Origin of the sequence: Alkalithermobacter paradoxus (genome assembly GCA_002029295.1) — a bacterium.
GTDB lineage: Bacteria > Bacillota > Clostridia > Peptostreptococcales > Peptostreptococcaceae > Alkalithermobacter > Alkalithermobacter paradoxus.
The window spans coordinates 288,358-346,028 of sequence record MZGW01000001.1 but is presented as its reverse complement, the minus strand read 5'-3'; the positions used below and the strand labels follow the sequence as shown (position 1 = coordinate 346,028).

General features: G+C 29.9%; 65 protein-coding genes and 1 rRNA gene (2 of these 66 only partly in view). 10 read left to right on the top strand and 56 right to left on the bottom strand.

Features of this window, described 5'->3' with window-relative positions; genetic code table 11:
* From fliE to CLOTH_RS01760, 16 genes are all read right to left on the bottom strand, one after another.
* On the bottom strand, nt 1-183 hold the 5' portion of the coding sequence (gene fliE, locus CLOTH_RS01835) for a flagellar hook-basal body complex protein FliE (RefSeq protein WP_079410662.1). 117 nt of this gene lie to the left of the window's left edge; 183 of the gene's 300 nt are visible here — the first part of the coding sequence; its start codon is at nt 181-183; the stop codon falls past the left edge of the window.
* A gap of 15 nt (nt 184-198) precedes the next feature.
* Nucleotides 199-636, bottom strand: a complete 438-nt coding sequence (gene flgC, locus CLOTH_RS01830; RefSeq protein ID WP_079410660.1) for a flagellar basal body rod protein FlgC — start codon at nt 634-636, stop codon at nt 199-201.
* A 2-nt stretch (nt 637-638) separates the two neighbouring features.
* Nucleotides 639-1,034 (bottom strand): flagellar basal body rod protein FlgB, encoded by a 396-nt coding sequence (gene flgB / locus CLOTH_RS01825; protein WP_079410658.1) that lies wholly within the window; start codon nt 1,032-1,034, stop codon nt 639-641.
* 193 nt (nt 1,035-1,227) lie between these two features.
* A complete protein-coding gene (locus CLOTH_RS01820) occupies nt 1,228-2,310 on the bottom strand; it encodes a YibE/F family protein (RefSeq protein WP_079411076.1) in 1,083 nt (360 codons plus the stop codon).
* A 145-nt stretch (nt 2,311-2,455) separates the two neighbouring features.
* The gene (locus CLOTH_RS01815; RefSeq protein ID WP_079410656.1) at nt 2,456-3,349 is read right to left on the bottom strand and encodes an HD domain-containing protein; all 894 of its coding nucleotides are present in this window, start codon (nt 3,347-3,349) and stop codon (nt 2,456-2,458) included.
* Between the two features lie 68 nt (nt 3,350-3,417).
* The gene (locus tag CLOTH_RS01810; RefSeq protein ID WP_079410654.1) at nt 3,418-4,074 is read right to left on the bottom strand and encodes an SDR family NAD(P)-dependent oxidoreductase; all 657 of its coding nucleotides are present in this window, start codon (nt 4,072-4,074) and stop codon (nt 3,418-3,420) included.
* A 61-nt stretch (nt 4,075-4,135) separates the two neighbouring features.
* The gene (locus CLOTH_RS01805; protein WP_079410652.1) at nt 4,136-4,366 is read right to left on the bottom strand and encodes a DUF3892 domain-containing protein; all 231 of its coding nucleotides are present in this window, start codon (nt 4,364-4,366) and stop codon (nt 4,136-4,138) included.
* Nucleotides 4,367-4,451: 85 nt separating this feature from the next.
* Nucleotides 4,452-5,126 carry a 7-cyano-7-deazaguanine synthase QueC gene (queC, locus tag CLOTH_RS01800; RefSeq protein WP_143715396.1) on the bottom strand — a complete coding sequence of 225 codons (675 nt, stop codon included), beginning with the start codon at nt 5,124-5,126 and terminating at the stop codon, nt 4,452-4,454.
* Nucleotides 5,127-5,136: 10 nt separating this feature from the next.
* Nucleotides 5,137-5,805, bottom strand: coding sequence for a putative 7-carboxy-7-deazaguanine synthase QueE (gene queE / locus CLOTH_RS01795; RefSeq protein WP_079410646.1), 669 nt, complete (start codon nt 5,803-5,805; stop codon nt 5,137-5,139).
* 1 nt (nt 5,806) lies between these two features.
* The gene (gene queD, locus CLOTH_RS01790; protein WP_079410643.1) at nt 5,807-6,229 is read right to left on the bottom strand and encodes a 6-carboxytetrahydropterin synthase QueD; all 423 of its coding nucleotides are present in this window, start codon (nt 6,227-6,229) and stop codon (nt 5,807-5,809) included.
* 17 nt (nt 6,230-6,246) lie between these two features.
* On the bottom strand, nt 6,247-7,002 hold the full coding sequence (locus CLOTH_RS01785; protein WP_079410641.1) for an acyl-CoA dehydratase activase: 756 nt from the start codon (nt 7,000-7,002) through the stop codon (nt 6,247-6,249).
* Nucleotides 6,999-8,000, bottom strand: a complete 1,002-nt coding sequence (locus tag CLOTH_RS01780) for a 2-hydroxyacyl-CoA dehydratase family protein (protein WP_079410639.1) — start codon at nt 7,998-8,000, stop codon at nt 6,999-7,001. Before CLOTH_RS01780 ends, CLOTH_RS01785 begins: the two co-directional genes overlap by 4 nt.
* A 185-nt stretch (nt 8,001-8,185) precedes the next feature.
* Complete coding sequence (locus tag CLOTH_RS01775) at nt 8,186-8,647, bottom strand: QueT transporter family protein (protein ID WP_079410637.1); 462 nt, start codon at nt 8,645-8,647, stop codon at nt 8,186-8,188.
* Nucleotides 8,648-8,681: 34 nt separating this feature from the next.
* A 5S ribosomal RNA gene (rrf, locus tag CLOTH_RS01770) occupies nt 8,682-8,798 on the bottom strand.
* A 140-nt stretch (nt 8,799-8,938) separates the two neighbouring features.
* On the bottom strand, nt 8,939-9,697 hold the full coding sequence (gene nagB / locus CLOTH_RS01765; RefSeq protein ID WP_079410635.1) for a glucosamine-6-phosphate deaminase: 759 nt from the start codon (nt 9,695-9,697) through the stop codon (nt 8,939-8,941).
* A 107-nt stretch (nt 9,698-9,804) separates the two neighbouring features.
* Nucleotides 9,805-11,883 (bottom strand): WG repeat-containing protein, encoded by a 2,079-nt coding sequence (locus CLOTH_RS01760; RefSeq protein ID WP_079410633.1) that lies wholly within the window; start codon nt 11,881-11,883, stop codon nt 9,805-9,807.
* Nucleotides 11,884-12,094: 211 nt separating this feature from the next.
* Between CLOTH_RS01760 and CLOTH_RS01755 the strand changes: the two genes are divergently transcribed.
* Nucleotides 12,095-13,042, top strand: a complete 948-nt coding sequence (locus CLOTH_RS01755; protein WP_079410630.1) for an NAD(P)H-dependent flavin oxidoreductase — start codon at nt 12,095-12,097, stop codon at nt 13,040-13,042.
* A 32-nt stretch (nt 13,043-13,074) separates the two neighbouring features.
* Here the strand turns inward: CLOTH_RS01755 and CLOTH_RS01750 are convergent, their stop codons facing one another.
* Together CLOTH_RS01750 and recJ are read right to left on the bottom strand one after the other, a co-directional pair.
* Nucleotides 13,075-14,061, bottom strand: coding sequence for a DUF4003 family protein (locus tag CLOTH_RS01750; protein WP_079410627.1), 987 nt, complete (start codon nt 14,059-14,061; stop codon nt 13,075-13,077).
* 15 nt (nt 14,062-14,076) lie between these two features.
* The gene (gene recJ, locus CLOTH_RS01745) at nt 14,077-15,756 is read right to left on the bottom strand and encodes a single-stranded-DNA-specific exonuclease RecJ (RefSeq protein ID WP_079410625.1); all 1,680 of its coding nucleotides are present in this window, start codon (nt 15,754-15,756) and stop codon (nt 14,077-14,079) included.
* A 115-nt stretch (nt 15,757-15,871) separates the two neighbouring features.
* Between recJ and CLOTH_RS01740 the strand changes: the two genes are divergently transcribed.
* A complete protein-coding gene (locus tag CLOTH_RS01740) occupies nt 15,872-16,192 on the top strand; it encodes a YbjQ family protein (RefSeq protein WP_079410622.1) in 321 nt (106 codons plus the stop codon).
* 21 nt (nt 16,193-16,213) lie between these two features.
* Nucleotides 16,214-17,443, top strand: a complete 1,230-nt coding sequence (locus CLOTH_RS01735) for an aminopeptidase (RefSeq protein ID WP_079410619.1) — start codon at nt 16,214-16,216, stop codon at nt 17,441-17,443.
* A gap of 25 nt (nt 17,444-17,468) precedes the next feature.
* On the opposite strand, the gene pulA is transcribed toward CLOTH_RS01735, so the two are convergent.
* From pulA to CLOTH_RS01690, 9 genes are all read right to left on the bottom strand, one after another.
* Nucleotides 17,469-19,319 (bottom strand): type I pullulanase, encoded by a 1,851-nt coding sequence (pulA, locus tag CLOTH_RS01730; protein ID WP_158080441.1) that lies wholly within the window; start codon nt 19,317-19,319, stop codon nt 17,469-17,471.
* Nucleotides 19,320-19,355: 36 nt separating this feature from the next.
* Entirely contained in the window at nt 19,356-21,773 is a 2,418-nt protein-coding gene (locus CLOTH_RS01725) for a glycogen/starch/alpha-glucan phosphorylase (RefSeq protein WP_079410615.1), read from the bottom strand.
* Between the two features lie 11 nt (nt 21,774-21,784).
* Nucleotides 21,785-23,215 carry a glycogen synthase GlgA gene (gene glgA / locus CLOTH_RS01720; protein WP_079410613.1) on the bottom strand — a complete coding sequence of 477 codons (1,431 nt, stop codon included), beginning with the start codon at nt 23,213-23,215 and terminating at the stop codon, nt 21,785-21,787.
* 18 nt (nt 23,216-23,233) lie between these two features.
* The gene (gene glgD, locus CLOTH_RS01715; protein WP_079410611.1) at nt 23,234-24,352 is read right to left on the bottom strand and encodes a glucose-1-phosphate adenylyltransferase subunit GlgD; all 1,119 of its coding nucleotides are present in this window, start codon (nt 24,350-24,352) and stop codon (nt 23,234-23,236) included.
* A 16-nt stretch (nt 24,353-24,368) separates the two neighbouring features.
* A complete protein-coding gene (locus tag CLOTH_RS01710; protein ID WP_079410609.1) occupies nt 24,369-25,493 on the bottom strand; it encodes a glucose-1-phosphate adenylyltransferase in 1,125 nt (374 codons plus the stop codon).
* A 50-nt stretch (nt 25,494-25,543) separates the two neighbouring features.
* Nucleotides 25,544-27,472, bottom strand: coding sequence for a 1,4-alpha-glucan branching protein GlgB (gene glgB / locus CLOTH_RS01705; protein ID WP_079410607.1), 1,929 nt, complete (start codon nt 27,470-27,472; stop codon nt 25,544-25,546).
* A 173-nt stretch (nt 27,473-27,645) separates the two neighbouring features.
* Nucleotides 27,646-27,942, bottom strand: coding sequence for a GreA/GreB family elongation factor (locus CLOTH_RS01700; protein ID WP_158080440.1), 297 nt, complete (start codon nt 27,940-27,942; stop codon nt 27,646-27,648).
* A 130-nt stretch (nt 27,943-28,072) separates the two neighbouring features.
* Nucleotides 28,073-29,173, bottom strand: a complete 1,101-nt coding sequence (locus CLOTH_RS01695; protein ID WP_079410602.1) for a Nif3-like dinuclear metal center hexameric protein — start codon at nt 29,171-29,173, stop codon at nt 28,073-28,075.
* Nucleotides 29,163-29,861 carry a tRNA (adenine(22)-N(1))-methyltransferase gene (locus tag CLOTH_RS01690; RefSeq protein ID WP_079410599.1) on the bottom strand — a complete coding sequence of 233 codons (699 nt, stop codon included), beginning with the start codon at nt 29,859-29,861 and terminating at the stop codon, nt 29,163-29,165. Before CLOTH_RS01690 ends, CLOTH_RS01695 begins: the two co-directional genes overlap by 11 nt.
* Before the next feature lie 57 nt (nt 29,862-29,918).
* On the opposite strand from CLOTH_RS01690, the gene CLOTH_RS01685 reads away from it, so the two are divergent.
* Nucleotides 29,919-30,110: a hypothetical protein gene (locus tag CLOTH_RS01685; RefSeq protein ID WP_158080439.1), complete on the top strand. Its 192-nt coding sequence runs from the start codon at nt 29,919-29,921 to the stop codon at nt 30,108-30,110.
* 24 nt (nt 30,111-30,134) lie between these two features.
* Here CLOTH_RS01685 and rpoD read toward each other — a convergent pair whose 3' ends face one another.
* The 11 genes from rpoD to CLOTH_RS01630 form a co-directional block, all read right to left on the bottom strand.
* Nucleotides 30,135-31,286, bottom strand: a complete 1,152-nt coding sequence (gene rpoD / locus CLOTH_RS01680; protein WP_079410594.1) for an RNA polymerase sigma factor RpoD — start codon at nt 31,284-31,286, stop codon at nt 30,135-30,137.
* Nucleotides 31,287-31,301: 15 nt separating this feature from the next.
* A complete protein-coding gene (gene dnaG / locus CLOTH_RS01675) occupies nt 31,302-33,095 on the bottom strand; it encodes a DNA primase (protein WP_079410591.1) in 1,794 nt (597 codons plus the stop codon).
* A gap of 307 nt (nt 33,096-33,402) precedes the next feature.
* Nucleotides 33,403-34,188 carry a 3-deoxy-7-phosphoheptulonate synthase gene (aroF, locus tag CLOTH_RS01670; RefSeq protein WP_079410589.1) on the bottom strand — a complete coding sequence of 262 codons (786 nt, stop codon included), beginning with the start codon at nt 34,186-34,188 and terminating at the stop codon, nt 33,403-33,405.
* A complete protein-coding gene (folK, locus tag CLOTH_RS01665; protein ID WP_079410587.1) occupies nt 34,166-34,666 on the bottom strand; it encodes a 2-amino-4-hydroxy-6-hydroxymethyldihydropteridine diphosphokinase in 501 nt (166 codons plus the stop codon). The genes aroF and folK overlap by 23 nt, the downstream gene beginning before the upstream one ends.
* A complete protein-coding gene (gene folB, locus CLOTH_RS01660; RefSeq protein WP_079410584.1) occupies nt 34,659-35,024 on the bottom strand; it encodes a dihydroneopterin aldolase in 366 nt (121 codons plus the stop codon). Before folB ends, folK begins: the two co-directional genes overlap by 8 nt.
* An 8-nt stretch (nt 35,025-35,032) precedes the next feature.
* Nucleotides 35,033-35,824, bottom strand: coding sequence for a dihydropteroate synthase (gene folP, locus CLOTH_RS01655; RefSeq protein ID WP_079410582.1), 792 nt, complete (start codon nt 35,822-35,824; stop codon nt 35,033-35,035).
* A gap of 8 nt (nt 35,825-35,832) precedes the next feature.
* On the bottom strand, nt 35,833-36,396 hold the full coding sequence (gene folE / locus CLOTH_RS01650) for a GTP cyclohydrolase I FolE (RefSeq protein ID WP_079410580.1): 564 nt from the start codon (nt 36,394-36,396) through the stop codon (nt 35,833-35,835).
* Nucleotides 36,389-37,099, bottom strand: coding sequence for a hypothetical protein (locus tag CLOTH_RS01645; RefSeq protein ID WP_079410578.1), 711 nt, complete (start codon nt 37,097-37,099; stop codon nt 36,389-36,391). The genes folE and CLOTH_RS01645 overlap by 8 nt, the downstream gene beginning before the upstream one ends.
* The gene (locus CLOTH_RS01640) at nt 37,092-37,844 is read right to left on the bottom strand and encodes an aminotransferase class IV (protein WP_079410576.1); all 753 of its coding nucleotides are present in this window, start codon (nt 37,842-37,844) and stop codon (nt 37,092-37,094) included. The genes CLOTH_RS01645 and CLOTH_RS01640 overlap by 8 nt, the downstream gene beginning before the upstream one ends.
* Entirely contained in the window at nt 37,834-39,183 is a 1,350-nt protein-coding gene (gene pabB, locus CLOTH_RS01635; protein WP_079410574.1) for an aminodeoxychorismate synthase component I, read from the bottom strand. The genes CLOTH_RS01640 and pabB overlap by 11 nt, the downstream gene beginning before the upstream one ends.
* Nucleotides 39,180-39,761 carry an anthranilate synthase component II gene (locus CLOTH_RS01630; protein WP_079410572.1) on the bottom strand — a complete coding sequence of 194 codons (582 nt, stop codon included), beginning with the start codon at nt 39,759-39,761 and terminating at the stop codon, nt 39,180-39,182. The genes pabB and CLOTH_RS01630 overlap by 4 nt, the downstream gene beginning before the upstream one ends.
* A gap of 242 nt (nt 39,762-40,003) precedes the next feature.
* Here CLOTH_RS01630 and CLOTH_RS01625 point away from each other — a divergent pair, with 242 nt between their 5' ends.
* Together CLOTH_RS01625 and CLOTH_RS01620 are read left to right on the top strand one after the other, a co-directional pair.
* Nucleotides 40,004-40,186 (top strand): hypothetical protein, encoded by a 183-nt coding sequence (locus tag CLOTH_RS01625; RefSeq protein WP_079410570.1) that lies wholly within the window; start codon nt 40,004-40,006, stop codon nt 40,184-40,186.
* Between the two features lie 98 nt (nt 40,187-40,284).
* The gene (locus tag CLOTH_RS01620; RefSeq protein ID WP_079410567.1) at nt 40,285-40,722 is read left to right on the top strand and encodes a GNAT family N-acetyltransferase; all 438 of its coding nucleotides are present in this window, start codon (nt 40,285-40,287) and stop codon (nt 40,720-40,722) included.
* Here CLOTH_RS01620 and CLOTH_RS01615 read toward each other — a convergent pair.
* The gene (locus CLOTH_RS01615) at nt 40,719-41,348 is read right to left on the bottom strand and encodes an HD domain-containing protein (RefSeq protein ID WP_079410565.1); all 630 of its coding nucleotides are present in this window, start codon (nt 41,346-41,348) and stop codon (nt 40,719-40,721) included. The two genes, CLOTH_RS01620 and CLOTH_RS01615, sit on opposite strands and share 4 nt — an antisense overlap.
* Before the next feature lie 155 nt (nt 41,349-41,503).
* Here CLOTH_RS01615 and CLOTH_RS01610 point away from each other — a divergent pair, with 155 nt between their 5' ends.
* Nucleotides 41,504-42,436, top strand: a complete 933-nt coding sequence (locus CLOTH_RS01610) for a TIGR01212 family radical SAM protein (protein ID WP_079410562.1) — start codon at nt 41,504-41,506, stop codon at nt 42,434-42,436.
* A gap of 13 nt (nt 42,437-42,449) precedes the next feature.
* Here CLOTH_RS01610 and hcp read toward each other — a convergent pair whose 3' ends face one another.
* The 12 genes from hcp to CLOTH_RS01550 all read right to left on the bottom strand — a co-directional run bounded on the left by hcp (nt 42,450) and on the right by CLOTH_RS01550 (nt 52,933).
* Complete coding sequence (gene hcp / locus CLOTH_RS01605; protein WP_079410560.1) at nt 42,450-44,093, bottom strand: hydroxylamine reductase; 1,644 nt, start codon at nt 44,091-44,093, stop codon at nt 42,450-42,452.
* Nucleotides 44,094-44,107: 14 nt separating this feature from the next.
* Entirely contained in the window at nt 44,108-44,269 is a 162-nt protein-coding gene (gene rd, locus CLOTH_RS01600; protein ID WP_079410557.1) for a rubredoxin, read from the bottom strand.
* A gap of 124 nt (nt 44,270-44,393) precedes the next feature.
* Nucleotides 44,394-45,545, bottom strand: a complete 1,152-nt coding sequence (locus CLOTH_RS01595; RefSeq protein ID WP_158080438.1) for a M20 family metallopeptidase — start codon at nt 45,543-45,545, stop codon at nt 44,394-44,396.
* Nucleotides 45,546-45,590: 45 nt separating this feature from the next.
* Nucleotides 45,591-46,250, bottom strand: coding sequence for an SIMPL domain-containing protein (locus tag CLOTH_RS01590; RefSeq protein WP_079410552.1), 660 nt, complete (start codon nt 46,248-46,250; stop codon nt 45,591-45,593).
* Nucleotides 46,251-46,317: 67 nt separating this feature from the next.
* Nucleotides 46,318-46,626 (bottom strand): hypothetical protein, encoded by a 309-nt coding sequence (locus tag CLOTH_RS01585; RefSeq protein WP_079410551.1) that lies wholly within the window; start codon nt 46,624-46,626, stop codon nt 46,318-46,320.
* A 143-nt stretch (nt 46,627-46,769) separates the two neighbouring features.
* Nucleotides 46,770-47,015, bottom strand: a complete 246-nt coding sequence (locus tag CLOTH_RS01580) for a sulfurtransferase TusA family protein (protein WP_079410549.1) — start codon at nt 47,013-47,015, stop codon at nt 46,770-46,772.
* Nucleotides 47,016-47,214: 199 nt separating this feature from the next.
* On the bottom strand, nt 47,215-48,117 hold the full coding sequence (rbsB, locus tag CLOTH_RS01575; protein WP_079410548.1) for a ribose ABC transporter substrate-binding protein RbsB: 903 nt from the start codon (nt 48,115-48,117) through the stop codon (nt 47,215-47,217).
* A gap of 49 nt (nt 48,118-48,166) precedes the next feature.
* Nucleotides 48,167-49,099, bottom strand: coding sequence for a ribose ABC transporter permease (gene rbsC, locus CLOTH_RS01570; protein WP_079410545.1), 933 nt, complete (start codon nt 49,097-49,099; stop codon nt 48,167-48,169).
* Between the two features lie 2 nt (nt 49,100-49,101).
* The gene (gene rbsA / locus CLOTH_RS01565) at nt 49,102-50,595 is read right to left on the bottom strand and encodes a ribose ABC transporter ATP-binding protein RbsA (RefSeq protein ID WP_079410542.1); all 1,494 of its coding nucleotides are present in this window, start codon (nt 50,593-50,595) and stop codon (nt 49,102-49,104) included.
* Nucleotides 50,596-50,607: 12 nt separating this feature from the next.
* The gene (gene rbsD / locus CLOTH_RS01560) at nt 50,608-51,003 is read right to left on the bottom strand and encodes a D-ribose pyranase (protein WP_079410540.1); all 396 of its coding nucleotides are present in this window, start codon (nt 51,001-51,003) and stop codon (nt 50,608-50,610) included.
* Nucleotides 51,004-51,006: 3 nt separating this feature from the next.
* On the bottom strand, nt 51,007-51,921 hold the full coding sequence (gene rbsK, locus CLOTH_RS01555) for a ribokinase (protein ID WP_079410537.1): 915 nt from the start codon (nt 51,919-51,921) through the stop codon (nt 51,007-51,009).
* Between the two features lie 4 nt (nt 51,922-51,925).
* The gene (locus tag CLOTH_RS01550) at nt 51,926-52,933 is read right to left on the bottom strand and encodes a LacI family DNA-binding transcriptional regulator (protein WP_079410534.1); all 1,008 of its coding nucleotides are present in this window, start codon (nt 52,931-52,933) and stop codon (nt 51,926-51,928) included.
* A gap of 140 nt (nt 52,934-53,073) precedes the next feature.
* Between CLOTH_RS01550 and CLOTH_RS01545 the strand changes: the two genes are divergently transcribed.
* Entirely contained in the window at nt 53,074-53,574 is a 501-nt protein-coding gene (locus CLOTH_RS01545) for a dUTP diphosphatase (protein ID WP_079410532.1), read from the top strand.
* A gap of 15 nt (nt 53,575-53,589) precedes the next feature.
* Here the strand turns inward: CLOTH_RS01545 and CLOTH_RS01540 are convergent, their stop codons facing one another.
* Complete coding sequence (locus CLOTH_RS01540; RefSeq protein ID WP_158080437.1) at nt 53,590-54,057, bottom strand: chemotaxis protein CheX; 468 nt, start codon at nt 54,055-54,057, stop codon at nt 53,590-53,592.
* 244 nt (nt 54,058-54,301) lie between these two features.
* Between CLOTH_RS01540 and CLOTH_RS01535 the strand changes: the two genes are divergently transcribed.
* The gene (locus CLOTH_RS01535) at nt 54,302-55,492 is read left to right on the top strand and encodes a D-alanyl-D-alanine carboxypeptidase family protein (protein WP_158080436.1); all 1,191 of its coding nucleotides are present in this window, start codon (nt 54,302-54,304) and stop codon (nt 55,490-55,492) included.
* A gap of 30 nt (nt 55,493-55,522) precedes the next feature.
* Here CLOTH_RS01535 and CLOTH_RS01530 read toward each other — a convergent pair whose 3' ends face one another.
* On the bottom strand, nt 55,523-55,762 hold the full coding sequence (locus CLOTH_RS01530) for a hypothetical protein (protein ID WP_079410526.1): 240 nt from the start codon (nt 55,760-55,762) through the stop codon (nt 55,523-55,525).
* A 179-nt stretch (nt 55,763-55,941) separates the two neighbouring features.
* Here CLOTH_RS01530 and CLOTH_RS01525 point away from each other — a divergent pair, with 179 nt between their 5' ends.
* Nucleotides 55,942-56,148, top strand: coding sequence for a hypothetical protein (locus CLOTH_RS01525; RefSeq protein WP_079410524.1), 207 nt, complete (start codon nt 55,942-55,944; stop codon nt 56,146-56,148).
* A 31-nt stretch (nt 56,149-56,179) separates the two neighbouring features.
* On the opposite strand, the gene CLOTH_RS01520 is transcribed toward CLOTH_RS01525, so the two are convergent.
* The 3 genes in view from CLOTH_RS01520 to CLOTH_RS01510 are tightly spaced (at most 32 nt apart) and all read right to left on the bottom strand, a layout consistent with a single transcriptional unit that may run on beyond the window.
* The gene (locus CLOTH_RS01520; protein WP_079410522.1) at nt 56,180-56,905 is read right to left on the bottom strand and encodes an amino acid ABC transporter ATP-binding protein; all 726 of its coding nucleotides are present in this window, start codon (nt 56,903-56,905) and stop codon (nt 56,180-56,182) included.
* A complete protein-coding gene (locus CLOTH_RS01515; protein ID WP_079410520.1) occupies nt 56,898-57,578 on the bottom strand; it encodes an amino acid ABC transporter permease in 681 nt (226 codons plus the stop codon). The genes CLOTH_RS01520 and CLOTH_RS01515 overlap by 8 nt, the downstream gene beginning before the upstream one ends.
* Nucleotides 57,579-57,610: 32 nt before the next feature.
* Nucleotides 57,611-57,671, bottom strand: partial view of an ABC transporter substrate-binding protein gene (locus CLOTH_RS01510; RefSeq protein WP_079410518.1) — the 3' portion only. Its footprint extends 743 nt past the window's final position; the window shows 61 of its 804 coding nt (coding positions 744-804); its start codon lies beyond the right edge, outside the window; it ends in the stop codon at nt 57,611-57,613.

Sequence of the window (57,671 nt, the reverse complement as noted above, 5' to 3'; positions counted from 1 at the left end):
ATCAATTTCACCTAATATAAACTTTTCATTTAGATCATCAACCTTTTTCTCCATATTACTCACTGAATACATAGAATTTTTAAGAAAATCTTTAAAAGAAATATTTTTTTCATCATGTGTATTAAGTTTATCAGTAAAGTTTCCGATTTTAAATATAGTTTTATTTACACTATTTACATTCATAATCTAATCGCTCCTTTATTTTCCTATTTCTAAGGCTTTGAGCATCATGCTCTTTGTTGAATTTAGGGCTGTTATATTAGCTTCATACCCTCTTGTAGCAGATATCATATTTACCATTTCTGTCACAATATCTATATTAGGCATTAAAACATACCCTTCCTTATCTGCATCTGGATGACCTGGATCATATACCCTTTTGTATGGACTATTATCATCTTTTACGTAAGCAACTTCTACCCCACTACTCTTATTTGAATTCGTAGCTTTGCTCAAATAACTTTTAAATGAATTGTTCTCAGCTTCCTTAAAAACAACTACTTGTCTTCTATAAGGGGTTCCGTTTACTGTTTTGGTTGTATTTACATTTGCTATATTTTTAGACAGTATGTCCATTCTAAATCTCTCAGCTGTAAGTCCAGAAGCACTTATATTTATTGATCTAAATAAAGACATTTTTACCTTCTCCCTTCAGTTATCGCATATCTTAGTCTTCTAAAACTGCTATTAATTTGTTGAGTTATAGTGTTGTAGTTTATGCTATTTTTTGATAACTCTGCCATTTCCACATCTATATCTACATTGTTACCATCAAGTCTTGTTCTTGTCGTTTTATCTGTGTGAATTTTAATATTATTTTTAAAATTATTTATTTGTATATGATTTTTATCAGTTACATATCCAGCTACATTACTATTTTTTGTCGAATTTTTAAGTATTTCCTCAAACTTAATGTCTTTTCTTTTATAATTTGGTGTATTAGCGTTTGCTATGTTGTTAGATAGTAACTGTTGTCTGGTTGAATATGCTCCTAGAGCATTAGCTAGTATATTTATGTTTTTATTTATATTCATATATACTTCTCCTTTTTTATTCGACAATGTTTTTATTAATTATTTTATCACAATATATATAATATTACAATTTATTACAAGATTTTCTGTCTATAGTACTATATTTTTTTTCGAATTTTGTTAAGATTTCGTAAATAAAAAAGTCTCCGAAGAGACTTTTTAGTTATTATTTCCTACTAGGAAGTTTTGTGGTTTATTTACTTTTCTTAGCAAGTAATGCAGATGCAAGAGCAGTTATAGGAGCTGCTAGTATCAGACCTATGCTTCCAGATAATGCTCTTACAATTTCTGTTGCCACAATATCTAGATTTAGGATTTTAATAAAAGGTGTATCATATGCCATAAATAATATTAGCAGAGGAATCGAACTTCCCGTATACGCTAATATAAGTGTATTTGACATTGTACCCATTATATCTTTTCCAACATTCATACCACATAAAAATAACTCTCTTTTCTTTAATCTTTGATTTACATTATGTATCTCCTCTATAGATGATGCTATAGACATACTGACATCCATAGTAGCCCCTAACGCTCCAAGTAATATCCCAGAAAACAACAATCCTCTAAAGTCAAATTCTACTCCAACATATGCTAGCATAGAAATTTCTTCACTTGACAGTCCTGTTAACTTTATTTTAGTACCAACTAAATATGCTATAGTACCAGCTATTATTACTCCTAGCAATGTTCCTAGAATTGCAGAAGCACTTTTTTTAGATAGTCCTGTAATAATTGTAATGGTGGTTATAACTATAACAAAAGATGTAATTATAGTTATAAAAATAGGGTTATAACCCTTAAGCATTAATGGAAGTAATATTTTGTATATAGAAATTATGGTTATTATAAGAGTTACTATTGTTTTTAACCCCTTATATTTCCCTATTATAATCAATAAAGCAGAAAATAATATTATTAGGTAATATATATATGTATCTCTTGTATACTCAGTTATATATATATCTAAACTTCCATCTTTTTTCTCATTTACTCCTATTATAACTTTATCCCCTTCATCAACTTCTATGTCGTAAGCTGGGTTTCCAGTAAGATTATTTTTAACATCAAAATACTGTCCTTTATATTTTCCGCTCAATATTTTTAATCTTACATTCTGAACCGTTATAAAGTTGTCGTAAATTTTTTCATTCTCATTACTAACTTCTACTACGATTGCTCTTTCTGTAAAATTTTCAATTTCTTCATATCCGTATGTAGCAGTATTATTTAAAACCAACATAAGTATTAATACTATTATTTTTTTTAGCATAACAGCTTTTCCTCCTAAACTAAATCTCATCACAGTATCATATTATCTCCTAACGGTATAGTTTTGTCAATTTAAGTTTAAATTTTCTGAATATTATTTCCTAGGAAATCAAAAGACTTCAGCTTGGTGAAGTCTTTTAGTTTTATTACATGTATAATTTTGTTCCTATCCTTCTATCGTACTCAGACCAAGTTCCAACTTCTGTAATACTTCTTATTTGTTCTATCTTATTCAAGTTAGCATCTACATAATCTGCATAATGAACTACAAATGCTTCTTCCGTGTTAGCTCCTTTTGGAGATCCGTACTCCACTTTTCCATGATGTTGAATTATACATCCCTTTATTCTCATTTTAAATTCTTCACTATAAAAGTCTTTTCTGCTTTTAAATGCTTCCTCTAGCATAAGAGTACCTGTTACTATATGACCTTGTATATCGCCTATCATAGTTGTAGAAAAAGGACCATTAGTGCTATACTCTTCAATTTTACCTATGTCGTGTAATTTTGCTCCAAGAATTGCTATTTCTTTGTATCTTATATCATATCTATATGCAAAAGTCTTTGCTAGATACATAACATTCAGGGTATGTTCTGCAAGTCCGCCTATATAATTATGGTGCTGTCTTAATCCTCCAATTCCACTTTTGAATTTTTTTAAGAAGCTTTCATCTTTAAAAAAGTATTCATCTAAAGTTTTACATTCTTCACTCTTAAACTCACTTTGAGATATTGCTCTTATTTCATCCATTATATCTTCAATTGGTCTATTTACGGTTGGAAGGTAATCTTCCATCTTAAACTCTTTTATCTTGTTAAATTTCTCAACCTTTAATACTGTATCCTTAATTCCTTCTATATAGATTACATCCCCTACTTCTAATGTGTCAGTTTTAGGGATTATACTTTTTATTTCTCCACTTTTATCTCCTATAAATGCAGTAATACTTTGATCGTCTTGGTATACTATTTTCATAACCATAAAACTTGAACTAAACACTTCATTTTCTTTTATGTCTTTGAGAAAAATTTTATCCATATCTAATCACCATCACTTGTAAGTTTTAGTTAGATATAGTTTTTCACATAAAGAAAAGTTTTATCCTTCTATATAATTATCTCTAATCTACCATCATCTTGCCTTTTTATTTCTTTAGCCACATCATATGAAGATTTTAATCTTGATTTGTCTTTTATATGAGTACTGTTTTCCCAAAACGGAGTATTCATCCCCCCCATATATACTGCTGTAATGTTTAATTTACTATCTTCAAATTCTTTTTGCAAGCTCTCCGTAAATCCTCTTATAGCAAATTTACTCGCTACATATACAGATTCATTTACTTTTCCTTTCATTCCTGCTGTTGATATTATATTTAATATTCTTTCTTTTATGTATGGCAATAATCCTTGAGTAATCATTATCGTTCCCTTTACATTTATATCTATCATTGAGTTAATCTGATCTATTGTAATATCATTTAATTGCCCAAAATAACCTACTCCTGCGTTATTAATTAGATAATCTATATATAAATGCTTCTCTTTAATTGTTTTGACTAAATTATCAACTGAAATTTGATTACTAATATCACAGATTATGTACTCACAAGTTGCTCCACCTTTAGTTATCTCCTCTTGCGTCTTTTCTAGAGTATCTTTTGTTCTTCCAACTAATATAATATGGTTTCGTTCTTGAGAATAAACTTTTGCTAAATCGGCTCCTAAGCCTGTTCCTCCACCTGTTATCAAAATCTTCTTCATCAAAATCCTCCTTAACGACAAAATAGTTTTAGGCATATGCCTAAAACTATTTTATCACAATTTAAAACATAGGTAGATTATCTAAATTGTCACTTTTATCTCCATTTGGATTGCTTCTTAGAAATTCTCTTCCATTTTTAGCTTGCCCAACATTTACACCTTCAATCAATTCATTCTTAGCCATAGATATAGCTTCTTCTATAGAATATACATTTCCATTTTCTAGCATTACATCTGTGATATCACCATCTGAGTTCTTTTTCACTTTAGTTATTTTACTTTTATATTCCATATACATTCCTCCTTTTTTCAATATTATTAGTATTATTTAACTTTATATGCATTAAATAACTAATTATAAAGGAGGACTTTGATAATTAATTTTTATTTAGATATAAATTCTCAAACTCAAGATATCCCCTTGATCTTAATTTACACGCAGGGCAATCATTACATCCTTCACCTTTAATTCCATTGTAACAAGTTAATGTTTCATTTTTTATTATATCTAAAACTCCCAAATCATAAGCCATTTTCCACGTTTGTGCCTTATTTATCCACATTAAAGGCGTATATATTTCAAATTGATAATCCATAGCTAAGTTTAAAGTTACATTAGTTGACTTAATAAATACATCTCTACAATCTGGGTAACCACTAAAGTCACTTTCTGATACTCCTGTTACAATATTTCTTATATTTCTCTGTTTTGCAAATATAGCAACGAATGATAAAAATAACAAGTTTCTTCCATCAACGAAAGAGTTAGGAAGTTTATCATCTTCTTGTTTTTTATCCACCTTTATATCAACTCTAGTTAAAGAATTTGGAGCTAATTGATTAAGTAAGCTTAAGTCTAGTATGTGATGTTCAAATCCATATTCTTTGCATATTTTCTTTGCACATTCAAGCTCTAACTTATGTTTTTGATTATAATCGAAAGATACAGCAATAACTTCTTTAAATTTTTTCTTTGCCCAAAACAGACAAGTTGTACTATCTTGTCCTCCACTAAATACCACTACAGCCTTTTCGTTATTCATAATATCCACCACCAATCTATTAAACTCCTCGTTTATGAGGTTCCCATATAATCTTATGAAGTTGTATTTGAAGCGTAACACCGTTCATTTTATTTCCCTTCATAAATTCTACTATTTCACTAGGTTCAATTTTGCCAAATACAGGACTTATATATACTTTACATTTATTTACTAAACCGTATTCTTCTATAATACTTTTTGTGACACTTAAATCGTCACAATCTCCTACTACAAATTTCACAGTATCGCAATTTCTTATATATTTGAAGTTATCAATATTCATTTTGTTTCTCATATTACTTGAGTCTAGTTTATAGTCCATCGTAAACTTGATATTATTTTTATTTAAACTAGCAACCTTACTAATATCAACACTTCCATTTGTCTCTATTTCAATATTTAGCTCACTATCTTGCGATATAAAATCAACTAACTCTAAAATGCCTTCTTGGATAAGCGGCTCCCCTCCTGTTAAAGTTATATTTTTTATTTTAGTGGACTTTATATATTCATATATATCTTTTCCATTCATCAATTCATATTTTACATTTTTATCATTTGCCCATAATGTATCACAGTAACTACATTCTAAATTACACATAGCAAATCTTATAAATACCGAAAGTTGTCCTGATAAATCTCCCTCTCCATTAATACTTACAAACTTTTCTACAATTTTATAATTCATTTCATTTCACCTCGTAACTTGCACTGTTAGTAGGAGTTTCATATACAGTCACTTTCTTTACATTGTAAGATCTTTCCTTCATACAATCAAAAAAGTGCTTTGAAAAATTTTCTGCAGTAGGTCTAAAATCTACGTTTATTACTTTGAATCCATCTGAAACAATAGAGTCTAATGTTTCTTTTCTCATTGTTCCACTTTGAATAATAAGAGCATGATCAAAATAGTCTACCACATCTTTAATATCCTTCTTAAGATCACCAAAATCAACTACCATTCCATCTAATTGTCCACCTTCTATTAAACTTTCAGAGTATACCTCAACTTCTACTTTCCATCTATGTCCGTGTATATTAGAACACTTCCCTTGATAGTTTGCTAGAAAATGTGCACTATCAAAACTATGTTCTCCTTTTAAAATATACATTTTTTAACTCCTCCAATCTATTTTAAACTTCCATAATAACAGCATCCTATCGCCCCATTAAACTGTGGATCATCAACTGATATTATTTCGTCATAGTCATTTTGTAAGTATTTTTTAATTGCAACATTACTAGCAACACCGCCAGTTATAACTAATTTTCTTCCCTTAAATTTACTTAAAAGAGGAGATAATCTTTTATACAATGAATAATTAACTCCTGCATATAAACTTTCTACACTGACACCTTCTGCTATTTTTCCTATCAATTCTGATTCTGAAAATACAGCACAAGTAGAGTTTAGCTCAGTAGGATTTTCGCTATACATTGACATTTCTTCAAGTGATACCTCAAGTACATTTGCCATATTTTCAAGATATCTACCACAAGAAGCAGCACATTTTTCATTAAGTTCTATGTCAGTTATAATCCCTTTTTCAACTTTAACAACCTTCACATCTTGTCCACCTATGTCTAAAAGTATAAAGTCACTTAAATCAGTTTGATAAAACGATCCATAAACATGTGCTTTCACTTCATTTATTAGCTTAAACTTGCTTAAATCAGTATTATTTCTACCATATCCAGTTGAAACGGCCACCTCTACTTTATCTAAACCTAGTTTATTTAAATCTACAACTATCTTCTCATTATAACTGCAATAATCTCTATAAAAAGACATAGTGCTAATTTTCATCTTGTTTATTATCTTTTTATCTTCCATTAAAACAATCTTTACTTCTCTACTTCCAAGATCTATTCCTAATACTCTCATCTTAATCCTCCCTTTATATCAGAAAGCATATCAAGAAAGGCCTCTATTCTAAGTTTTGTTCTAGCATCTAAAGTATTTATTTTATCTCCTTCTATATTTAATATTGGTATATTTAATTCTTCCTTTAATACTATATCTTCTATAGCTCTATAACAAAACGCTTGTGTGTAATGCACTATTCCATCTAACTTTCTTTCCTGTATTTGCTTTTTAAGCTCTATTAGTCTAAATTTAATATCATAAGGATATGTGTAATAATAATATTGCTCAAATATATTATCAATTTCACTAGCCCTTGGAAAAGCAAATTCTCTCTGAACTTCGTTATATACAAACCTAGCATCAAACTGCTCTACAAAATCATATATATCTGCAGTCATAGGGGGAACTCCTATGTAGCCAAGCCTTATAGATTTTGGATTTTCTTTTCTACCTCTTACAGTATTAAGTACATTTGCAATATCAAATTCAAATTTTTCTACATCGCCATTAAAGTCACTTAAGCTCACTTGATATAAATGATTTTCAAATCCAGTAACTTTATTATCAATATAAGTTAATTCATCAATTTTCCTTGCAATATTTCTAGATTTGTTAAGCCTTTGTCTTACTTTTTCAACCTCATCATACTCAACTCCGAATATATTCATGAACTTTTCTATTTCTTTCTTTACATCTTCTATCTTATGACTATGAGGAAAAGAAAAAGGATATATTTTAACTCCTTTTAAAGCTAGAACCTCTATTAATGCTTTAGTATTTGAACAATCTCCTTCCATCACTCCTACTATTTCTTTGATTCCATTTTCAATACAAACTCCATATATACCTTTTATCCAGGCACATAAACTTTTGGAAAACCCGTCCTTTTCTGCTATATCTATGTATTTTAGATAATCCTTAGAAGTAACAAAAATATTGTTAAGATCTATAGGTTTATGTCCTGCTGCTATCAAAACTTCTATTGGAACCGTAGTTGTCAAACCTATTTTTTTCATTATCGATATCCTCCATTAACTATAAATTTACATAAAAAAAGTGGCAAAACTGCCACATAAATAAAAAACTACCTAAGACGGTAGTATTATGCCCTAGTTTTGTTTATAGACAGGATGGTTACGAACTGTCTTATTTTATTGTAGTAAAAGTTTATCATAAAGCTTAAGTTCTTACAATCAATAGTTTAGAATATATTCTTTTTATATCTTTCTAATATACTCATAAGCGGATATCCTATTCCGTAACAAGCAATTAACTGTCCTATTGTAACCCATATCATAGTGATAATTAAAGGCAATGAATATAGATAATTTAATACAAAACCTATTACTATCCCATTAACTATAACTGGTGGTAATGGTACAAGGATTTTTTTATTTGCTTTGTATGATAGTATAGCAGCCAAAAGAGTTGCTAAGCTACCAAATACAATATCTATTATGCCACCTCCACCATAAATATTTGCAATAACACATCCTATAAATAGTCCTGGAATAGCAGCTGGTGTAAAATAAGGAAGTACAGTAAGTGCTTCTGAAATTCTAACCTGAAGTTGTCCATAACTTATGGGTGCAAATATTATAGTTATACAGGCATAAATTGCAGCTATTAAAGCTGATTGTACTAAATAATTAGTTCTTTTCATATTAACCTCCTTGTAGTCTAAAGAAAAAAAGATTATCTGGCTACGTCCTACTCTCCCAGGAGGCTTCCCTCCAAGTACCATCGGCGCAAAAGAGCTTAACTTCTGTGTTCGGAATGGGAACAGGTGTATCCTCTTTGCTATAGTAACCACATAATCCTATTATATCCCTCTTAATGGACAAGAAATACTATACCATCATAATTTATATCTGTCAATAAAAACTACTTAATTATAGCAAAATCTTTTTGTAGAATTCTACAAAAAGATTTTGCTATATTTGCAGTATTCAAGCTATAAAGACGTAGTAGCAGCAGTTTTTTCTACTTCAAGATACCTCGCCGCCTTCTTGTCAATAATTACTGTAAGATCTTTATGTAACTGTAGTATAGAACCTGGCACTTGTGGCACTATTGGACCTTTCAACGATTCAAATATAGCTTGTGCTTTATTGTCACCATTTGCTAAAAGCAATATCTTTCTCGAACTCATTATAGTTTTTATTCCCATACTTATAGCTTTCGCAGGAACATCCTCTACAGATCTGAAAAATCTAGAGTTAGACTTTATCGTATTTTTATCTAGGTTGACAAGATGTGTATACGGTTCAAATTTATTATTAGGTTCATTAAATCCTATATGTGCATTTGTACCAATTCCTAATATCTGAAGATCAATTCCACCAGATTCTTGTATTTTCTCTTCGTATAATTTACATTCTCTTTCTGTATCATTAGTCATTCCATTAGGAATATTTATGTTGTTATGATCTATGTTTATATGATTAAAGAAATTTTTCATCATATAGTACCTATAACTTTGATTATCTTGTGGATGTATCTTGTAATATTCATCTAAATTAAATGTTTTGATTTTGCTAAAATCTAATTTTTCTTTTCTGTGCATTTTAATCAATTCTTTATACATTCCTATAGGAGTACTTCCTGTAGCTAATCCTATTACACTGTTTTGTTTAGTCTTAATCTGCATAGACACTATATCTGCTGCTTTTTTACTCATTGCATTGTAATCATCAACTATATAAAGCTTCATATGTATACCTCCTCTAAAAAGCAAAAACTATATATTAATATTTACTACAATACCATTTATATTTATTACACAAATAGCCAGTACATATTTGCACTGGCTACATTAATTTAGTTAAATGATTTCCAAAACTGCCCATCAGTATCTATTATATCCATTATCTTATCGTATGGTATTCTAAATTGCGGGAATCCAGCTGCATATGGAGCTATTTCATACGGTGTGAAGTAAATATATAAAGCATTTTCGTCTATATAAAATGTGTGATCTTTTCTTATTTCTTCAAAGGTATCAGGAAATACATATGAATACTCTTCATTATTTTTTATTTCATAATTTATGATATCACTTATTATCTTTACATAAGCACTATCTTTTTTAAATAGATCTTCTAGTGTGTACATTTTCCCATTTTCAAGATCTATGTGTGCATATATTTTGCTAGGCATGCCATGAGCAGCTCCAAAATAGTATTCATATCCATGTAAATTTAAACTTACTAAGTTGTTCTTAAAAAATTCTACTACAAAATCTCCTAGATAATTATATTCAAGTTGAATATCACTACTAATTTCCTTAACTTTAGACATATTTTTAAGATTCTCATTTATACTGTTTTGCTTTTCATTATCTTTCATGCCATTTATTCTAGGGTAGTAAACTAAATAATCTCTATTTGGATTAAACTTTTCTTGTATAACTTCATATTTATTATTCAAAGGAATGATAGTATTCTCCTCCCAAATAATGTTTCCATTCCTGGTAAGATAAGATATTCTATAGTCTACATCGGATTTAATTAAGCCATTATAAAATGCTAAAACTCCTTTACCTTTAACTACAGGCAGATGCATTACTCTTTTTCCATCTTTATCTATGAAAAATGTGTTTTTTCCATCATAGACAGATATTAATCCATTTTTATAATTAGAGATTTCATAATATATAAAATCTGTAATAAAATTACCTTTAGTATCAGCAATAGCATACTTTGATCCTATAAATGGATTTTGATCATCGATAGCTATTCCAACACCTACTCTATTTTCTCCTATTAATCTCATATCATTGTATTCTGCTTTGATTATAAAATCTCCTTTTTTGTCTATAAGCCCATACTTATTAGTATAGTCTTCAGAAACATCCACTATAGCTACTCCACTATTGAAGGCTTGAGCTGATGTATACCTAGGACTTATTAATACATTTCCATCTTCATCAATAAATCCATATTTACTATCAGGACCCTCCTTAAATACCAATAGGCCATCTCCTAAATTTCCAACAAAATCATAATTATATTCATTTATTACATTTCCATTTATATCTATAAGTTGATATTTAGAATCACTTACCTTTACTATTGCTTTTTTCTCCTTAAAATCACTAGCATCTTCATATTTAGGAGGTATTATTTCTTTTCCATCTCTATCTAAGTATCCATAAAGGTATCTATCTTCTCTTATATCGCTAAACATAGCTCTTTCATCTCTAAATGTACTTATATAATTGTATGATCTTGATGTTATTTCTTGACCTCTTTCATCAATTATTTTAAATCCATCATTATCTATAACAATAGAACGATCTTGATGAAATTTATCAATAAAGTTGTATTTAGGTTGAAGTATATAACTCCCAAGTGTATCTATAATGCCATAAAGATTATTCTTCTTTACAATAGCTATATTATTTTCACCAAAATCGTATGCATATTCATATTGAGGCTCAATTATAAAATCGCCACTATTATTTATATATCCCCATTTTCTCCCGCCTACAACATTAACACTAGCAGGGTATAACATGCCATTTTTAATAATATTTCTTAAATTTCCATTTTCCCATTTCAATATATTAGTTTCAAAATTATTCTTTCCTTTACTCCATGTAATAGCTAACCTACTAGCCATGCTATCTATTGTTGGTATAATGCTTAGCATTTTTATTTTATATCCTTTTTGCTTTTTATTTGATATAACCTTCCATGAATTGTAATCTTTCTTTAATACTAGACTGTATATTTGATTATTTAATTCGTAAAATCCAGCTATTTCAGATTTCCCATCTCCATCTAAATCAAGTAATGCTATAGCTAACTTATTTTTGTTATCTCCTAAACTTACTAACTTTGAATTATTTGGAATAAATCTTTTGACTATATTTTTTAAATATATCTCACTGAACATAAAACCACCCCAATCTTTATATTTCCTAAAGTACATTATATTAATTTTTGTTAAAATATGTTCACTTAATACATTTAGAATATTGACAATTCAACCTTTGTGTTAATTTTGAGGATTTACATATTACATAATTAATTGTTGCATCATAAATAGTATGATATAATATTATTATCAGAATTTAGTACCAGGTAATAAATTAAGGAGAGAGCCTATGAAACTAAAAGAATTAAAAATAGCTAATATTACTGTGCCTATACCTATAATCCAAGGAGGTATGGCAGTTAGAATTTCTACTGCACCACTTGCTGCTGCTGTTGCAAACGAAGGTGGAATTGGAACTATTGCAGGAACTGGAATGGGAATTGATGAATTGAAAAATGAAATTCGTAAAGCTAGAAGGATGACAAATGGAGTTATAGGAGTTAATGTACTCTTTGCTGTAAAAGATTTTGCTAATCTTGTAAAAGCCTCTATAGAAGAACGTATTGATTTAGTAATATCTGGAGCAGGATTCTCTAGAGATATGTTCTGTTGGGGAAAAGAAACTAATACCCCAATAATACCGATTGTTTCTTCTGCTAAGTTAGCAGTTATGGCAGAAAAACTTGGGGCTGCTGCTGTTGTGGTTGAAGGTAAGGAAGCTGGTGGGCATTTAGGTACAGATAAACCTATGAAAGATATACTCCCTGATGTATGTAAAGCAGTAAAAATACCTGTTATTGCTGCTGGTGGAATAATAGATGGGAAAGATATTATAGATGCTATAAAACTTGGAGCAAGTGGAGTTCAAATGGGTACAAGATTTGTTGCCAGCGAGGAATCTAACGCATCAGATGAAATGAAAAAATTATATATTAATTCAGACGAAAGTGATGTTGTTTTAGTTAAAAGTCCAGTTGGCCTACCAGGACAGAGTTTAAGAAATTCTTTTTATGATCTTGTAGAAAGTGAAAATGCCCCTAAAATTAGTAACTGTACACAGTGTCTTAAAAGATGCTCCCATAGTTTTTGTATAATGGATGCTCTTGTTAACGCATGTAAATCTGGAGATCCTAATAAAGCTTTGATATTCTCTGGCGAGCATGTTCACAGAATAAAGGAAATTCTTTCAGTTCATGATATATTCAAAAAATTACTCAGTGAAGTTGCACAATTCTAAAAAGGAGACTTATTAATAAGTCTCCTTTTAAATTAATTTGAAGATGAACTAACTGCTGTACAAGCAGTAACACATGCAAGAACAGCAGCTGTTTGAGCAGCTATCAATACCTCTACAGATATACCAAATGTAGTTTCAATAAATTCATGCTTGTTAGTATTTATATATTCCCAGCTAATAATACTTGAAGCTAGTAGTATATTCATTCCCTTTCCAAGCCACTTATACTTTTTCAATCCATTAATATAGTTTGATGTGCTAATTACATCATTTAATGCCCTATCAATATCATCTCCTAATAAACTTATAATGCCTAGTACTGCATAGTATTCAGATCCTATCTTTAATTTATTATCTTTTAACTTGTCGTATATGTTCTTACATCTTTTTGCTTTTAATGTACTTTCTTCTTCACTTAGGGATAAAATATGAGATAGAAATTGAAGATTATTTCCTTTTGAGAAACCTTCTTTATTCAATTCATTGTAACACCTTTCTACCTCCTTAGTAATTATGTCTATATCTTTATTAAGTGATGCTAATAATATGCATAAAGGATAATCTTGCTCTCCAGTTATCCAAGGATGCTTCTTTTTTATATCGGAGTATATATCGTAGGCTCTATTTATTATCTTTTCTACATTATCTTTATTATAAGTCGATGTCAAAGAATAACTAGCTAGTGGCAAATAATTTCCGCCTTTAAATCCAGCTTTTCTAAGTTTTTCGTAGTATTTCAAAATTTCCATGAACTTTTCTTTAGGGTTATCATATTGGCTACATAAAAGCATACTCAATGTGAATAAATTATTTCCTCTAAAATTTGAAAATATACCTGTATTTTCTTTTATAAACTTTCTCATATCTTCTATTTCATACTTATCAAATTTTTTACCCTTTAAAGTATAAATTAGTGCCATGAAATGTCTTGATAAATCATTTTCCCACATATATTGCTTTGTTATATCTAGATAAGTTTCATTCATGCTATCAACTTTCTTTATTATATCAATATTCAATTTATTACCCCCCCCTTAAAGAGATTCTCTTATATCTTTTATAATCATCTGAACACTAACTCTACCATTGTATTCATTAATTTCAGGAGCAAAAACAACATCAACTAAATCTTGACATTCTAAATTGCTGTATTTTTCTGCTAAGGAAAATCCTATTCCATTTAGAAATATATTTTCTTTCTTTCCACTTAACTTAAGATGTGCTTCGTTATTTCCACAGAATTTTGTAAAATCTTTATTGACCTGTATATTCTCTATCATAAATAATGGCTCAGGGTTCCCTATTCCGTACGGTTCAAGTTTTGATATTTCATTTATTAACTCCATAGTTAACTCACTAGGGTTTATCTTCGCTGTAACATCAAGCTTTGGAATAAATATATCAGGGTTATCTAGTTTTATCTGCATAGCCTTAGCATTGAGTCTTTCTCTTAATTCATCTAATTTATCTTCTTCTAAAGAGAATCCGCACGCCATTTCGTGACCACCAAATCCTATAAATAGGTCTGAAACTTCCTTAAGTTCTTCGTATATATCTATGCCTTTAATACTTCTACCGCTTCCCTTCAGATACCCCTCACTACTCTTACTTACAACAAGTGTAGGTTTGTAGAATAAATCTTTTATTCTTCCAGCAACAATACCTATAACACCTTCAGATACATTGTCTGCCCTGACTACTAAAAAGTCGTAATTCATGTAATTAGTTTCAACTAGCTCTATGCAGTATTCTTCTCCTTTTTCCTGAACTTTTTGCCTTTCTACATTTAGTTCATGTAGTTTCTTAGCTAGCTTTAACGCATTATCTTTATCGGTTTCTAAAAGAAGCTTAACTCCTAACTTAGCATCTTCTATTCTTCCTGCAGCATTAAAACATGGTCCAATAGTATATCCTATTCTACCTGAATCAATTTCTTTTTCTTTAAGTCCAACAACTTCTCTTAAAACAGCTAGCCCTAGCCTAGTATCTTTATTTATAAACCTTAACCCGTACTTTATGAGAGTTCTATTTTCATCAACTAAAGGTACCATATCTGCTATTGTAGCTAAAGTTACAAGATCTAAAAGGCTATTCAAAATCTTTTTATCAATTTTTAAAGTTCTTTGAAGTGCTTGAGCTAACTTAAATGCTATTCCACACCCACAAAGTTCTTTAAATGGATATTCATCTCCTTTTTGTTTGGCATTTATCAGTATAGAATTAGGAAGCTTATCTGGTGGGTTATGATGATCGGTAACAATAACATCAAGTCCTATTTCCGTTGCGTACTTTATTTCATTAAATGAACTAACTCCATTATCAACCGTAATGATTAAATCTGCGTTCATTACTTCTTTTATATATTTTATAGCTTCGTTATTCAATCCATATCCTTCAGAGAACCTGTTGGGTATATAGTAATCTATATTATTTGTAATATTACTCAAGAATTGGACTAATAGTGTAGTAGCAGTTACACCGTCAACATCGTAATCACCGAATATTACTATCTTGCTTTCTTTTTCTATGTGATATTTTATCTTATCTACTGCTTTATCCATATTTTTTAATAGAAAAGGATCATATGTCTTTTTGGGGTTATCGCTTAGAAATTCTTCTATCTCTTCATAACCTATTCCTCTATATCTAAGTATATTCTCAATTAAAGATCCATTATTTATTTTTTCTATTTTCAAATTCCATATCTTATTCATTAAGCCCTCCACATTATAGTAATTTAAATTTTAGTAATTATCATAAAAGGTATTTTATATAATTATAGCGAAATTATATAAACGATACAAATTTTATTAAGGAGGTGAATTGGTAATGATAGTTACAAGTACTAATTTGATAGAAGGTAAGAAGATTAAAGAGTATAAAGGAATGGTATTTGGAGAAGTTATAACAGGTATAAATATAGTAAAAGATTTTATGGCTGGCCTTTCCGATATATTCGGTGGAAGATCACAATCTTATGAAAATGAGCTTATAAAGGCAAGAGAAAACGCCATAGATGAGATGAAGAAAAGAGCAAAATCTATGGGTGCAAATGCTGTAATAGGTGTTGATGTTGATTATGAAGTTCTAGGGCAAAATGGAAGTATGATGATGGTAAGTGTTTCTGGTACTGCAGTTGTGTTAGAATAATTTTGACAAAGGAGATGAATTATGAAAAACTTTAATGACCTTCTTAGTAAATATGCAAAACTTGCTGTTAGCGTAGGAGTAAATATCCAAGATGGACAAACATTAGTTATAAATTCTCCTATTGAATGTGCACATTTTACAAGACTTCTAGCAAAAGAAGCATATAACCTAGGAGCAAAAGATGTTCATGTTGAATGGAACGACGATGAACTTACTTTAATGAAATACATGAATGCACCTTGCGAAGTGTTTGAACAATTCCCAAAGTGGAAAGTTGATACGTATGAAACTCTAGCAAAAGAAGGTGCAGCATTTTTATCTATTTCTGCATCTAATCCTGAACTTTTAAAAAATGTAGATCCTGATAAAGTAGCTTTGTCTAATAAGGTAAGATCTAAGGCACTAAAAAATTACAGAGAATACGTTATGGGCAATAATGTGTCTTGGTGTGTTGTTTCTGTTCCTACTAAAGATTGGGCAAATAAGGTATACCCAAACTTATCTCCTGAAGAATCTGTTGAAAAACTTTGGGATAGTATATTTAAGATAGTAAGAGTAGACTCAGATGATCCTATAAAGGCCTGGGATAATCACATAAAGATGTTAAATGAAAAAGTAGAATTTCTAAACTCTAACAAATTCAAAACTCTTCATTTAACATCTGAAGGGACTGATCTTACTATAGAACTTCCACCTAAACATGTATGGACTGGTGGTGGTGAGTATAATACTAAGGGAACTTATTTTGTTGCTAATATGCCAACAGAAGAAATATTTACCCTTCCACTAAAAACAGGAATAAACGGAAAAGTTAAAAGTACTAAACCACTTAATTATAGTGGAAATATAATTGATAATTTCACTTTAACATTTAAAGACGGTAAAATAGTTGATTTTACTGCAGAAAAAGGATATGAAACTTTAAAGAAATTAATAGAAACAGATGAAGGATCTTGTTATATGGGAGAAGTTGCTTTAGTACCTCATAATTCTCCTATTTCAAACTTAGATACTATCTTTTACAACACACTATTTGATGAAAACGCTTCTTGTCATCTAGCTTTTGGAATGGCTTATCCGATTTGCTTAGAAGATGGAAATAAAATGACAGAAGACGAACTTATAAAACAAGGTGCTAATATGTCTTTAGTTCACGTTGACTTTATGATAGGTTCTCACGACCTTGATATAGTAGGTGAAACTATAGAAGGAAAAAGAATTCAAATCTTTAAAGATGGAAACTGGGCATAAAAATAAAGGATGAAATTCTCATCCTTTATTTTTTACAAAGTATATATGTTGACAAAGCTGGAATACTTATATTATTAAACCTTTTAGATCTTTTATATATTCCATCTAAGTTAACTTCATATTCATTTCCTATAATTTTCCAATTGTCACTCATTGGTAATTGTATTTTCACTTCTCTTCTATTTGCATTATGCACTATTAATATATTTTTATAATCTTCTTTGTAAGGCGAAGTTATTAAGTATCCTACACAACTTTCAGGACAATCTATAAATGTTAGATATTTTCTTATATCATCTTTATTTTCTAAATTCATAACACGTTGGCTTTTTCTAAAACGTATAAGTCCCTTTATATATTCGAAAGTTTCTTTATATTTGTATTTATCATTCCAATTAATCTTATTTATTTCATCTCCTAGATTATAACTATTGTGATGTCCTCTTTTACTTTTTAGAATTTCACTTCCCCCATGAATAAATGGTATTCCATAGGATGTAAGTATTATAGATAAAGCTAATCTGTTCATTTTCTCTATTTCATACTCGGTAGTGTCACTACTAGTTTTCTTTATTTTGTCAAATAATGTTAGATTATCATGACAACTGACGTAATTTATAGTTTCTATAGGATTATCACAAAATCCATTTATATCATTGCTGTAGAATATGTTTCCTACTATACCTTTTTTTACTTCTGATTCTAGCCAACGACCACCATTAATAAATCCAAGTCCATATCCATCGTTGTCTCCCTTTATTGCATTTCTAAAATCATCATTAAATACAGCTATATTACTTCCTCGCTGTTTTCCCTTAGTAAACATCAGATGAGGGCTTAATATACTTTCTCCTCCAGCCCATGGCTCACCATATATTAGTATATCTGACTTAATAGTTCTTAGTTCTTTTTCTATTTCTTTCATAGTGTATATATCCATTATACCCATAAGATCAAATCTAAATCCATCTATCTTATATTCATTCACCCAGAACTTCAAAGAATCTATTATAAATTTTCTTACCATTTCCTTCTCTGTCCCTATTTCATTTCCACATCCAGAACCATTTGAATACTTGCCATCGTCATTTATTCTATAATAGTATTTAGGAACTAAGATATCAAATGGTGACGTTTCTACTTTGTATGTGTGATTATACACAACATCCATGATAACCCTTATATCATTTTCATGCAAAGACTTTATCATTTCTTTCAACTCTTTAATTCTTACTGTTCCATCGTATGGATTTGTGGAATAAGATCCTTCAGGAACATTGTATAAATGAGGATCATACCCCCAATTATACTCATCTTTAGTTTCATCTACACTTCCAAAATCAAATATAGGTAGTATATGAATATGTGTTACTCCAAGTTCTTTCAGATAATCTAAAGCTGCACTTTCTGTAAAAGCCAAGTATTTACCTTTGTTTTTAATATCCACATTACCCACTGTAAAATCCCTTATATGAGTTTCGTATATTATAACTTGTGCTTGACTTATTGGATTTGGTAATCTATGATTCTCCCAACCCTTTGGATTTATCGATTTAAAATCTACAATCATACCTTTTTGTCCATTTGCAGTAGACCCTTTAGTATATGGGTCTACTGTTTCTTTTTCTAATTCACCTATAGTTACTTTATATGTGTAGTATTTATTTTTATAATCTCCATATAACTTAAATTCCCAAATTCCATTCTCCTGTTTATTCATTATATATTCTTTTCCAGTAGTATCATCGTAATTATCATATATAACTAATTTAACATTTTGTGAAGGTGGAGACCATACTTTAAATATAGTACACTCTTTAGAGTAGTTAGCTCCTAAATCATTTCCATTGTATATGTATTCCTCATAATATTTCATTTTTAATCCCCTCTTTACAAAAGCCATTTCTTAATACTATGAGTGATCTACATTCCATATTCCTTTTGCATATTCATATATAGTATTGTCACTTGAAAATATCCCTGAGTGAGCTATGTTTACAAGTGACATTTCAGACCATTTAGACTGATTTTTATAAAGTACATCTATTTGTTGATGTGCCTTTGAGTATGCTTCAAAATCCTTTAGTACAAAATAAGGATCATTACCGTATAGTACTGAGTCATATATTGAATAAAATTCATTTCTATCATCCACTAAAGAACCATCTATAAGACTACTTATTACTTTATTTATTCGAATGTCGTTGTTATAAATATCTTTAGAATTATATTTTCCACTATTACTAAGTTCATAGAACTCTTTTGCTTTAAGACCAAATAAAACTATATTTTCCTCACCTATAGCCTTTGCTATCTCAATATTTGCTCCATCTAAAGTAGCTATAGTTATAGCTCCATTCATCATAAATTTCATATTTCCTGTTCCTGATGCTTCCTTAGTAGTAGTAGATATTTGCTCGCTTACATTTGATGCTGGAATTATATTTTCAGCAAGACTTACGCCGTAATTCTCCATGAATACAACTTTTATTTTATCTTTTATCCTCTTGTCATTATTGATTTTGTAAGCAACAGAATTTATAAGCTTTATTATTTTTTTCGCCATATAGTATCCTGGGGCTGCTTTTCCTGAGAATATAAATGTCCTCGGAGTTATATCAAGATTAGGATTTTCTAAAAGTATATTGTATAGATACATAACGTGAAATATATTCAATGTTTGTCTTTTATATTCATGTATCCTTTTTATGTGAACATCAAATATAGAATCTGTGTCTATATCTATTGAATATTTATCCTTTATTATTCTAGCTAAATTATCTTTATTTTTTCTTTTTATGTTATATATTCTTTCTTGTAAAGATTTATCGTCCTTATATTTTAATAAATCTATAAGTCTCATAGGGTCATATATCCACTCAGAGCCTATAGTTTCTGTTATTAACTCTGAAAGAAGTGGATTACATTTTAATAACCACCTTCTATGTGTTATACCGTTAGTTTTATTATTGAACTTATAAGGATATATACTGTAAAAATCATTTAACTCTTTCTTTTTTAATATCTCAGTATGAAGCTGAGCAACTCCATTTACACTGTAACTTCCTACAATAGCTAGATTCGCCATTTTAACTAAGTTATCAGATATTATGGACATATTTCTTATCTTATTTTGATCTAAATGATGATTTTCTATTAACTCTTTACAAAATCTTCTATTAATCTCTTCAACTATCATATATATTCTAGGCAATAGACTTTGGAATAATTCTACATTCCATTTTTCTAAGGCTTCTGACATTATTGTATGATTTGTGTATGATATCGTATTTTTGGTTATTTCCCACGCCTCATCCCAGTCTAAGTTTTCTTCATCTACAAGAACTCTCATAAGTTCTGGAACTGCAAGTGCCGGATGTGTGTCATTTATGTGAATAGAAACATATTTACTAAAATCATATATGGAATTTCCTGTCTTTTTGTAATTTCTCACTATACTCTTTATCCCTGCACAAACAAAGAAGTACTCCTGCTTTAACCTTAATATTCTTCCTTGCTCACAGTTATCGTTAGGATACAATAAATTACATATAGCATCAGCTTTATGTTTATTTTCGAATGCTTTTACATACTCTCCGCTACTAAATAACTCATAATCAAATTCATCTTCTGCACTAGCACTCCAAAGTCTTAGGGTATTAACTCTACTATTGTGGTATCCAACAATAGGTATATCATAAGGTGTAGCAATAACACTTTCATAATTTTCATGAACAAAACTCAATCTATTATTTTCATATTTCATTATGACATTTCCATAAAACTTTACTTCAACAGATTCATCTTTTCTTTTTATTTCCCATATATTTTCGTTTTCGAGCCAATTATCAGGGCATTCAACCTGATATCCATCAACTATTCTTTGCTTAAACAACCCATAGTTATATCTAATTCCACATCCATGACCAGGCACATCAATACTTGCCATAGAGTCTAAAAAACATGCAGCTAGTCTTCCTAGTCCACCGTTTCCAAGTCCCATATCTACTTCTACTTCCTCTATTTCACTCAAATTTATTCCAAGTTCACTTAGTCCTCTTTCGCAGATATCTTTTATACCTAGGTTTATAAGATTGCTAACTAAAAGCTTTCCCATCAAAAACTCCATAGAAAAATAGTGTACTTGCTTTTTTCCTTCTTTTATATATTCTTCATTTGTTTTTACCCAATTTGTATATATATATTCTTTCACTAAAGAACACAAAGCTAGGTATTTATCTAGCTTTGTTGCATCATTTATATTTTTTCCTCTAACAGTTTGTAGTAACTTTAGATATTTTTCCTTAAATTCACTTTTGGTAATATTCATATATAACCCCCTTACAAAAGATCTTCATACAACTTTATATATACATTAGCTGAATTTTTCCAACTATAATCTTGACTCATTGCATTTTTCATAATTTGATTCCATACATCCTTATCCTGATAGAACTTTAATGCTCTCTCAATTGTGTAAAGCATATCGTGTGCATTATAGTTAGTAAAGCTAAATCCATTTCCACTACATGTAAATTCATTATAAGAGGCAACTGTATCTTTAAGACCACCTGTTTCTCTCACTATAGGAATGGTTCCGTATCTTAAAGCAATCAACTGTGCAAGCCCGCAAGGCTCGAACTTTGATGGCATTAAGAACATATCAGATCCTGCATATATTTTATGAGCTAAAGAATTGTCAAACATAATATTTATAGAAAGCTTATCTTTATATCTATCTTTATAACTTTTGATTATGTTCTCAAAATAAGGATTTCCACTTCCTAGTATTACCATTTGTACATCTTTAGATAAAATTTCATCTAATACATGTATTACCAAATCAAGCCCCTTCATACTGTCAAGTCTCGTAACCATGCCTATAATCGGAACATCTTTTTTTGGCATTCCCAAATATTCCTGAAGATACATTTTATTTTTTTTCTTATTTTCTAAAGAATCCTTATCATAGTTTATAAATATGTTTTTGTCAGTTTGTGGGTTATAAATGTCGTAATCTAAGCCATTTACTATACCATGCAAAATATCTTTTTTACTTCTTAATAATCCATCTAATCTTTCTCCATAGTATGAGTACTGTATTTCCTGTGCATAACTTTCACTCACAGTAGTTATCACGTTAGAATGGTTTATTCCACCTTTCATGAAGTTTATAGCTCCGTAAAACTCTATAGAGTCTTGATTGTAATACTCCATTCCAAGATTTAATAATTCTCCTAATATTTCTGGTGGGAATATCCCTTGATATTTTAAGTTATGTATTGTAAATACAGTCTTTATATTTTTATATGCTGGATTTTGTCTATAATGAGCGTCTAAAAGTACTGGTATCATACCTGTATGCCAATCATTGCAATGAATGATATCAGGCTTAAAATCTATATGATTTATCATTTCTAGTACAGATCTATTGAAAAAGGCAAATCTTTCTGCATCATCATAAAAACCGTAATATCCACCTTCTCTTTTAAAATAATACTCATTATCTATAAAATAATAAGGTATATTTTCATTCTCTAAGTACTCTATACCACAGTATTGCATTCTCCACCCTACAGGTACATTTATACTTTTTATAAGCTTCATATTATCTTTGAATTTATTATTCATACTATTATACTTTGGAAGTACAACTCTTACATCTATTCCCATCTTCCTAAGCTCTTTTGGCAAAGAAAAAGCCACATCTGCAAGGCCTCCTGTCTTGAAGAAAGGAACGCCTTCAGATGCAACATAAAGTATCTTTATCAAATTTATCCCCCCATAATATTATAATTTAGAATTTTTCTGTATGACTAATGGTTTTCTAATATGTCCTAGCAACACTTTCTCTTCGCATACATTAACATTTTTATCTAATATTGTATTTTCAACATGTGTATTCTCCCCTATATTACATTTAGCCATCACAACACTATCTCTAATTACAGTTCCTCTCCCGACTTTAACTCCTCTTCCTATAACGCTATTTTCTACAATTCCTTCTATAATGCATCCATTAGCCACTATAGAATTTATAACACGGGAGCTTTCTTTATATTTAGTAGGTGCCCCATCTTTCACCTTTGTATATATATATCCATGCTTATAGAATAGTTCTTCATACACTTTATTATCGAGAAGCTCTATATTTGCTTTGTGATAATTTTCTATTGAATTTATGCAAGATACATAACCATCAAATTTGTAACTATTCACATTAAGTTTTTCTATATTATGATATATTGCATTTTTCAAGTACCCATGTGTTCCACCTGATATACTATCTTCTATAATTTTTATTAATAACTCTTTTTTCATTATATATATTTCCATAGACATATTACATTTTTCTCTGCTACCTATATTTTTTCCTATACAACTAACTTTTCCTTCTTCATCAAGACTTAAAGTATCGCAGTTCAAAAACTTATCATCTTTGTTTTCAATTTCCTTATAAACTATAGTTATATCAGCCCCACTATTCTTGTGGTATTTAATCGCACTTTTTAGATCTATATTGCATATCATATAGCTTCTACTTAAAACTACATACTTTTGCTTACTTCCCTTTATATAATCTAAATTATCTTTAAAATTTCTTATATCCCCTTTATATACTACCCTTTCAGATAAATCAACTTCTGAACCAAATACAAATAAGCCATCTATTTTTCTATTTAAGTCCCATTCCTTACCAGTCCCTAGGTGTTCCCTTAAAGATCTTGATTTTTCCTGAGTAAATATAGCTACATTCTCAATACCTGCATTAACCATATTAGAAAGCATAAAATCTATAACCCTATACCTGCCAGCTATAGGTATACTTGCAATAGGTCTATTTTTAGTAAGGTCCCCCATAAGCCCTTCATTTTCACTTAAATTTATTATTCCCATAACATCAAGCATATTTTATCCCCCTTATCTAAACTTCTTCAGTTATCACATTTATGTTGTTTTCATTTGCTATTATACTTCCACACTTTACCCTTGCATTACTCATAACTATAGCTTTCTTTATTACTACATTATCCTCTATTTTTGCACCTGGCATTATTACAGAGTCTATTACTTTAGAGTTCTTTCCTATATAAGTACCTGGAAATAATACACTATTTTTAACTTCTCCATGAATTATACATCCTTCATTTAATAATGATGATTTAACACTTCCAGTTTTACTTATATAGTGTGGAGGATTCATAGGGTTATTTGAATATATCTTCCAATTAGGATTGTATAAATCTAACTTATTGTCTTCTTTTAGTAAATCCATATTAGCTTCCCATAAACTGTCAACCGTTCCTACATCCTTCCAATAGCCATCAAATACATATGTATGTAAATCTACACCGCTTTTAAGCATTTTAGGAATTATATTCTTTCCAAAATCATTACTAGAACTCTTGTCTTTTTCATCTTCTATCAAGTACTGCTTTAGAACTTTCCAATTAAATATATATATCCCCATTGAAGCCAGGTTACTTTTTGGATTTTGTGGTTTTTCCTCAAATTCAACTATCTTCCCTTCACTGTCTACATTCATAATTCCAAATCTACTAGCTTCTTCTAAAGGAACTTCAATAACTGCAATAGTAGCGTCTGAACCCTTATTTTTATGATGTTCAAGCATCAATGAGTAGTCCATTTTGTATATATGATCTCCAGACAAAATTAAAACATATTCAGGATCGTATCTTTCTACAAACTCTATGTTTTCATATATAGCATTAGCTGTTCCCTTATACCATCTTCCTCCATCAGTACATGTGTAAGGTGGTAAAATACTTACACCTCCATTTTTTCTATCTAAATCCCATGCACTACCTATTCCAATATGAGAATTTAATTCTAATGGTTGATATTGTGTAAGTACACCAACTGTATTAATTCCAGAGTTTGAACAATTGCTTAAAGTAAAATCTATAATTCTATATTTACCACCAAAAGGTACTGCTGGTTTCGCTATTTTCTTTGTTAATTCATTTAATCTAGAACCTTGTCCACCTGCAAGCAGCATAGCTATAATTTCTTTTTTCTGTACTATCATTTTATCCCCCCTGATTTTGTCTCTATAATATATATTTAATAATTTCTTACTTAATTCTTATCATTTTCATCTTTAACTTCATTTTTACACTTTATAAACAGTGCACCAAGTGGTGGTAATTCTATAGATATGTGGTAAGGTTGGCTATTCCACCTTAAATCATTTGATACAAACACATTTTTATTTTCACATCCTGATCCACCGTATTTTTCAAGGTCACTATTAAATACTTCTTCATATTCACCCTTTTTAGGTACTCCAACCCTATAATTACTTCTTGGTACTGGGGTGAAATTGAATATTGCAATGATAAAGTCTTTCTCTCCCTTTCTCATAAAACTGATTATGCTTTCTTCATAATTTTGATGATCTATCCAACAAAATCCGTTATAATCACTTTCTAATTGATGTAATGACTTTTCATTTTTATACAGCTCAATAAGTTCTTTAAGGTAAGACTGTATTTTAGTATGCTTATCAAATTGCAACAACATCCAATCAAGCTCTTTATTGAAATTCCATTCTGCAAATTGACCAAATTCACTTCCCATAAATAAAAGCTTTTTACCTGGATGAGCTATCATATATGCATAAAGCAATCTAAGATTTGCAAACTTCTGCCAATAATCTCCTGGCATCTTCTCAAGCAAAGACTTCTTGCCATGTACTACTTCATCATGAGATAGTGGTAATATATACTTTTCTGAAAAAGCATAAGTAAATGAAAATGTGATTAAATTATGATGCCACTTTCTATATATTGGATCCATCTGCATGTACTTTAACATGTCATTCATCCATCCCATATTCCACTTAAAGTCAAATCCGAGTCCTCCAAGGTGAGATGGCTTAGTAACTTGAGGCCATGCAGTTGATTCTTCTGCTATCATAATTACATCTGGAAAATATATCTTTACAACTTCGTTTAGCTTCTTAATAAAATCTATCGCCTCTAAGTTTTCTTTTCCTCCATACTTATTAACCAATAAATCCCCGTTCTTTTTCCCTGCACCTAAATATAGCATGTACGATACTGCATCTACTCTCAATCCATCTATATGATATTTGTCCATCCAAAACAAAGCATTAGATATCAAGAAACTTTTTACATAATCTTTTTCGTAATCAAATATAGATGTACCCCACTCAACATTCTCTGACATTAATTCATTATCATATTCATAAACAGGAGATCCATCAAATCTATAAAGTCCATGCTCATCTTTACAAAAATGTCCTGGCACCCAATCTAAGATTACTCCTATTCCATTTTGATGAAATTTATCTACAAAATACATAAAGTCTTCTGGATTTCCATATCTGCTTGTCACACTATAATATCCCGTCACTTGATATCCCCACGACCCATCAAATGGATGTTCACATATAGGTAGCAACTCAATATGGCTGTATCCATTAGATAAGACATAATCAACAAGTTCATCTGCAATCTCTCTATAATTATAAAAATCTCCACTTTCCTTTCTTCTCCATGACCCTAGATGCAATTCATATATAAACATAGGGCTTTTATGTATATCCTCTTTATTTCTACTATTCATCCATTTATCATCATTCCATTTATATCTATCTAAAGATTTTATAATAGATGCTGTATCTGGTCTTAACTGAGAGAAATATGAATATGGATCTGCCTTTAGTATAACTCCGTTATCTTTAGTGCATATTTCATATTTGTATATATCTCCCTCATCTAAATCAGATATTACAATATGCCATATTCCTGTATCATCTATTTTTTTCATTTTATGTATATTGCCATTCCAATTATTAAAATCACCTACTACACTAACACTCTGTGCATTAGGTGCGAACAATGTAAAGCTTACACCATTAAATACAGAGCTGTTTATAATATGAGACCCTAAGTACTCATAGCTTTTATATGATTTACCTTGGCAAAATAGCTTTGTATCTAAAAAATATTTAGGTAGATAATAAGCCTTATATTTTTTCATAGACTCCCCCATCATATGTTTTATTTTCATATCACTTATATCTTTCGTGGAACTTTGTATACAAAACAAGTATATCTTGTGTTTTTGCTACGTTAATTTCATCATATTCTTCTTTTTATTAAATTATGACTATAATTTTTAAAAAAATAAGAGAGCCTGAACTTTAGACTCTCTTATCTACTCCACGATAATATTTTATATTTTTCTTTACCATCTGGTGCATCTATTTCTATTTCATCTCCACATTTTCTTCCTATAAGTGCCTTACCTAAAGGACTTACTTCTGAAATTTTATTTTCTAATATATCTGCTTTATGTGAATCTACAATATGATAACTTATTTGCTCATCATACTTATAATCATGCAATAATACATTACATCCTGTAACTATACGATTCCTCATATGCTCTTCTAGTATACTTATGATCAGGGCTTCAGGGTCGATATTATTAATATCTCTTGAAATCAAACTCTTACACTCCTTTTGCATATATTTAATCATTATACTAAAAGTTTTTTCCACATAATCAAAATATATACACATAATAAACCTTTTTAAGAAAATTTTGGAATCATGTTCAATTTTAGCAGATAATATTCTATATAGTTACAAATGGATTAATATATATATCTGATCTTATTATTTCAACATTTTTTAAATTAGCTTCTAGGTATCTTGAGGCTATATCAACAAATATTTTTTCACTTCCAAAGTGACCAGCATCAATAAGGCATATACCTAGTTCAAGAGCCTCTTGGGCTTCATGATATTTTACATCTCCTGTTATAAGTACATCTGCTTTCATTGAATAAGCGTTGTGAATCATGCTAGAGCCTGAACCGCTAACAACTGCAACCTTTTTTATTTCTTTATTTGGACTACCAACTATTCTAAGGTCTGATATATCGAGTTTTTCCTTCACATACTGAGCAAATACGCCTAGTGTCATATTTTCTTTAGAATCACCTATTCTTCCTAAACCATATTTCATACCTTCATTTCTAAGTTCATATATATCATATGCAACTTCTTCATATGGATGTGCATCTATCATTTTACTTATTACATTGCTCAAAATATTTTCACTACATATAGTTTCTATTCTTACTTCTTGAACCTTTTCTAAATTTCCTTTACTTCCTATATATGGATTAGTATTCTCAAGAGGCATGAATGTACCAATGCCTTTAGTATTGAAAGTGCAATTACTATAATTTCCTATATGACCTGCTCCTGATAAGCCTAGGGCTTCTCTCACCTTATCTTCATGAGATAGTGGTACATATACAACTATTTTATACATTTTGTCCGCTTTAGTCTTATCTAGTATTTTTATATTTTCAAGTTCTAACATACTACATATTTCATCATTTAATCCGTCGTAAGCTATGTCAAAATTAGTATGAGAAGAATATACAGCTATGTCATTTTTAATAAGCTTATATATACAATTTCCTTTGGGAGTATCCTTTGTTACTCTTTTTAATCCTTTAAATAAAAAAGGATGATGAGTAATTACTAAGTCTACATCTTTTTCTATTGCTTCATCTACAACTTCTTCAGTAGCCTCAAGTGCTACTAATATCTTTCTTATATCTCTTTGAGAATCTCCGATGATTAACCCTATGTTGTCCCAATCATACGCTAAATTCTTTGGATATTTATTTTCAAATATTTTTATTATATCTTTAAGAAGCATACTTTTTCATCTCCTCAAATTTATTTATTTTATTCATACATTCTACTTTTTTATTTTCTATTTCATCTCCACTTAATCCTTCTATTTTATGTAGAACTCTTTTATATTCATTTATCCTTTTGTCTATTAACTCTAATAAAAGAGGGTCTTTATTTTCTATTAATTTTTTACCTATTTCATAGTAAATTTCATCTTCTATAAATTCTTGATTTCCAGTGTATTTAGCAACTATTATCTCATATATTCTAAATTCTTCTTTTACTAAAACTTCATCTAGTATACTAAATCCGTTATCAATTAAATATTTTCTAAGATTAGATGAGCTTTGCATTGGTTGAAGTATCATTTTATTTAATGATTTTGCAACTTCTATCGAATCTCTTATTATATCAGATATAAGAACTCCACCCATGCCAGCTATTATAACCTCTTCAACTTCTCCTTTTTTTATAACTTTAAGTCCAGATCCTAATCTCAAATCAACTTTATCTTGTAAAGCATTTGCCTTAACTTCTTTCTTTGCATTTTCAAGAGGTCCTTTATTTATATCAGCAGCTATTGCAAAATTTATAATATTATTTCTGAGAAGATATATTGGTATATATCCATGATCCGTTCCTATATCAGCTATTGTAGAATTACTCGTAACTAAACTAGCAATTTTTTGAAGTCTTTCACTTAATTTCACTTAATGCACATCCTTTCTAGTATTTAAAAATACAACTTAATTTATAATAATACTGAGGTGATATATATGAAGAAATTTATACCTACTAATAAACTCGTCCGATTTAAATGGGGCGGTACAACTTATGAGTGGGCAGAAGAAGCAAAAGAAATTCATGCCCAAATAGAAGATTTAAAGGAAGATGAAAAACCTAAAGAAGAAATTAAACATGAAATTGCTTATGGTACAACGAAACAGTACTGGAATTAAAAAATTCGCCTAAAAGGCGAATTTTTAGTCTAAGTAATCTTTCAGTTTCTTTGATCTACTAGGGTGTCTTAACTTTCTTAAGGCTTTTGCTTCTATTTGTCTTATTCTTTCACGAGTCACTTCAAACTCTTTTCCAACTTCTTCTAGAGTTCTAGCTCTACCATCTTCAAGACCGAATCTTAACTTCAATACTTTCTGCTCTCTTTCATTTAGTGAAGATAACACTTCTTCTATTTGCTCTTTTAAAAGTGAATATGCAGCAGCTTCTGCAGGTGCAGGAGCGTCTTCATCAGGTATGAAATCTCCTAAGTGACTATCTTCCTCTTCACCTATTGGAGTTTCAAGAGAAACTGGTTCTTGAGCTATCTTTAAGATTTCTCTTATCTTATCTTCAGAAAGATCCATTTGTTGTGCTATCTCGTCCGGTCTTGGCTCTCTACCTAATTCCTGCAATAATTGTCTAGAAACTCTTATAAGTTTGTTTATAGTTTCTACCATATGAACTGGTATTCTTATAGTTCTAGCTTGATCTGCTATAGCTCTAGTTATAGCCTGTCTTATCCACCATGTAGCATAAGTACTGAATTTATATCCTTTGCTATAATCAAATTTTTCAACAGCTTTTATAAGTCCTAAATTTCCCTCTTGAATTAAATCTAAAAATAGCATTCCTCTCCCTACATATCTTTTAGCAATGCTTACAACTAATCTAAGATTCGCTTCCACTAACCTTTTCTTAGCCATTTCTTCTCCATTTTCCATCCTTTTAGCAAGCTCTATTTCCTCTTGAGCTGAAAGAAGTGGTATCTTACCTATTTCCTTTAGATACATTCTAACAGGATCATCTATGCTTATTCCCTTTGGTAAAGATAAATCTAAATTCTCTAAATCTACTAAATCATCTGTATCATCCGCATCATCTACATCGTCTGCATCTATCAAATCAAGATCATCATCCTTTATAAAATCTATATCTTCCTTGATATCTTTTTGATCTATAACATCAATTCCCATCTGACCTAAAGTTTCGTAGATGTTTTCTATTTGATCCTTATCTAAATCTATCTCTCCGAACACTTCCATTATTTTGTCATAAGTAAGCTTTCCTTTTTTCTTCCCTTCTTCTATCAGATTCTTTACGGCTAATTTCTGTTCAGCATTTATAGTAGTACTCATATTCTCCCTCCTTTCCTATATAAGATTATTCATTTTCTTTTTTATGTTCATAATATCTAAACCTATCTGAAGCAATTGCATATCAACCTCACTTGAATTTATATTTTTATCATTTTTTTTCTTTTCTTGAAGCTCTAATTGTTTCATAATAAGAGCATCTATTTTATGTTTAAGACTGTTTCTTTTAAATATAGCTATCATATTCTCTAAATCACTTTCTAGATTAATATGTTCTATATCTATATTTAATATTTTATTGATTATATTTTCGTCTATGTCTAAATCTTTCATTTTGTCAATACTTATTATATCCAAATCGTCGTTTTTAATAATAAATTTAAGTATTTCTCTACTTTCACTTAGTAAAAAATCTTCTATATCTAATTTTAATAGTATAATATCTCTTAAATATTTTTTAGTTAAGAATATTTTCATAAGTTGAAGTTCTGCTATTTCTGCAGCATTTTTTTCAACCTTTATTTCTTCTCTTTTAATTTCATTTTCTTTATGTTTTTTTCTATAAAATTTCCCATATACTTCACTTTGAATCGCATTAACAGTTATTCCTGTTGTTTTAGCAATTATATTTATATAGTGTTCTACTTCTATAGGACTTTTTACTTCCTTAAGTATTTTAGAAGCTTCTTTTGTAAATTTTATCTTTTCTTCATCTACACTCAGATTATATTGTTTTTTTAAAATTTCTATCTTAAACTGAACCGATGAAATTGAATTTTTAAGTGCAGTTTTGAAGCTCTCAACACCGAAGTTTCTTATATATTCATCAGGATCTTTTGCTTCTTTAAGCTTAAGTATCCTAACATCAAGTCCAGCTTCTTTTAACACACTCATTCCTCTTATAGTTGCAGTAGTTCCCGCTTGATCCTCATCATACGCCAATATAACTTTATTTGCATATTTTTTTATAAGTTTACCTTGCTCTTTTGTAAGAGATGTTCCTAAAGATGCAACTACATTTTTTATTCCAAATTGAAAAAGACTTATAACGTCCATATACCCCTCTACAACTATAAGGCTATCATCTTGTATATTTTTTCTTGCAAAATTTAATCCATATAAATTATATCTTTTGTTAAAAATCGGAGTATCTGGTGAATTTAGATATTTTGGCATAGAATCGTCAATTACTCTTCCTCCAAAGCCTATAACATTTCCTCTTACATCAAATATTGGAAACATTACTCTGTTAACAAATCTATTTCTATATCCTCTATCGTCCTTTCTAGGTAATGCCAGTCCACCATCTACTATTTCCTTTATATCATATCCTTTGTTAAGCAGATATTTAGTAAGATCATCCCAATTATACGGTGCATATCCTAGTCCAAAATATTTAATTGTTTTATCATCTAACCCTCTAGATACTAAGTACTTATATGCACTATTATTCTTATTTATCAAAGCATTAAAAAAGTATCTAGCTGAGTCTACTTGCATTTCAAAAAACCTTTGTTCTTTGCTTAGCTTTTCTTTTGCTTTTTCGTCTATATCACCTTTTGGAATTTCAACTCCTGCTTTTGAAGCTAGAATTTTTAAGGCATCCATGAAGTCTAAGTTCTCTATTTTCATTACAAACTTAATTACATCTCCACCTTCTCCACATCCAAAACACTTAAACATTTGTTTTTGAGGACTAATTATAAAAGATGGGCTTTTTTCTGAATGAAATGGACATATTGCTTTATAATTTGAACCTGCTGGTTTAACACTAATATAACTAGATATTACATCTACTATATCGCTATTATCCTTAACTTGTTCTGTTATGTCATGAATGTTGTTGCTCATACCTTCACCTTCTATGCTTAGGTGTATATTTTATTAATTCTTCATAAATAATATTTTACCTTCATGTTAAACTTACAATTTTTTAATAACACATAGGAAATTATCTACTTTAATAGATTGTGAATAAATCATAATTTACGTAATGTATTTCAACAAAGTCTTCTTTTTTTAAATCTTTCTAAAGAAAGACTTTGTTTCTTTAATACAATTTTCTTAATCTGCATAAAGTTACAATTTACACTAATTCGACTTTTTTTTCTAAATTCCTTCTTTATTTTTATAATTTGTTTTAAAAATTAAATGAGGCCTATAGCCTCATTCTGTTTATTTCTTTCATAAGCTGTTCGAATTGATAAAAGTACAAGGACTGTTCTCCATCAGATAAAGCAATTTCTGGATCTGGATGAACTTCAACCATAATTCCATCTGCTCCTGCTGCAAGTCCTGCAAGGGCCATAGGGGTAACAAGTTCTCTAATTCCAGTTCCATGGCTTGGATCTACAACTACAGGAAGTCCTGTTTCTCTTTTTATTATAGGTATTGCAGCAATATCTAAAGTATTTCTAGTATAATCATTGTATGTCCTTATTCCTCTTTCACACATTATAATACTTTCATTTCCTCCTATACTTATATACTCTGCTGCATTTATCCATTCTGTAATAGTCGATGCAATCCCTCTTTTTAGAAGTACTGGTTTATCTTGTTTTCCTACTTCCAAAAGCAGTGGAAAGTTTTGCATATTTCTTGATCCAATCTGAATTATATCACATACATCATATATTTTTTCTAGTTCTCTTATATCCATAAGCTCTGTAATAATAGGAATATCAACTTCGTTTTTTACAGCTTTTAATATTTCCAACCCTTCTTCTTTTAATCCCTGAAATGAATAAGGCGAAGTTCTAGGTTTATATGCTCCACCTCTTAATACATTAGCTCCTTTTTCTTTTACAAATTTAGCAGTATCTAAAAGCTGATCATATCCTTCTATAGCGCAAGGCCCTGCAATTACCAGTTTATCACTTGGTATTTGTATTTTTTCATCCAGAGTAATTTCAACTTTTTTGTTACCAAACGCCTTTTTCACCATTCTCTGTATACTCCTTTATTCCTTGCTCTTTAAGTGTACTTAATATATCTTTTATGTTTTCGCCTTGTATATATAAATTTGGATCTATATCCATTAGTGGCACTAAAACAAATGCTCTTTCTTTCATTCTTGGGTGAGGAATAATTAATTTTTCATCATCAGAAATTATATCATCATAAAGTAAAATGTCAATATCAATAGATCTTGGTCCCCATCTTATTATCCTTTCCCTATGTAGAATATTCTCTACTTCTTGGCACTTTTCTAAAAGACTATGTGGAGAAAGATTCGTATTTATTTTGACACATATATTTAGAAACTTTTCTTGATTAATATATCCCCAAGGTTCTGTTTCATATACCTTTGAAACCTTTACTATATTAGTATCTTCAAATCGTCTTATATTATCTATTGCATCATTTATGTTTTTAATTCTATCACCCATATTAGTTCCAATACTTAAATAAACACTATGCATTCTTTTTTCTCCTTATTTCAACTCCAAAATAATCAAATATTCCATTTACAGGTGCTTCAGGTTTTTTTATTCTAACTACAATTTCGTCTATAATATCAAATTGATTTAATACATTCTTTGATATATTCTCCGCCAAAGCTTCTATCAATTTGTACGTATGCTTTTCACATACAGTTTTAGCTATTTCATAAACTTTAGCGTAGTTTATAGAATCATCTAGATTATCACTTTCTCCAGCCTTCTTCAAATCACAGTAAAGTTCTATATCTATAAAGAACTTCTGCCCGATTATATTTTCTTCTTTTAATGCTCCGTGATACCCAAAGAAAGCTAAATCTTTTAGTACAATCTTGTCCATAAATTTACCTACTTTCTATATATAGCATCAGCAACTTTTATAGCTCTTAAATTTTCTTTTATATCATGAACTCTAACTATATCTACTCCTTGCATTATTCCAATCACAGTAGTTGCAATAGTTCCCTCTACTCTTTCTTTTGGTGGTAAATCTAAGATTTTCCCTATCATAGATTTTCTAGAAGTACCAAGCAAAATTGGATATTTAAGATTTTTAAATTCCTCAATTCTTTTCATTACCTCTATATTTTGTTCATAAGTTTTTCCAAATCCTATACCGGGATCTATTATTATCTTATCATCTTTTATTCCCGCTTCTTTTGCTATTTTTATACTTTCTTTAAAGAAATCTTTCATACACTTTATTATATCATCAGAGTAATCTGTATTAGTTTGATTATGCATTATACATACAAAAGCATCATACTGTGCAATAACTTTAGCCATATCTTTATCTCTTTGAAGCCCCCATACATCATTTATCATATTCACTCCACATTCTAAAACCTTTCTTGCTACATTTGCTTTGTATGTGTCTACAGATATGAATGTATCTAAATTGTTAACTAGTGCATTAACTGTTGGAATTAGCCTTTTTATTTCTTCTTCCTCTGAGATTTCTACAGACCCTGGCCTTGTAGACTCTGCTCCTATATCTATTATATCTGCACCTTCATTTATCATTTTTTTTGCGTGATTAACTGCACAGTTCACATCTACAAATTCTCCTCCATCAGAAAAGCTATCTGGAGTTACATTTAGTATTCCCATTATATAAGTTCTATTTCCCCATTTAAACACTATCTCACCTACTTATGATTTATTAAACTCATAACCTCAGCTCTAGCTGCTGCATCTTTTTGGAAAATTCCTCTTACTGCCGATGTAACAGTCTTTGAACCAGGTTTTTTTATACCTCTCATAGTCATGCACATATGTTCTGCTTCAACAATAACTACTACTCCATGAGGATTTAATACTTCATTTATAGCATCAGCCACGGTAGTTGTTATCCTTTCTTGAAGTTGTGGTCTTCTAGCAACTGTTTCAACCACTCTAGCCAGTTTAGATAACCCGGTTAACTTTCCACCTTTTGGTATATAAGCGACATGTGCTTTTCCAAAGAATGGAACTAAATGATGTTCACAAGTTGAATAAAAAGGTATATCTTTAACTAATACTAATTCCTCATGCTTTTCATCCTGAAAATATATCTCAAGATGTTTTTTAGGGTCTTCATTTAGCCCACAATATATCTCCTCAAACATTCTAGCAATCCTATCAGGAGTTCCTTTTAACCCTTCTCTTTCTGGATTTTCACCTATAGCTTCAAGTATATCTTTTACTGCCCTTTGTATTTTTTCTTTATCCATTTAAGTCATCTCCTCTTTTGTATGTCATATTTATATATTCTTTGTCTATACTTTTCTTAAATATATAACTTACTATTTCTTCTAAAATATTTACATCATATGTCTCGTATAAATCTTTTATCATTTTATATAGTGTTTCATCTTCTTTTTCTAAAACTTTAAAAATCTTTTTATCCTTAGGAACCCATTTATTATTCAATCTAAAATACGAATGTAGTGCATTTTTCAAATAAACACTATATAAATAATTGATTTCACATTTATTTATATCAGTTTTAGTTTTTATTCTCTTTATATCATCAATCAAAAAAAACTGAATTTCAAAGGCCTCATCATCAGTTAATTTTCCAGGGCCTTTACTATAATCCTTAGCACATATATCTATATATTTTCTACCACAACCGTTCACATCATATACTAATTTTGAATATGTCATATTCTCTATAAAGAATTGAGTTTTATCTTTTATAAGTTTTTTTACTAGTTCTAAAGGAAAATAACTTATATCAAACTCTAAATTTCCTACTGATTTAATTTCTCTACTTTGATGTTTACCGTCTTTCATTATAACAAATATATCTATATCATTAGTTATTTTACTAAAATCTAAGTGCCTAGATGATCCTACCAAGATTATAGATAGAGTGTTAATGTCATTTTTAAGATTGGATATTTCACTTTCAAATATATATTTTCTATCCATAGTACTTCTCCTTAAAGCTCTTTTCTATGGTGCTAAATAGTTCACTTGTATTAGAATATTCAACATTTTCTATTTGTCTTACTCTCATAATGTCCATTAAGCTATTGGTTATAAAGCAAAAATCAAAATCATGCACTTCTTCTATTCTTATTTCTCTTTCTATTACATCTATATTTAAATCTTTTGCTATATCTATAACCTCTTGTCTTATAATCCCTGCTAGTATATCTAGATCTTTACATGGAGTATATATTTTATCATCTTTTATAAAAAATATATTACTCATAGACCCTTCTAAGATTTTGTTATCCATATTTATAAACAGCGACTCATCAAAACCACTTTTTATTGCATCTTTCTTTGAATATATATTTTCAATATAGCTAATTGTTTTATGCCTGTAAATAATACTTTTTCCTCTGATTATTGGAGATATCTTCAATTTGTATCCGTTTGTATAATCACTTTCTTGATATTGTATATCCCTTAATAAAAATGTATATCCATCATCAAATACCGTTACCCTCAAAGCCTTATACTCTATATCTTTTACATAATTTGTTATGGTCTTCTTTAGATTCATCTTACAAGTTTTAAAAGATATATTAAGTTCATTTATAGAATTGTACATTCTATCTAAGTGTTTATCTAAAAGTATCGGGATTCCTTTATATATCTTTATAGTCTCGAATAATCCTATTCCAAACTTCGCTATATCGCTATCTAAAGATATATTATACTTCATATCTACCTTTTAACGCTCTCATCATAGATTTTGCTTTATGAAGAGTTTCTTCATATTCTTCATTTGGATCTGAATCCCAAGTTATTCCTCCACCTACTTGAAAATATACATTTTTATCTTTTTTTACTATCGTCCTTATAGCTATATTAAGATCTAAGTTTCCATCAAAACCTATATAACCAATTGATCCTGTATATACATTTCTTTTAGTAGGCTCAAGCTCGTCTATTATTTCCATAGCTCTTATTTTAGGAGCTCCTGTTATTGATCCTCCTGGGAAAGTTGCTTTTATAACATCTACCGCATCGCAATCATCTTTAAGATTTCCTATTACTGTTGCAACTAAGTGATGTACATTTGTATATTCTTCTAGTTTAAATAATTCTGGTACCTTTACACTTCCTACTTTACATACCTTACCTAAGTCATTTCTTTCAAGATCTACTATCATAAGTAATTCCGCTTTATCTTTTTCGCTATTTATAAGTTCATTTCTATACATAATATCTTCTTCTTGAGTCTTACCTCTAGGTCTTGTCCCCTTTATAGGTCTTGTTTCAACTATATTATCAACACATTTTATAAATCTTTCTGGAGAATTTGAAAGAATGTGAACATCATCAAACTTTAGGAAAGACCCAAACGGGGCTGGAGATACTCTTCTTAAATCTCTATAAAGATCATAGCTTGAAATATTAATTTCTCCACTAAATCTTTGAGTTAGATTCACTTGATATACATCTCCACTTTCTATATAGTCTTGTATTTTCTTTATACTATTTACATACTCTTCTTTAGTGAAATTAGATTTTAAATCAATCTCTTCATGGCTGCTTTCTTCATAGCACACTTTGTCAATGCCATTATTCTGTGAGTCTAATATCCTTTGAGATACATCTTCAATTATGTTAAACTCTAACTTTTCATCTATATTCGGAGTTACTATATAAGTTTCATTTTCAATATGATCTATAGCTATAACCCAGTTATATAATCCAAAATAAATTTGAGGAATATTTACATCATCTATTGCAGTTTTAGGAATTTCTTCTATATAGTGACATAAGTCGTACGATAAATATCCAACAGCTCCACCTATAAATGGAATATTCGTTTTGTTTTCAACTTTATATTTTGAAAGCTTTTCTCTTAATACTTCTAGAGGGTTATTCTCACAGTTTTTTAGCTTGATTATCTCAAATGGATTTGCACTTATAAATGAGTACCTTCCTAATCTTTCTTTATCAATTGCACTATCTAATATAAAGCTATGATTATCATCTTTGAATATCGTGTATATCTCAAACGAACTAAGGTTTGTGTTTATTTTTTTTATCATTTTTTATCTCCCCTAGCTTCTTTTATAAAGTTTCTAAGAAGTTCATGCCCACTTTCAGTCAATATTGCCTCTGGGTGAAATTGAACGCCTTCAATTAAATACTTCTTATGCTTTATACCCATTATCTCCCCTTCATGAGTAGTAGCTGTTATTTCAAGTTCTTCAGGTAGTGTATCTTTATCTATAATTAATGAATGATATCTCGTAACCTTTAGTGGATTATTAAGTCCTCTAAAAACACCTTTATTTGTATGATTTATTTCGTGTACTTTTCCATGAACAGGCCTTATGGCTTTTACTATATTTCCACCAAATACTTGTCCTATAGTTTGATGTCCTAGACATATACCTAGTATAGCTTTTTTGCCTTTGAAATGTTTTACAACATCTATTGATATCCCTGCTTCATTAGGAGAACACGGTCCTGGTGATATAACTATTATCTGTGGATCAAGCTTTTGTATATCTTCTATTGTTATTTCATCATTTCTTTTTACTACTATTTCTTCTCCTAGTTCTCCTAAAAATTGAACTAAATTATAAGTAAATGAATCATAATTATCAATCATTAATATCAAAAACAATTCCCCCTTTTGTTTCAAAAGCACCACTTTGATTAAAAATGGTGCCTACAATCTTTATCAAATAAAATTTTTCACAAATTTAACACTGTATTTATATTATATCTTATATTTATACATTTTTCATTTAATTTCTGTCTATTTTTTGGATTAGTAGCTTAAACGTAGCCAAAATATATGTATAAAATAATGTATCTGTGCAATCATAAAAGTAATTCTTATAGTTTCTGGAGGTGCTTATGAATAATAAGTATGTTATAATAAGATCAGATACAAAATCTATATCTGAGGCTATGACTAAAAGTGAGGCAATCTCAAAAATAAAAGAATATGATAAAGAAGGTATATCTGCCTATATAGTATCTCAAGACGAAGGAGATAGAATCAAGAAAAGTAATTTTAATATTCCTAAATGGGATTAATTTAAAAGACAAAGGTAAAAATCCTTTGTCTTTTTTTTAGTAATAAAAACACCTTCTTAATAATAAGTTTTATATATAAACTTAAAGGAGATGTTTTTATGTTTGTATATAAGATAGAAAAAAAGAATATCTTTCCTATCAGAATATTAATCCCGTTTTATATATATAAATTCAGATATATTTTTTTAAAAAAATTCAATATATACTTTGATGTAAATATAGATTATAAAGAAGATGAAATTGAAATATCCTTTGTGGATTACTCTTATAGTGGACTTGATTGGATGCCTCAATTCACTTTTAAAATATACAAAAAAACTAATTCTATATACCTATCAGCCATTAAGCTTCCTTATTCTATACAAAAAACTGGTATAGGTACATTTTGCGTAGATTGGCTAAAGAATTTTGCCAAAACATTTAGTTTTGATTGCATATTCTTAGGTTCATATCCTTGTGCTTATGGATTTTGGAGTAAAATGAACTTCGAAAAAGTTCCTTATCAAGATCAAATATTATATTTTAGCTGTAATTAAACTAAATGTTCCTGGCACTTTAATAAAAAGGCTTTTATATTTTCTCTTTCTTCATTTATTTTATCATTATTCATATTTCCCCTTCCTAATCTATCACAAAGGGACAAGAGTGCTATTTCATCTACAGAAACTTCGGACACCATCGCCTTAATATCTGAAAATGGAAGCTCTTTAACTACAAATAGGGTTTGCATATGCCATCTAACCATGTTAGAAACATCTTCTATAAACTTCTTGTCACTTACAAACTTACTCAAAAATTCTACTGCTAATTCTTTACCAACCTTGTCGTGATCATACGAAGTTATCTTTTCTTTTCTAACTTTTGTTGTGCTAGTTTTTCCTATATCGTGAAGCAAAGCTGACCACATCAATACTTTAGGATTTTTGCTGTCTTCTTTCCTCCTTGCAGCATTATCTACAACTAACATAGTGTGATTCCATACACTACCTTCAGGATGGTGAACTGGAGATTGAGGAACTTTTTCTAAATCACTTATAAAACTAAAAGGATATTTTCTGAATAACTCTTCATTTTCTAAAAGTTGGTTAAAATAAATAGATGGTTTTTCATCATTCATTAGATGTTTATCTATTTCTTCAAAAAATTCTTTTATATCTTTCATAACTTATCTCCTTTTTTATCTTAGTTTATATTATTTTTTACTGTTTTTAAACTAAATAAACTTTTTGTTTTATTTCTACTAGGAAATAATATAATATTGACCTAATTCTAAGTATAAAGTAATATACAATTACAACAAATTTTGGAGGATTTTTTATGAGATGGAATGATAAAAGATACCACTCTTTAAATTATGAACTTAGAAAAGTATTTGGTTGTAAAGTATTTAAACTTTCTTTAAATGGGAACTTCACATGCCCAAATAGAGATGGCTTAATAAGTAATAGTGGCTGTATATTCTGTAGTGAGAAGGGATCTGGAGATTTTGCGGGTTCAAATATTTTTAGTATAAAAGATCAGATAAATGAGCAGATAAATCTTCTTTCTAAAAAGTGGACAAGTGGAAAATATATATCATATTTTCAAAGTTTTACTAACACTTACGATACTGCTGACAATTTAAGAAAAAAATATAACGAAGCTATATCTTGCGATAATGTAGTTGGACTTGCTGTAGCCACAAGACCTGACTGCTTATCTGATGATGTTATTGATGTTTTAGATGAGTTTAATAAAAAAACATATATGTGGGTTGAGCTAGGTCTTCAAACTATACATGAATCCACAGCAAAACTCATAAATAGAGGATATGAGTTATCTGTTTTTGATAAAGCTATAGAAAAACTTAGAAAAAGAAATATAAATGTGGTTGTTCATTTAATACTCGGTCTTCCTTTTGAGAGTAGAAATGATATGCTTTCGTCTGTTAAATATATTTCTAATTTAGATATTCAGGGAGTTAAGCTTCATCTTATGCATATTCTTAAAAATACTTACCTTGAAACTTTTTATAAAAATAATCAATTCCATATTTTAACTCAAGATGAGTATGTTTCATTAGTGGTTGATTGTATAGAGATACTTCCACCTAGTGTAGTTATTCATAGAATAACAGGAGATGGGCCTAAGGACTTATTGATAGAGCCTAAATGGAGTTTGAATAAAAGAGCTGTTCTAAATGCTATAGAGAAAGAATTAAGGGATAGGGATTCTTATCAAGGTATGAGATTTAAAAAGCCAACGGTTTAACGTTGGCTTTTTATTATCCTAATATAGTTTGTAAATCTTTATCAGGAGTTGATATAGGAGTTATATTGAATTTATCAACAAGAACTTGAAGTATATTAGGAGTTACAAACGCCGGAAGTGTAGGTCCTAGATATATATTTTTTATACCTAAAGATAAAAGAGTTAACAATATAGCTACAGCTTTTTGCTCATACCAAGAAAGAACTAATGATAAAGGTAGTTCGTTAACACTGCAGTTAAATGCCTCTGCAAGTGCTACTGCTATTTTTATAGCAGAATACGAGTCATTACATTGACCTACGTCTAAAAGTCTTGGAAGACCTGCAACTGTTCCAAAGTCATATTTGTTAAATCTATATTTACCACAAGCTAAAGTAAGTATAACTGTATCACTTGGAGTTTTTTGTGCGAACTCTGTGTAGTAATTTCTACCAGGTCTTGCTCCATCACACCCTCCTATCAAGAAGAAATGTCTTATCTTTCCAGTTTTTACAGCTTCTATAATTTCACCTGCGTGACTTAGAACTGCATTATGTCCAAAACCTACTAATATTTTCTTCTCAGGTTCGTCTTCTGTAAATCCACCTAACTCTAGTGCCTTTTCTATAATAGGTGTAAAGTCTTTCTTTCCATTAACTTCTTTTATATGGGATATTTCTGGCCATCCAACTATACTTGTTGTAAATATTCTATCTTTATAGCTATCTCTTGGTTTCATAAGGCAATTTGTAGTCATTAGAATACATCCAGGAATGTTATCAAACTCTTTTTGTTGTTCTTGCCATGCTCCTCCAAAGTTTCCAGCTAGATGCTTATATTTCTTAAGTTCTGGATATCCATGAGCAGGGAGCATTTCACTATGAGTATATATATTAATACCTTTTCCTTCAGTTTGCTCTAAAAGTTCTTTCAAATCCTTTAAATCGTGTCCAGATACTATTATAAATGGACCTTTTTTCTTTGTAACTAATACTTCATTAGGTGTAGGATGTCCGTAAGCTCCTGTGTTTGCAGAATCTAACATTTCCATACACTTTAGATTGGTTTTTCCAAACTCCATATTAAGATTGAATAAATCTTCAACACTCAAACTATCATCAATAGTTGCAGATAATCCTTTGTAGAAGAAGTTATTCACTTCATCGTCGAATTTTCCAAGCACATAAGAGTGGTGTGCATAGGCTGCCATTCCTTTAAATCCATATATAAGAAGCTCTCTTAGAGAACGAATATCCATGTCTAAATCTTCATCTGACATTACCCCTATTTTTTTAGAGTCTTCTAACATCTCATGTTTAGTTGAAGGCGGTCTATACTTTACAACCTCAGGAGCATTTGGAACTTCTCCCACCTTAGCTTTTAACTCTTCTTTGATGCTATCAGCACGTTTTATATACTCTACGAATCTTTCTTCATCAAAGTTAACATTTGTTAGAGTAGAGAACATAGCATCTACAACGAATTTATTTGTTTCGCTGCAAATTTTCTCTCCTTTTTCTAAAAGTTTTTGACCATAGAACCCTATACCTTTAAGTAAGTGTATTAATAAATCTTGAAGATTAGCAACATCTGGTTCTTTTCCACATACACCTACTTTTACACAACCCTTAGATCCTGCTGTTTGTTCGCACTGATAACAAAACATAGAGTTATCCATTCGTAATCCTCCTTTTATTTTTCTGGTTCAAATTGATCCTTTCCTACTCCACATAATGGACATAACCAGTCTTCAGGAACATTTTCCCAAGGAGTTCCCTCTGCTACACCGTTATCTGGATCTCCTAATTCTGGATCATACACATAACCACATACTACACATACGTATTTTTGCATTTTAAATTCCTCCTCATTAAACTATTTTTAATAATTTTTGTTATTATTATTCATTTTTATTTATTACCATAATTTATCTATTTAAACAATTTTTATATCAAATAAATAGTATTTTTTTGATAGTTTAGTTCTCAGACAATACTTTTATTAACTTTGTTAGCAAAGCAGTTCTTGGAACTATACTATTTAAGTTAATATATTCATCTTCTGTGTGAACTCCACCACCTGTTGGACCTAATCCATCTAATGTTGGTATTCCAAGTGCACTTGTAAAATTAGCATCTGATCCACCACCTGTAGATGCTTGACCTATAGACATTCCTAATTCTTCACCTATTCTTTTTGCTATTTCATATAATTTTACATTCTCCTCTTTTCTTTCCATGGGTGGTCTTTTTATTCCACCTTCAACAATTGTACTTGTTCCCTTTATGTATATCTCATTAGCTATTTTTCTTATATTTTCATCTATTTTTTGTGCCTCTTCTAATGTACATATTCTTACATCTATAACTGAATCACTATATGCAGGAACTGTATTAGATGCACTTCCCCCTTTTATTAAGCCTACATTTACAGTTGTTCCTGTTTCATAGTCTGTAAGATTTGATATTTGTATTAACTTATGACAAAGCTCTATTATAGAGTTTGCTCCTTTTTTTAGATTTCCACCTGCATGAGAGGCTTTTCCCTTTATCCTTATTTTATACTTTCCTGTTCCCTTTCTAGATGTTACAACATCACCATTGTGCCTACCTGCTTCTAATACAAGGACACAATCACAGTCTTTTGATAGATTCTCTATAAGTTCTCTTGAGTATATAGAGCTTATTTCTTCATCAGAATTGAATATCATCTGTATTGTCTTTACATCATCTTTGTATAGAATATCTATTACTTTCAATGCAAAGTAAATAGATGTTATACCAGCTTTCATATCTATTATTCCTGGCCCAAAAGCCTTATCACCTTCTATCTTAAATGGCCTTTTTTGTACTGTTCCATCCTGAAAAACGGTATCCATATGACCCAAAAGTAGAATCTTCCCAAATATACTTCCTTTTCTATTTATTACAATATGATTTCCACATTTCTTTTGGGGTATTATTTGAATTTCGTAATTCCCACCAAGCTGTTTGAATTTATTTTGTATTATTTCTAATACTTTATTTACTCCCAAAATATTTGAGCTGCCAGAATCTACGTTTACCAAGGACTTTAACATATCTAAATAATTGTGATATTCTTTTTCTAAAATCTTCAATATTTCTTCCAATATACCCATCTCCTAATCAAAAAACCACTATGAGTATAGTGGTTTTTAAGAATATGAAAAAATTACAGACATACTTGCAACGATTTCTAATTGTCCTGCTTCTATATGTGTAGTATCACTTGCTAATTTTAATGAATACGTTTCTTGCCTAGAAATACCAAAGCTCTGTTCAGTTATACTAATAGGTGTTCTATTAAGCTGAACTTCAAACGCTCTAGCTATTTCTCTTGCCTTTGACTTTGCATCTTGAGCTGCTTCATTTAACGCCTTTTTATAATAAATATCTGGTTTTGAAAGTGAGAAATTTATACTATCTACTATATTAGCTCCATTTTGTACCGATACATCAATTACTTTTCCTATTAAATCTAAATCTCTTATTGTTACCCTAAAAATATTTCTAACTTCATATCCTACAAATTCCTGTTTGTTATCTATGAATTCATATTTTCTATCTATAGAATATGATATTGTTCTAATATCCTCTTCTTTTATTCCTAGTTTTTTTATATCATTTACAACCTTATTAGATTTTACTGCATTTTCTCTTTGTGCAAGCTGTGCATCTTTACTTTCTGTGCTTACCCCTATGTTTATAGTAGCCATATCTGGTCTTGCATACACACTTGCTTTTCCTTGAACCGTCATTGTATTACATGTATCTTTGTAACAGCTTCTATTATACTTTGGATAATAAAAATTCATACATTTATCCCCGCCTTACAATAGTTTATACATAAATTATATGCATGAGTTTTCATATTATGTTTTGTTATCTGTAAGCAGGGCAGTTATAATATTTTTTCTTTTCTCCTTTTCTTTTTCTTACATCAATAAGATTTTGTATTTCTTCTATATATTTTGGATCTTGTGCTAATCTTATTAAGCTCTTTAGATAATAGCAGTTTGTGGTTTTGGGTATCTTTTTATTAGCTACTAAATCTATTGCTGTTTTAGCCGCATTAAAATTTTTTAAATGGGTATGTCCTTCTTCAAATTCCTTATTCATATTGTAGGCAACGTAGCCCTTTTTGATAGGAAATACTATAAATTCTCCTTTTTCATAAATTTTGTTAAACATACCTCACCCCACCATTTATAGTAAATTTTGTTCTTACTATAAATAATATTATATTAAGATTATATAGATTAAACATTTTTGTATTTTTTAACCTCTTTTTTACACTGAAAAAAGCTACCTTAAACAAATGTTTAAAGTAGCTTTTATAAAACTTCTAAGAAAAAATTTTGATCTCTTTTAAGCAGTACTGAAAATCCATCTTCTCTTTCAACGACTTCACATTCAAAACCTTGATCCAAAGAAAAATCCTCTATTGTTTTTACTTCGTCTACAAAATCGACTAATATTTCTATTAGTCCACATCTGTATTCATCGAATAATGATTGTAATAAATTTATTGGATCAGTGCAAGACCTTTTTCTTGCATCTACAAGGTGGTGTAATAACATATTAACTCTCCTTTTTATTTTGATACCTTATTATATGAAGTCGATTATATGTTTTATTCCTAAATTTCCATTTCTTACGCTATTTTTTATACGTTATTTGCATTATTTTACCATATAATCTGGTAATCAGCAAGTTTTTTCATAAAATGTTGCCATCAAATACAAAAGCCACCGAAAATTTTCGGTAGCTTCTTTCACATTATTCTTTTACAATTAATTTTAATTCAACTGGAACAAACTTTTCCACAACTTCACCTTTTATAACTTTGTCAGCAGTTTCAACTCCTAAAGCACCTATTTTGTCAGGTTGTTGAGCTACTGTAGCTCCTAATTTTCCTTCATTTACTGATTTTACAGCATCTTCAGTTGCATCGAATCCTACTACTAATATATCTTTGCCGCTTCCTTCTATAGCCTGAAGTGCTCCTAAAGCCATTTCATCATTGTGTGCAAATACAGCATCTATTTCCGATTGAGCTTGTAATATGTTCTCCATAACCGTAAGACCTTTTGTTCTATCAAAATCCCCAGATTGTTTAGCTACAACTTTTATTTCACTAGAGTCTATAGCTTCATTAAACCCTTTTCCTCTATCTCTTGCAGCAGATGTTCCAGGTATTCCCTCAAGTTCAACAACGCTACCATTTCCACCTAGTTTCTCTAGTATATATTCTCCTGCCATTTTTCCACCAGCTATATTGTCTGATGCAATGTGTGATACTACTTCTCCATCATTTGCTCCTCTATCTAAAGTTATAATTGGAATGTTAGCATTATTAGCTGTTCTTATAGCATTTACAACTGCATCTGAATCTGTTGGGTTTATAAGTATTAGAGAAACTCCTCTTGTAACTAAATCTTCAACATTTGCAAGTTCCCTTGCTGGATCATCTTGTGAATCTAATACTATAATTTCATAACCAAGTTCTTTAGCTTTAGCTTCTGCACCTTCTTTTAAAGTAACGAAGAATGGATTGCTTAATGTAGATATTATAAGCCCTATTTTCTTACCTTCTTCTTTTGTAACATTTTCTTGCGTACATCCTACTAATGTTCCTAATACTAAAACTAGAATCAATAAACTTGAAATTAATTTTTTCATTTTCTCTCCTCCTGTGTAATAATTTTATATCAAGGCATAGCCCTAATAACTATTTTTGTTTTCTATCTAGTAATACTGCTATTAAAATCACTATACCTTTAGCAATCATCTGATAATAAGATGATACATTGAGTAAATTTAAGGCATTATTTAATATACCAATAATAAGTGCTCCTACTATAGTTCCAGGTATTCCACCTTGTCCTCCTGAAAGGCTTGTTCCACCTAATACCACTGCAGCTATAGCATCAAGTTCATATCCTGATCCTGCGTTAGGCTGAGCAGAAAATAACCTTGAAGTTACGATTATCCCTGCAATTGCTGAAAGTATTCCACTTATTGAATATACATATACCTTGATTTTCGATGTGTTAATACCTGAAAGTCTTGTAGCTTCTTCATTTCCTCCTAGTGCGTATATATATCTTCCTACCCTAGTTTGAGTTAGTATAAAATAGCATACTAAAAATACCAGTATCATTAAGTAGATAGGTGTTGGAACTCCTAAAAATTGTCCTGAACCTATATTAGAAAAAACTATAGCCGATTTTCCACTTCCTATACTTATTGGCTTTCCATCAGTGAATACTAAAGTTGCTCCTCTAAGTATAGTCATTGTTGCAAGTGTTGCTATGAATGGTTGAATTTTGCCTTTACTTATAATTAGTCCATTTAAAGCCCCAACTAATGCACCTATAACAATTGCTACTATTACTGATACTACTACACTGCTTCCTGTGGCTATTAAACTTGCACATATAGCTCCTGTAAATGCTAGTACTGACCCTACAGAAAGGTCTATACCACCTGTCAATATTACAAATGTCATACCTGCAGCTATTACTGCATTTATAGATGTTTGCCTTAATACATTTAATATATTTGGAACTGTTAAGAATCTAGGGCTTAAGAAAGAAACTATTATCGAAAATACAATAAGACCTATAACAGATTTAAATTTCATCATTTTTTCTTTGTCCATCGTTAGTCCACCATCCCAACTGCACTTTTCATTATTTTTTCTTGTGATGCATCTGAAATATTAAATTCTCCACTCATCTTTCCTTCATGAAGAACTAAGATTCTATCACTCATACCTAAAATTTCTGGCATTTCAGAAGATATCATTATTACAGCTTTTCCTTCTTTCTTAAACTTATTAATTAAGTCGTATATTTCCTTTTTAGCTCCTACATCTACCCCTCTTGTAGGTTCATCTAATATTAGAACCTTTGGATCTGTCATAAGAGCTTTGCTTATAGCAACTTTCTGTTGATTTCCTCCACTTAGGTTCTTTATAATTTGATTCATGCTAGGAGTTTTTATAGACATTTTATTTATATAACTTTCCACTTCCTTTGATTCTTTGGACTTATCTATAGTAAGAAGCTTTCCTTTTAATTTATCTAAAGATGATATTGTCATATTTTCCTTTACTGAAAGTCCTAATATCAATCCTTCTGACTTTCTATCTTCACAAACATATGCAATACCTGCCTTTATAGCACTCTTAGGGCAATTTATGTCTATCTTTTTCCCTCGGATATATATATCACCTGCATCTTTTTTGATGCTTCCGTATATGGTTTTTGCAAGTTCTGTTCTTCCAGAACCCATGAGTCCTGATATTCCAAGGATTTCTCCTTCTCTTACCTTAAAACTTATATTCTTAACATGCTTGTTTGTTAGGTTTTTTACCTCAAGTACTGTTTCATTAACTTGCACGTTAACTTTAGGAAACTGCTCTGTTAACTTTCTTCCTACCATCATTTCTATTATTCTATCTTCATTTATATTGCAAACCTTTTCATCTCCTACATATTTGCCATCTCTTAGAACTGTTATTTCATCACAAATTTCAAATATTTCCTTCAATCTGTGTGATATATATACTATCGCCTTATTCTCAGACTTAAGTTCATTTATAACTTTAAATAAACTCTCTGTCTCCTTATCTGTTAAAGCATCTGTAGGTTCATCCATTATTATGATTTTTGCATCAAGGGATAGGGCCTTTGCTATTTCTACCATCTGTTGTTCACCAATACTAAGATTTCCTAATACTTCTTTTGGATTTCTTGATATCCCAAGTTTCTCAAGAAGATTCTTAGAATCTGTATATAATTTATTCCAGTCTATTTTTCCAAACCTATTCACAGGCTCTCTTCCCAGGAATATATTCTCTCCTATAGTTAAATAAGGAATTAGGTTAAGCTCCTGATGTATTATAGCAATACCTTTGTCCTGAGCGTCTTTAGGGCCTTTTATTTCATTCTTTTCACCTTTGTAGAATATTTCTCCCTCATCTTTTGTGTATACTCCACTTAATATTTTCATTAAAGTTGATTTACCTGCTCCATTTTCACCAAGTAAAGCCATCACTTTACCTTCATGAAGCTTTAAATTCACTCCGTCAAGAGCTTTAACTCCAGGAAATATCTTACTTATACCAACCATTTCTAATATCGGTTTACCCACGTATATCACCTCTTAAAATACTACTCCTGATTTTAAAATTATGTTAGCATAAGGAGTAAATTCACCCGTCCTAACTATAGCAATTGATTCTTTAGTTATATTCTTAAATTCTTCATGAGAAACTAAAGTTATCTTTATATCACTGAATTTCTTAACTATTTCACAATATAAGTCGTTACTTACATTTTTCATCTCACTAGCTATTATAATTTCTTCAACTTTTAACTCTGTTAAAATAGCATCTAATGTTTCAACGAATGACGGAGTTCCCTTTCTTAAAGCTATATCTATTCTTTCTACATCTTTAGGAATCGGAAGTCCACTATCACATATTGTAAGCATATCAGTGTGACCCATTTTAGATATAACATGAGATATTTGCGAATTTATCAAAAGTCTCTTTTTCATACACTACTCCCCCTTAAAGTTTAATACCTCTTCTATATAAGGCAGTGAGCTTTGTGCTCCTTCTTTTGTAACAGTCAAAGCACCTACTTTAGATGCAAATTCTATGGCTTCATCTATGTTCTTATTTTGAACTAAAGCAACCGCTAATGCACCTGTGAAACTATCTCCTGCAGCAGTTGTATCTACTGCTTTGACTCTGAATGATTCATACTTTTTTATTTTTTGTTCACTTATGTATAAAGCCCCGTTCTCTCCTAATGTAACAATTAGCTCTTTAACTCCCTTTTTTATAAGCTCTTTACCTGCAAATACTACATCATCTTCGTTATTTATTTTTATTCCGCTTAGAATCTCTAGCTCTGTTTCGTTAGGAGTTAGCAAATCTACATTTTTTATTATTTCATCACTTAATTTAGTAGCTGGAGCTGGATTAAGAATTGTGTATTTTCCAATAGTTTTAGCTATTTCCAACAGATACCTTACAGTTTCAATTGGTATTTCAAGTTGAGTTACAACCATATCTGAATTATTTATGGCGTCTATAGATTTATCTATATCATTAGCAATTAAATTATAATTAGCTCCAGGTGCAACCACTATTGAGTTGTTTCCATATTTATTAACAGTAATCAATGCTACTCCAGTAGGTACATTTTTGTTCTTCTTTATAAAATCTGTGTTAATCTTATCTTTTTCTAAGGATTCTACAAGACTTTCTCCAAATTCATCATCTCCTACAGACCCAACTATATTTACACTTCCACCTAATCTAGCCATAGCAACGGCCTGATTCGCCCCTTTTCCTCCAGGAATCTTTTTAAAATTTGCACCCATAACAGTTTGTCCTACCTTTGGCATATCATCTACATTCACAACAAGATCCATATTTAAACTTCCTATAACACATATTTTATTCATTTTATCACTCCTTAACTGTCGAATCCCTAATTATAAGTTCAGGTATTAATACAACATCTTTTTCTTTGCTAGATTTATTTTTTAATATATCTATTAATATTTCTACAGATTTGTATCCCATTTCATATATTGGCTGCCTAACTGTTGAAAGCTGAGGGTCTACAAGCTTTGATATATATATATCATCAAATCCCAAAACTGCCACCTCTTGAGGTGTTTTGATATCGTTTTCCTTCAGTGCCTTAATGGCCCCTATTGCTATCAAATCATTTGCACAGAATAACGCAGTGAAATTTTGCTTTTTGTTCAACAAATTACTTACAGCTTCATATCCCCATTCAGTCTTATAACTTCCCTCTATAACATTTTCTTCTTTAAATTCTATGCTATAGTCTTGTAAAGCCTTCTTATATCCATTCAATCTATCTATAGAAGTTTTGCTTTTCAAAGATCCTGCTATAAATATTACATCTTTATGACCCTGCTCTATTAAATGCCTTGTTCCTTCATACGCTCCAATAAAATTGTCTACAGTGATTTTTCCATTTATACCTTCAAGATCTATATCTCTATCTACTAGTATTATAGGAATCTTAGTATTTCTTAAAGATATAAAGTCTGACGTTCTTTCAGAAGATGCCGTAAATATTATTCCATCAACCATTTTCTCAACTAACATACTCACATATCTATCTTCTTTTGCGGTATCATCATCAGTATTACATATTATTAAATTGTATCCTTCCTTATTTGCCTTATCTTCAGCTCCTCTTGCTAATTCAGGAAAAAATGGATTGGCTATATCTGGTATTACAAGACCTATAGTTTTTGTTTTCTTAGTTACCAAACTTCTAGCTATAGTATTTGGAACATAGTTACTCTCTTTCATTATTCTTATAACTTTATCTCTCGTGTCTTTGCTTATGCTATCATCTTTATTATTTATAATTTTCGAAACTGTTGCAGTTGAAACTCCTGCTAATCTAGCTATGTCTTTTATCGTTACCTTCATTATTTTACCTCCGCCTAGGTAAACGTTTTACTAAAACGTTTACCTAGACTATACATTAATAGTATATGCCTTGTCAATAATGTTTTTTTATTTTTTTATTGATATACTATTTATATAAATTATGGGAAAGGGGCTTTGATATGGATTTAAACAAACTTTATTCTCTTCAAAAGAAATTAGATGAAAAAATAAACGAAAATCATAATTTAAATAATCAAGATTTACTTACAAAGAAAATCTTAGCTCTAAGTGTAGAAGTTGCTGAGCTTGCTAACGAAACTAGATGCTTTAAGTTTTGGAGCATTAAAAATAGTTCTCCTAAGAATATTATCTTAGAAGAATTTGTTGATTGTCTTCATTTTATATTATCTATTGGGATTGATTTAAAGTATTATGATATATCATTTGAAGATATTAAGATTAACGACGTTTATGATGAAAAAGATATGTCTTACTGTTTCTTAGATCTTATGAATAGCATAAATAATTTCAGAAAATCACTATGCAAATCTAACTACTTAAATGTTTTTATAAATTTTATATCTTTAGGAAATAAGCTTGGTTTAGATAGATATGAAATTGAAGATGCTTATCTTAAGAAAAATAGTATAAATCATGCAAGACAGAAAGAGGGATATTAAAAAGGAGAATAGATTCTATTCTCCTTTTCCTGACTTTATAGATATATTCATATCAAAATTTAAATTGCTCTTTGTTTTGAATGGAAGCGTGATAGTTTGCTGTGGGTTTGTGATATTTACCTTTCCTTCTAAAATCATAGGAGGAGTTATATCTATTATTGTTTGCATCTGCGATAACTTTGTGGCTGCTGTTCCCATTATCATATTTCCTAATTCTCCCATAGCACTTTTAGCCATTTCTATATCATTAATTTCCATTCCACCCATCATCTGTCCTGCTAAATATTTAATAGTATTTTTTCCTAAAGCTATGACAAGTTGTCCTTTTAAATCTCCTGTAATACCTATATTTACACTTATATCTTCCGTGCTATAAGGACTTTGTTTTATATATGGATTTCCCTTTTGAATATCTTCATTACAACACATATCTATAACTTCTTTAGTAGAGTTTAATATCTGATTTATATACACAGCTTCCATTGCTATTACCTCCATTTTTCTGTAGTATTTGTACTAATTATACTATATATTTGTTTAGTTTTTATTAATTCATACTTCATTATTATTAGAAAGATTATAAAAGTATTTTTTTCCTATGTATATAGTGTATAAGACCTATTTTCGATATCTTTTATTATACAAATTCCCAAAAGTGTATTATAATTATATTTAAACAACTATGATCGAAAAATCTGTTATAAAAATTTATTTAAGAGGTGATATTTTGAAAAAAAGATTTGGAGCAATATTCGTACTACTGGTTTTGTTATTTAATTTAACATCATTTGATATATATTCAAATCAAAATATAGACCGATACATCAAAGCAGGTATACTAATGGATGAAGACAGCGGAAGGATTGTGTATGAATATAATATTCATGATCAAGTTGCTATAGCAAGTTTAACAAAAATGATGACTTTTTTAGTAGCATTAGAAGCTATAAGAAACAATGAAGTGTCAAAACATGATACCGTTACAATAAGCCAAAATGCTGCACGTCTTCGTGGGTCTACCTATAACTTAAGAACAGGTGAAGAAGTAGAACTTATCGAGCTGCTAAAAGCTCTTATGATAGTATCAGGAAATGACGCTGCTGTTGCTATTGCAGAACATATAGCGGGTACAGAGTCAAACTTTGTACAATTAATGAATAATAAAGCCAGAGAAATAGGAATGTATAAAACTGTTTTCTTTAACTCACACGGACTTCCTATATATAAAATGGATGATAGAATAGAAAATCTATCATCAGCTAAAGATTTGAGTATATTAGTAAAGTATCTTTTAGATAATTATCGTGAAGAAACACTATCAGTTACAAGTATTAAAACTTATTCTAACCCAAAGAGAAACTTTGAAAGAAGTAATACAAATCCACTTATGAGTATATTTCCTGAAGTAGATGGAATAAAAACTGGCTATACAGGTCTAGCGGGTTACTGCTTAGCCTTTACTTTGAATGTAAAATCTGAAGATAAAAACGACAGAGATTTTAGATTAATAGGTTTAGTTCTTGGTTCAGGTAATCAAAAAGAAAGACTTGCAGGAAGTAAGAATCTCCTAGAATACGGAAGAGATAACTTTATAAAAACTAAAATACTATCTAAGCATGAGTATATAAGTACTAGATATTTATTTGGATCAAATGAACTTCCTGTAGATTTAATCTCCGAAGAAGAAATATGGGTATTTAAAGGCAAGGATGAAAATCTGAACACTGAAATTAAGCTAAATGATTTATCTTTTCCTGTTAGAAAAAATGATGTAATAGGTACACTTACATTTACTTCAGAAAACGGAGAAATTTTAGGCAGCGTAAATTTAATAAGTAATACTGAAATCAAGTGGATTCCTATTAAAATCCAGCTTGAACTACTTAAAAAATCTTTTCTTAGATTATTTGCAAGATAATTCAAAAGCAAAGGCACACCCTTTGCTTTTTTAAAGTAAGTCGTTTATGTTTTTTCCTTTTTGTTGATTTACATTTCTCATTTCTTCTTTTGATGATCTTTTGCTAAGTTTTTTCTTTCCGCCATCTGCTACATTAACTTTATCTTCAACATCATAAAATAATGTTCCTATTTCTGAAGCCATTTCTTCTCTCATAGCGTTTGGTTTTTTTCTGTACTGTGGAATTCCATTTCTGTTTTTCTGTCCACCTTGTTTATTCTTTTGAGACATATAAAATCACTTCCTTTTTGTATTGTTATTATTATTTTGCTAAATATTAATCATCGCATTCTAAGAAAACTTTGGATTTATAGTAAATTATTAACTCTATATTACATTCATTTACAGGGTAAAAATTCTTTTTTTAGTTAAAATAATTGTAAGCTAAGTTTTGAAAAGGAGGTTTTTATATGACTAGAAGTAGAAAGGCAGCTCACGAAGCTAGCGAAGCTATTTATAATATGGAAAGTGAAATGAGAAATGGAATAGATATGACTGACTACGAAGCTACTAATTACTCTCCTATAAATAAAATGAGTCTAACCTCAAGACATAATGGAGCAAGCGGAAAAGATATAGTTGACGCATTTGAAAGACAGATGAATGGACTTAGATAAAACAAATCGCTAGCAAAACTAGCGATTTGTTTTATATTAATACTTTTGATAAGAATTCTCTTGTTCTAAAGTGTTTTGGATTATTAAATATATCTTCAGGATCGCCTTCTTCTGCTATCATGCCTTCATCCATAAAAATAATTCTATCTCCAACCTCTTTTGCAAATCCCATCTCATGAGTTACAACTACCATAGTCATTCCTTCAGATGCTAAACTTTTCATAACATCTAAAACTTCACCTACCATTTCAGGATCTAGTGCTGATGTTGGCTCATCAAATAATATAACATCAGGAGCCATAGCAAGTGCTCTAGCTATTGCAATTCTCTGTTTTTGTCCACCTGAAAGCTGATTTGGATAGCTATATGCCTTATCTTCAAGTCCTACCCTTTTAAGTAGATTCATAGCTATTTCTTCACTTTCTTCTTTACTCATTTTCTTAACTTTTATGGGAGCTAAAGTTATATTTTCCAAAACGTTCATGTGGGGAAATAAATTAAACTGTTGAAATACCATACCCATTTTTTCTCTTAATTTGTTTATATCAGTATCCTTGCTAGTTATAGACATATCTTCAACTAATATTTCTCCATCACAAGGTGATTCTAACAGATTAAGACATCTTAAAAATGTACTTTTCCCAGAACCACTAGGCCCTATAACAACAACAACTTCTCCTTTTTCTATAGTTGTGTTAATTCCCTTTAGAACGTGCTGCTTTTTAAATTTTTTGTGTAAATTACTTACTCTAATCACTAACTTTCATCCTCCTCTCGAGTTTTCCAAGTAATTTAGAAAGTGTAAATGTCATTATAAAATAAATTAATGCTGCAACTATTAAAGGCTCAAATGGTTGAAATGTGTTACCTCTTACAGTATCAGCTTTATACATAAGATCTTGTATTCCTATGATAGATACTATCGAAGATTCTTTTATTATAACTATAAACTCATTACCTAGTGCTGGAAGTATATTCTTAAATGCCTGAGGAATTATTACATATCTCATAGCATAATTGTGGTTAAGGCCTAAAGATCTTGCAGCTTCCATTTGCCCTTTATCTATAGCCTGTATTCCAGCACGTATAATTTCAGCTACGTATGCTGAACTATTCAAAGATAAGGTAACAATTCCAGCTAAGAAATCACCATAATATGTTCCTACTATAGGAATAGCACCAAAATCAACTCCTAACTTTGGAAGCCCATAGTAAATTATATATAACTGTACTAAAAGGGGTGTTCCTCTAATAAATTCAACATATGATGTTGCGAGTAGACTAAGTGCTTTATTATTTGATATTCTCATTAATGCCAAAAATGTTCCTAATATAACTCCGAACAAAACTGTGAATGCTGCAATAAAAATTGTATTTTTACTGCCCTCTAAGAAAAACATATAATACCTTGATAAAAAGCTAAAATCCAAAGCTGTCACCTCCTAATATAAGTCTTATTGTATTATTCTGCTAATTCTGTAGCTTCTGTTACAAACTTTTCTATACTATTATCATTTATCAGT

Coding starts and splice junctions, on each gene's coding strand:
- CLOTH_RS01590 (WP_079410552.1), bottom strand. CDS start 46,250: ATGAATTTTTATTATCCAAAGTATAATAGAAGCTGTTACAAAGATACA.
- CLOTH_RS01610 (WP_079410562.1), top strand. CDS start 41,504: ATGAGATGGAATGATAAAAGATACCACTCTTTAAATTATGAACTTAGA.
- CLOTH_RS01615 (WP_079410565.1), bottom strand. CDS start 41,348: ATGAAAGATATAAAAGAATTTTTTGAAGAAATAGATAAACATCTAATG.
- CLOTH_RS01820 (WP_079411076.1), bottom strand. CDS start 2,310: ATGCTAAAAAAAATAATAGTATTAATACTTATGTTGGTTTTAAATAAT.
- glgB (WP_079410607.1), bottom strand. CDS start 27,472: ATGAAAAAATATAAGGCTTATTATCTACCTAAATATTTTTTAGATACA.
- CLOTH_RS01695 (WP_079410602.1), bottom strand. CDS start 29,173: ATGCTTCTTAAAGATATAATAAAAATATTTGAAAATAAATATCCAAAG.
- pulA (WP_158080441.1), bottom strand. CDS start 19,319: ATGAAATATTATGAGGAATACATATACAATGGAAATGATTTAGGAGCT.
- CLOTH_RS01710 (WP_079410609.1), bottom strand. CDS start 25,493: ATGATAGTACAGAAAAAAGAAATTATAGCTATGCTGCTTGCAGGTGGA.
- CLOTH_RS01585 (WP_079410551.1), bottom strand. CDS start 46,626: ATGTTTAACAAAATTTATGAAAAAGGAGAATTTATAGTATTTCCTATC.
- folK (WP_079410587.1), bottom strand. CDS start 34,666: ATGCATAGTGTTTATTTAAGTATTGGAACTAATATGGGTGATAGAATT.
- folE (WP_079410580.1), bottom strand. CDS start 36,396: ATGGATAAAGAAAAAATACAAAGGGCAGTAAAAGATATACTTGAAGCT.
- pabB (WP_079410574.1), bottom strand. CDS start 39,183: ATGATAAAAAAAATAAACACAAACCTTAGTTCGTTTGAGATATACACG.
- rbsC (WP_079410545.1), bottom strand. CDS start 49,099: ATGGACAAAGAAAAAATGATGAAATTTAAATCTGTTATAGGTCTTATT.
- folB (WP_079410584.1), bottom strand. CDS start 35,024: ATGGACAAGATTGTACTAAAAGATTTAGCTTTCTTTGGGTATCACGGA.
- CLOTH_RS01780 (WP_079410639.1), bottom strand. CDS start 8,000: ATGAAAAAAATAGGTTTGACAACTACGGTTCCAATAGAAGTTTTGATA.
- glgD (WP_079410611.1), bottom strand. CDS start 24,352: ATGCTTGATGTTATGGGAATAATAAATTTAAGTGAAAATGAAGGGCTT.
- rbsB (WP_079410548.1), bottom strand. CDS start 48,117: ATGAAAAAATTAATTTCAAGTTTATTGATTCTAGTTTTAGTATTAGGA.
- CLOTH_RS01525 (WP_079410524.1), top strand. CDS start 55,942: ATGACTAGAAGTAGAAAGGCAGCTCACGAAGCTAGCGAAGCTATTTAT.
- dnaG (WP_079410591.1), bottom strand. CDS start 33,095: ATGAGCAACAACATTCATGACATAACAGAACAAGTTAAGGATAATAGC.
- aroF (WP_079410589.1), bottom strand. CDS start 34,188: ATGGTGAAAAAGGCGTTTGGTAACAAAAAAGTTGAAATTACTCTGGAT.
- CLOTH_RS01625 (WP_079410570.1), top strand. CDS start 40,004: ATGAATAATAAGTATGTTATAATAAGATCAGATACAAAATCTATATCT.
- rbsD (WP_079410540.1), bottom strand. CDS start 51,003: ATGAAAAAGAGACTTTTGATAAATTCGCAAATATCTCATGTTATATCT.
- CLOTH_RS01530 (WP_079410526.1), bottom strand. CDS start 55,762: ATGTCTCAAAAGAATAAACAAGGTGGACAGAAAAACAGAAATGGAATT.
- CLOTH_RS01760 (WP_079410633.1), bottom strand. CDS start 11,883: ATGTTCAGTGAGATATATTTAAAAAATATAGTCAAAAGATTTATTCCA.
- rd (WP_079410557.1), bottom strand. CDS start 44,269: ATGCAAAAATACGTATGTGTAGTATGTGGTTATGTGTATGATCCAGAA.
- nagB (WP_079410635.1), bottom strand. CDS start 9,697: ATGAAGCTTTATATAGTTGATGATTACAATGCAATGAGTAAAAAAGCA.
- flgC (WP_079410660.1), bottom strand. CDS start 636: ATGTCTTTATTTAGATCAATAAATATAAGTGCTTCTGGACTTACAGCT.
- CLOTH_RS01735 (WP_079410619.1), top strand. CDS start 16,214: ATGAAAAACTTTAATGACCTTCTTAGTAAATATGCAAAACTTGCTGTT.
- CLOTH_RS01755 (WP_079410630.1), top strand. CDS start 12,095: ATGAAACTAAAAGAATTAAAAATAGCTAATATTACTGTGCCTATACCT.
- CLOTH_RS01775 (WP_079410637.1), bottom strand. CDS start 8,647: ATGAAAAGAACTAATTATTTAGTACAATCAGCTTTAATAGCTGCAATT.
- queE (WP_079410646.1), bottom strand. CDS start 5,805: ATGAATTATAAAATTGTAGAAAAGTTTGTAAGTATTAATGGAGAGGGA.
- CLOTH_RS01540 (WP_158080437.1), bottom strand. CDS start 54,057: ATGGAAGCTGTGTATATAAATCAGATATTAAACTCTACTAAAGAAGTT.
- rbsK (WP_079410537.1), bottom strand. CDS start 51,921: ATGAATAAAATATGTGTTATAGGAAGTTTAAATATGGATCTTGTTGTG.
- CLOTH_RS01740 (WP_079410622.1), top strand. CDS start 15,872: ATGATAGTTACAAGTACTAATTTGATAGAAGGTAAGAAGATTAAAGAG.
- CLOTH_RS01785 (WP_079410641.1), bottom strand. CDS start 7,002: ATGAGAGTATTAGGAATAGATCTTGGAAGTAGAGAAGTAAAGATTGTT.
- rpoD (WP_079410594.1), bottom strand. CDS start 31,286: ATGAGTACTACTATAAATGCTGAACAGAAATTAGCCGTAAAGAATCTG.
- CLOTH_RS01645 (WP_079410578.1), bottom strand. CDS start 37,099: ATGGATAGAAAATATATATTTGAAAGTGAAATATCCAATCTTAAAAAT.
- flgB (WP_079410658.1), bottom strand. CDS start 1,034: ATGAATATAAATAAAAACATAAATATACTAGCTAATGCTCTAGGAGCA.
- CLOTH_RS01620 (WP_079410567.1), top strand. CDS start 40,285: ATGTTTGTATATAAGATAGAAAAAAAGAATATCTTTCCTATCAGAATA.
- CLOTH_RS01725 (WP_079410615.1), bottom strand. CDS start 21,773: ATGAATATTACCAAAAGTGAATTTAAGGAAAAATATCTAAAGTTACTA.
- CLOTH_RS01580 (WP_079410549.1), bottom strand. CDS start 47,015: ATGTTATTACACCACCTTGTAGATGCAAGAAAAAGGTCTTGCACTGAT.
- CLOTH_RS01805 (WP_079410652.1), bottom strand. CDS start 4,366: ATGGAATATAAAAGTAAAATAACTAAAGTGAAAAAGAACTCAGATGGT.
- CLOTH_RS01810 (WP_079410654.1), bottom strand. CDS start 4,074: ATGAAGAAGATTTTGATAACAGGTGGAGGAACAGGCTTAGGAGCCGAT.
- CLOTH_RS01640 (WP_079410576.1), bottom strand. CDS start 37,844: ATGAAGTATAATATATCTTTAGATAGCGATATAGCGAAGTTTGGAATA.
- queD (WP_079410643.1), bottom strand. CDS start 6,229: ATGTATATTTTAAAAGGAGAACATAGTTTTGATAGTGCACATTTTCTA.
- CLOTH_RS01550 (WP_079410534.1), bottom strand. CDS start 52,933: ATGAAGGTAACGATAAAAGACATAGCTAGATTAGCAGGAGTTTCAACT.
- CLOTH_RS01545 (WP_079410532.1), top strand. CDS start 53,074: ATGGATTTAAACAAACTTTATTCTCTTCAAAAGAAATTAGATGAAAAA.
- recJ (WP_079410625.1), bottom strand. CDS start 15,756: ATGAATAAGATATGGAATTTGAAAATAGAAAAAATAAATAATGGATCT.
- hcp (WP_079410560.1), bottom strand. CDS start 44,093: ATGGATAACTCTATGTTTTGTTATCAGTGCGAACAAACAGCAGGATCT.
- CLOTH_RS01815 (WP_079410656.1), bottom strand. CDS start 3,349: ATGGATAAAATTTTTCTCAAAGACATAAAAGAAAATGAAGTGTTTAGT.